The sequence below is a fragment of the Ruegeria sp. AO1 genome (assembly GCF_056535985.1).
Genome location: NZ_JBQFJC010000001.1, coordinates 738,673 through 794,327, shown reverse-complemented (window position 1 = coordinate 794,327; position 55,655 = coordinate 738,673). Strand labels below are relative to the sequence as shown.

At 58.5% G+C, this 55,655-nt stretch carries 58 protein-coding genes and 1 riboswitch (2 of these 59 only partly in view); of the genes, 26 read left to right on the top strand and 32 right to left on the bottom strand.

The genetic code is table 11. The features are described from left to right. The 3 genes from groL to ACR3FB_RS03805 form a co-directional block, all read right to left on the bottom strand. Positions 1–529, bottom strand: partial view of a chaperonin GroEL gene (groL, locus tag ACR3FB_RS03815; RefSeq protein ID WP_170374649.1) — the 5' end (the start) only. It extends 1,115 nt beyond the left edge of the window; only the first 529 of its 1,644 coding nucleotides appear in the window; it begins with the start codon at positions 527–529; its stop codon lies beyond the left edge, outside the window. A 56-nt stretch (positions 530–585) separates the two neighbouring features. Next, positions 586–873, bottom strand: coding sequence for a co-chaperone GroES (gene groES / locus ACR3FB_RS03810; RefSeq protein ID WP_170352338.1), 288 nt, complete (start codon positions 871–873; stop codon positions 586–588). A 154-nt stretch (positions 874–1,027) separates the two neighbouring features. Then, positions 1,028–1,702: a DUF2161 domain-containing phosphodiesterase gene (locus ACR3FB_RS03805; protein ID WP_170555856.1), complete on the bottom strand. Its 675-nt coding sequence runs from the start codon at positions 1,700–1,702 to the stop codon at positions 1,028–1,030. A gap of 113 nt (positions 1,703–1,815) precedes the next feature. On the opposite strand from ACR3FB_RS03805, the gene ACR3FB_RS03800 reads away from it, so the two are divergent. The 7 genes from ACR3FB_RS03800 to ACR3FB_RS03770 all read left to right on the top strand — a co-directional run bounded on the left by ACR3FB_RS03800 (position 1,816) and on the right by ACR3FB_RS03770 (position 8,090). Further along, the gene (locus ACR3FB_RS03800; protein ID WP_425085130.1) at positions 1,816–2,796 is read left to right on the top strand and encodes a TraB/GumN family protein; all 981 of its coding nucleotides are present in this window, start codon (positions 1,816–1,818) and stop codon (positions 2,794–2,796) included. A 105-nt stretch (positions 2,797–2,901) separates the two neighbouring features. After that, on the top strand, positions 2,902–3,822 hold the full coding sequence (locus ACR3FB_RS03795) for a manganese-dependent inorganic pyrophosphatase (protein WP_425085129.1): 921 nt from the start codon (positions 2,902–2,904) through the stop codon (positions 3,820–3,822). 229 nt (positions 3,823–4,051) lie between these two features. Next, the gene (locus ACR3FB_RS03790; protein WP_480564260.1) at positions 4,052–4,927 is read left to right on the top strand and encodes a TIGR01459 family HAD-type hydrolase; all 876 of its coding nucleotides are present in this window, start codon (positions 4,052–4,054) and stop codon (positions 4,925–4,927) included. A 101-nt stretch (positions 4,928–5,028) separates the two neighbouring features. Then, the gene (locus ACR3FB_RS03785; RefSeq protein ID WP_074736482.1) at positions 5,029–5,472 is read left to right on the top strand and encodes a MaoC family dehydratase; all 444 of its coding nucleotides are present in this window, start codon (positions 5,029–5,031) and stop codon (positions 5,470–5,472) included. A 181-nt stretch (positions 5,473–5,653) separates the two neighbouring features. Then, positions 5,654–6,586, top strand: a complete 933-nt coding sequence (locus ACR3FB_RS03780) for a bifunctional riboflavin kinase/FAD synthetase (protein WP_480564257.1) — start codon at positions 5,654–5,656, stop codon at positions 6,584–6,586. After that, entirely contained in the window at positions 6,583–7,056 is a 474-nt protein-coding gene (locus tag ACR3FB_RS03775; RefSeq protein WP_170468328.1) for a YcgN family cysteine cluster protein, read from the top strand. Before ACR3FB_RS03780 ends, ACR3FB_RS03775 begins: the two co-directional genes overlap by 4 nt. Beyond that, the gene (locus ACR3FB_RS03770; protein ID WP_480564254.1) at positions 7,056–8,090 is read left to right on the top strand and encodes a threonine aldolase family protein; all 1,035 of its coding nucleotides are present in this window, start codon (positions 7,056–7,058) and stop codon (positions 8,088–8,090) included. Before ACR3FB_RS03775 ends, ACR3FB_RS03770 begins: the two co-directional genes overlap by 1 nt. 99 nt (positions 8,091–8,189) lie before the next feature. On the opposite strand, the gene ACR3FB_RS03765 is transcribed toward ACR3FB_RS03770, so the two are convergent. Next, positions 8,190–8,792 carry a DsbA family protein gene (locus ACR3FB_RS03765; protein WP_480564251.1) on the bottom strand — a complete coding sequence of 201 codons (603 nt, stop codon included), beginning with the start codon at positions 8,790–8,792 and terminating at the stop codon, positions 8,190–8,192. A 107-nt stretch (positions 8,793–8,899) separates the two neighbouring features. Between ACR3FB_RS03765 and ACR3FB_RS03760 the strand changes: the two genes are divergently transcribed. Both ACR3FB_RS03760 and rpiB read left to right on the top strand, forming a co-directional pair. Beyond that, positions 8,900–9,919 carry a ribose-phosphate pyrophosphokinase gene (locus tag ACR3FB_RS03760; protein WP_170637503.1) on the top strand — a complete coding sequence of 340 codons (1,020 nt, stop codon included), beginning with the start codon at positions 8,900–8,902 and terminating at the stop codon, positions 9,917–9,919. A 103-nt stretch (positions 9,920–10,022) separates the two neighbouring features. After that, positions 10,023–10,463, top strand: coding sequence for a ribose 5-phosphate isomerase B (gene rpiB / locus ACR3FB_RS03755; protein ID WP_480564248.1), 441 nt, complete (start codon positions 10,023–10,025; stop codon positions 10,461–10,463). A gap of 43 nt (positions 10,464–10,506) precedes the next feature. On the opposite strand, the gene ACR3FB_RS03750 is transcribed toward rpiB, so the two are convergent. From ACR3FB_RS03750 to ACR3FB_RS03720, 7 genes are all read right to left on the bottom strand, one after another. Beyond that, positions 10,507–10,857 carry an H-type lectin domain-containing protein gene (locus tag ACR3FB_RS03750; RefSeq protein ID WP_170460472.1) on the bottom strand — a complete coding sequence of 117 codons (351 nt, stop codon included), beginning with the start codon at positions 10,855–10,857 and terminating at the stop codon, positions 10,507–10,509. A 116-nt stretch (positions 10,858–10,973) separates the two neighbouring features. Beyond that, positions 10,974–11,384: a F0F1 ATP synthase subunit epsilon gene (locus ACR3FB_RS03745; RefSeq protein ID WP_170374624.1), complete on the bottom strand. Its 411-nt coding sequence runs from the start codon at positions 11,382–11,384 to the stop codon at positions 10,974–10,976. A gap of 12 nt (positions 11,385–11,396) precedes the next feature. After that, positions 11,397–12,821 carry a F0F1 ATP synthase subunit beta gene (atpD, locus tag ACR3FB_RS03740; protein ID WP_170460468.1) on the bottom strand — a complete coding sequence of 475 codons (1,425 nt, stop codon included), beginning with the start codon at positions 12,819–12,821 and terminating at the stop codon, positions 11,397–11,399. An 18-nt stretch (positions 12,822–12,839) separates the two neighbouring features. After that, entirely contained in the window at positions 12,840–13,718 is an 879-nt protein-coding gene (locus ACR3FB_RS03735) for a F0F1 ATP synthase subunit gamma (protein WP_170374620.1), read from the bottom strand. Between the two features lie 12 nt (positions 13,719–13,730). Beyond that, positions 13,731–15,269, bottom strand: a complete 1,539-nt coding sequence (gene atpA / locus ACR3FB_RS03730) for a F0F1 ATP synthase subunit alpha (RefSeq protein WP_170374618.1) — start codon at positions 15,267–15,269, stop codon at positions 13,731–13,733. Beyond that, complete coding sequence (locus tag ACR3FB_RS03725; protein ID WP_170374616.1) at positions 15,270–15,830, bottom strand: F0F1 ATP synthase subunit delta; 561 nt, start codon at positions 15,828–15,830, stop codon at positions 15,270–15,272. A 300-nt stretch (positions 15,831–16,130) separates the two neighbouring features. Continuing rightward, complete coding sequence (locus ACR3FB_RS03720; protein ID WP_170722335.1) at positions 16,131–16,865, bottom strand: class I SAM-dependent methyltransferase; 735 nt, start codon at positions 16,863–16,865, stop codon at positions 16,131–16,133. A 62-nt stretch (positions 16,866–16,927) separates the two neighbouring features. Here ACR3FB_RS03720 and gloB point away from each other — a divergent pair, with 62 nt between their 5' ends. Both gloB and clpA read left to right on the top strand, forming a co-directional pair. Continuing rightward, positions 16,928–17,695 carry a hydroxyacylglutathione hydrolase gene (gene gloB, locus ACR3FB_RS03715; RefSeq protein WP_480564245.1) on the top strand — a complete coding sequence of 256 codons (768 nt, stop codon included), beginning with the start codon at positions 16,928–16,930 and terminating at the stop codon, positions 17,693–17,695. Between the two features lie 174 nt (positions 17,696–17,869). Beyond that, positions 17,870–20,194 (top strand): ATP-dependent Clp protease ATP-binding subunit ClpA, encoded by a 2,325-nt coding sequence (gene clpA / locus ACR3FB_RS03710; RefSeq protein WP_170460457.1) that lies wholly within the window; start codon positions 17,870–17,872, stop codon positions 20,192–20,194. Between the two features lie 83 nt (positions 20,195–20,277). Here clpA and ACR3FB_RS03705 read toward each other — a convergent pair whose 3' ends face one another. The 4 genes from ACR3FB_RS03705 to ACR3FB_RS03690 form a co-directional block, all read right to left on the bottom strand. Continuing rightward, positions 20,278–20,919, bottom strand: coding sequence for a phosphotransferase (locus ACR3FB_RS03705; RefSeq protein WP_480564243.1), 642 nt, complete (start codon positions 20,917–20,919; stop codon positions 20,278–20,280). 111 nt (positions 20,920–21,030) lie between these two features. Further along, positions 21,031–22,710 (bottom strand): peptidoglycan -binding protein, encoded by a 1,680-nt coding sequence (locus ACR3FB_RS03700; protein WP_480564240.1) that lies wholly within the window; start codon positions 22,708–22,710, stop codon positions 21,031–21,033. Between the two features lie 3 nt (positions 22,711–22,713). Next, positions 22,714–23,892, bottom strand: a complete 1,179-nt coding sequence (locus tag ACR3FB_RS03695; RefSeq protein WP_480564237.1) for a biopolymer transporter ExbB — start codon at positions 23,890–23,892, stop codon at positions 22,714–22,716. Positions 23,893–23,960: 68 nt separating this feature from the next. Next, positions 23,961–24,491 (bottom strand): gamma-glutamylcyclotransferase, encoded by a 531-nt coding sequence (locus tag ACR3FB_RS03690; protein WP_170767406.1) that lies wholly within the window; start codon positions 24,489–24,491, stop codon positions 23,961–23,963. Between the two features lie 61 nt (positions 24,492–24,552). Between ACR3FB_RS03690 and ACR3FB_RS03685 the strand changes: the two genes are divergently transcribed. Next, positions 24,553–25,560: a DUF2125 domain-containing protein gene (locus ACR3FB_RS03685; RefSeq protein ID WP_480564234.1), complete on the top strand. Its 1,008-nt coding sequence runs from the start codon at positions 24,553–24,555 to the stop codon at positions 25,558–25,560. On the opposite strand, the gene ACR3FB_RS03680 is transcribed toward ACR3FB_RS03685, so the two are convergent. The 4 genes from ACR3FB_RS03680 to ACR3FB_RS03665 all read right to left on the bottom strand — a co-directional run bounded on the left by ACR3FB_RS03680 (position 25,557) and on the right by ACR3FB_RS03665 (position 29,884). Then, positions 25,557–26,405, bottom strand: a complete 849-nt coding sequence (locus tag ACR3FB_RS03680) for an extensin-like domain-containing protein (protein WP_480564231.1) — start codon at positions 26,403–26,405, stop codon at positions 25,557–25,559. The two genes, ACR3FB_RS03685 and ACR3FB_RS03680, sit on opposite strands and share 4 nt — an antisense overlap. Then, positions 26,402–27,322 carry a prephenate/arogenate dehydrogenase family protein gene (locus ACR3FB_RS03675; RefSeq protein WP_480564228.1) on the bottom strand — a complete coding sequence of 307 codons (921 nt, stop codon included), beginning with the start codon at positions 27,320–27,322 and terminating at the stop codon, positions 26,402–26,404. Before ACR3FB_RS03675 ends, ACR3FB_RS03680 begins: the two co-directional genes overlap by 4 nt. Next, a complete protein-coding gene (gene hisC, locus ACR3FB_RS03670; protein WP_480564225.1) occupies positions 27,319–28,404 on the bottom strand; it encodes a histidinol-phosphate transaminase in 1,086 nt (361 codons plus the stop codon). Before hisC ends, ACR3FB_RS03675 begins: the two co-directional genes overlap by 4 nt. 64 nt (positions 28,405–28,468) lie before the next feature. After that, complete coding sequence (locus ACR3FB_RS03665) at positions 28,469–29,884, bottom strand: aminotransferase class V-fold PLP-dependent enzyme (protein ID WP_480564223.1); 1,416 nt, start codon at positions 29,882–29,884, stop codon at positions 28,469–28,471. A gap of 102 nt (positions 29,885–29,986) precedes the next feature. Between ACR3FB_RS03665 and ACR3FB_RS03660 the strand changes: the two genes are divergently transcribed. After that, a complete protein-coding gene (locus ACR3FB_RS03660; protein WP_170374590.1) occupies positions 29,987–30,448 on the top strand; it encodes an Lrp/AsnC family transcriptional regulator in 462 nt (153 codons plus the stop codon). A gap of 2 nt (positions 30,449–30,450) precedes the next feature. Here ACR3FB_RS03660 and ACR3FB_RS03655 read toward each other — a convergent pair whose 3' ends face one another. Beyond that, the gene (locus ACR3FB_RS03655; protein WP_480564220.1) at positions 30,451–31,275 is read right to left on the bottom strand and encodes an SDR family oxidoreductase; all 825 of its coding nucleotides are present in this window, start codon (positions 31,273–31,275) and stop codon (positions 30,451–30,453) included. A 161-nt stretch (positions 31,276–31,436) separates the two neighbouring features. On the opposite strand from ACR3FB_RS03655, the gene ACR3FB_RS03650 reads away from it, so the two are divergent. Further along, complete coding sequence (locus ACR3FB_RS03650; RefSeq protein ID WP_480564217.1) at positions 31,437–32,324, top strand: AraC family transcriptional regulator; 888 nt, start codon at positions 31,437–31,439, stop codon at positions 32,322–32,324. Positions 32,325–32,381: 57 nt separating this feature from the next. Here ACR3FB_RS03650 and rpsD read toward each other — a convergent pair whose 3' ends face one another. The 7 genes from rpsD to ACR3FB_RS03615 form a co-directional block, all read right to left on the bottom strand. Further along, the gene (gene rpsD / locus ACR3FB_RS03645) at positions 32,382–33,002 is read right to left on the bottom strand and encodes a 30S ribosomal protein S4 (RefSeq protein ID WP_170374584.1); all 621 of its coding nucleotides are present in this window, start codon (positions 33,000–33,002) and stop codon (positions 32,382–32,384) included. 302 nt (positions 33,003–33,304) lie between these two features. After that, the gene (locus ACR3FB_RS03640) at positions 33,305–33,772 is read right to left on the bottom strand and encodes a hypothetical protein (protein ID WP_480564214.1); all 468 of its coding nucleotides are present in this window, start codon (positions 33,770–33,772) and stop codon (positions 33,305–33,307) included. Positions 33,773–34,033: 261 nt separating this feature from the next. After that, positions 34,034–35,113 carry an FAD-binding oxidoreductase gene (locus ACR3FB_RS03635; RefSeq protein WP_480564211.1) on the bottom strand — a complete coding sequence of 360 codons (1,080 nt, stop codon included), beginning with the start codon at positions 35,111–35,113 and terminating at the stop codon, positions 34,034–34,036. A gap of 5 nt (positions 35,114–35,118) precedes the next feature. Beyond that, positions 35,119–36,390, bottom strand: a complete 1,272-nt coding sequence (locus ACR3FB_RS03630) for an aromatic ring-hydroxylating oxygenase subunit alpha (protein ID WP_480564209.1) — start codon at positions 36,388–36,390, stop codon at positions 35,119–35,121. A 64-nt stretch (positions 36,391–36,454) separates the two neighbouring features. Next, positions 36,455–36,658: riboswitch (cobalamin riboswitch) on the bottom strand. Positions 36,659–36,777: 119 nt separating this feature from the next. Then, the gene (locus tag ACR3FB_RS03625) at positions 36,778–37,299 is read right to left on the bottom strand and encodes a GNAT family N-acetyltransferase (RefSeq protein ID WP_480564206.1); all 522 of its coding nucleotides are present in this window, start codon (positions 37,297–37,299) and stop codon (positions 36,778–36,780) included. 114 nt (positions 37,300–37,413) lie between these two features. Continuing rightward, positions 37,414–38,724 carry a type I glutamate--ammonia ligase gene (locus ACR3FB_RS03620; RefSeq protein ID WP_480565850.1) on the bottom strand — a complete coding sequence of 437 codons (1,311 nt, stop codon included), beginning with the start codon at positions 38,722–38,724 and terminating at the stop codon, positions 37,414–37,416. Next, positions 38,724–39,602, bottom strand: a complete 879-nt coding sequence (locus ACR3FB_RS03615) for a MurR/RpiR family transcriptional regulator (protein WP_371811947.1) — start codon at positions 39,600–39,602, stop codon at positions 38,724–38,726. Before ACR3FB_RS03615 ends, ACR3FB_RS03620 begins: the two co-directional genes overlap by 1 nt. A gap of 68 nt (positions 39,603–39,670) precedes the next feature. On the opposite strand from ACR3FB_RS03615, the gene ACR3FB_RS03610 reads away from it, so the two are divergent. The 8 genes from ACR3FB_RS03610 to ACR3FB_RS03575 are packed head-to-tail and all read left to right on the top strand — an operon-like array spanning position 39,671 to position 46,580. Next, positions 39,671–40,444 (top strand): N-formylglutamate amidohydrolase, encoded by a 774-nt coding sequence (locus ACR3FB_RS03610; RefSeq protein ID WP_480564203.1) that lies wholly within the window; start codon positions 39,671–39,673, stop codon positions 40,442–40,444. Next, positions 40,441–41,082 (top strand): cysteine hydrolase family protein, encoded by a 642-nt coding sequence (locus ACR3FB_RS03605; RefSeq protein WP_480564200.1) that lies wholly within the window; start codon positions 40,441–40,443, stop codon positions 41,080–41,082. The genes ACR3FB_RS03610 and ACR3FB_RS03605 overlap by 4 nt, the downstream gene beginning before the upstream one ends. Then, complete coding sequence (locus tag ACR3FB_RS03600) at positions 41,075–41,785, top strand: ABC transporter ATP-binding protein (protein ID WP_480564197.1); 711 nt, start codon at positions 41,075–41,077, stop codon at positions 41,783–41,785. The genes ACR3FB_RS03605 and ACR3FB_RS03600 overlap by 8 nt, the downstream gene beginning before the upstream one ends. 29 nt (positions 41,786–41,814) lie before the next feature. Beyond that, entirely contained in the window at positions 41,815–42,969 is a 1,155-nt protein-coding gene (locus ACR3FB_RS03595) for an ABC transporter substrate-binding protein (RefSeq protein ID WP_480564194.1), read from the top strand. A 41-nt stretch (positions 42,970–43,010) separates the two neighbouring features. Continuing rightward, positions 43,011–43,715 (top strand): ABC transporter ATP-binding protein, encoded by a 705-nt coding sequence (locus ACR3FB_RS03590; RefSeq protein WP_480564191.1) that lies wholly within the window; start codon positions 43,011–43,013, stop codon positions 43,713–43,715. A 1-nt stretch (position 43,716) separates the two neighbouring features. Next, on the top strand, positions 43,717–44,613 hold the full coding sequence (locus tag ACR3FB_RS03585; protein ID WP_170492416.1) for a branched-chain amino acid ABC transporter permease: 897 nt from the start codon (positions 43,717–43,719) through the stop codon (positions 44,611–44,613). Next, entirely contained in the window at positions 44,610–45,638 is a 1,029-nt protein-coding gene (locus ACR3FB_RS03580) for a branched-chain amino acid ABC transporter permease (protein ID WP_480564187.1), read from the top strand. The genes ACR3FB_RS03585 and ACR3FB_RS03580 overlap by 4 nt, the downstream gene beginning before the upstream one ends. A gap of 3 nt (positions 45,639–45,641) precedes the next feature. Then, positions 45,642–46,580 carry an acetamidase/formamidase family protein gene (locus ACR3FB_RS03575; RefSeq protein ID WP_480564184.1) on the top strand — a complete coding sequence of 313 codons (939 nt, stop codon included), beginning with the start codon at positions 45,642–45,644 and terminating at the stop codon, positions 46,578–46,580. Between the two features lie 159 nt (positions 46,581–46,739). Here ACR3FB_RS03575 and ACR3FB_RS03570 read toward each other — a convergent pair whose 3' ends face one another. Further along, entirely contained in the window at positions 46,740–47,330 is a 591-nt protein-coding gene (locus ACR3FB_RS03570) for a TetR/AcrR family transcriptional regulator (protein WP_480564181.1), read from the bottom strand. Between the two features lie 119 nt (positions 47,331–47,449). Between ACR3FB_RS03570 and ACR3FB_RS03565 the strand changes: the two genes are divergently transcribed. Further along, a complete protein-coding gene (locus ACR3FB_RS03565; protein ID WP_480564178.1) occupies positions 47,450–48,397 on the top strand; it encodes an alpha/beta hydrolase in 948 nt (315 codons plus the stop codon). A gap of 385 nt (positions 48,398–48,782) precedes the next feature. Here ACR3FB_RS03565 and ACR3FB_RS03560 read toward each other — a convergent pair whose 3' ends face one another. Next, entirely contained in the window at positions 48,783–51,065 is a 2,283-nt protein-coding gene (locus ACR3FB_RS03560) for an adenosylcobalamin-dependent ribonucleoside-diphosphate reductase (protein WP_480564174.1), read from the bottom strand. Positions 51,066–51,199: 134 nt separating this feature from the next. On the opposite strand from ACR3FB_RS03560, the gene ACR3FB_RS03555 reads away from it, so the two are divergent. After that, the gene (locus ACR3FB_RS03555) at positions 51,200–51,631 is read left to right on the top strand and encodes a DUF1489 family protein (RefSeq protein WP_170468402.1); all 432 of its coding nucleotides are present in this window, start codon (positions 51,200–51,202) and stop codon (positions 51,629–51,631) included. Here the strand turns inward: ACR3FB_RS03555 and hisG are convergent, their stop codons facing one another. From hisG to hisS, 3 genes are read right to left on the bottom strand one after another with little or no spacing between them, the layout of a single operon-like run. Then, positions 51,632–52,321 (bottom strand): ATP phosphoribosyltransferase, encoded by a 690-nt coding sequence (gene hisG, locus ACR3FB_RS03550; RefSeq protein WP_425085098.1) that lies wholly within the window; start codon positions 52,319–52,321, stop codon positions 51,632–51,634. Beyond that, complete coding sequence (locus ACR3FB_RS03545; RefSeq protein ID WP_480564171.1) at positions 52,318–53,406, bottom strand: ATP phosphoribosyltransferase regulatory subunit; 1,089 nt, start codon at positions 53,404–53,406, stop codon at positions 52,318–52,320. Before ACR3FB_RS03545 ends, hisG begins: the two co-directional genes overlap by 4 nt. Before the next feature lie 3 nt (positions 53,407–53,409). Continuing rightward, positions 53,410–54,897, bottom strand: a complete 1,488-nt coding sequence (gene hisS / locus ACR3FB_RS03540; protein WP_480564168.1) for a histidine--tRNA ligase — start codon at positions 54,895–54,897, stop codon at positions 53,410–53,412. Between the two features lie 125 nt (positions 54,898–55,022). Here hisS and ACR3FB_RS03535 point away from each other — a divergent pair, with 125 nt between their 5' ends. Both ACR3FB_RS03535 and ACR3FB_RS03530 read left to right on the top strand, forming a co-directional pair. Then, the gene (locus tag ACR3FB_RS03535) at positions 55,023–55,217 is read left to right on the top strand and encodes a SlyX family protein (protein ID WP_170637588.1); all 195 of its coding nucleotides are present in this window, start codon (positions 55,023–55,025) and stop codon (positions 55,215–55,217) included. Positions 55,218–55,349: 132 nt separating this feature from the next. Next, positions 55,350–55,655: the beginning of an SDR family NAD(P)-dependent oxidoreductase gene (locus tag ACR3FB_RS03530; RefSeq protein ID WP_480564165.1), read on the top strand. Its footprint extends 453 nt past the window's final position; 306 of the gene's 759 nt are visible here — the first part of the coding sequence; the start codon lies at positions 55,350–55,352; its stop codon lies beyond the right edge, outside the window.

Below are 55,655 nucleotides of genomic sequence, written 5' to 3'. Positions count from 1 at the left end.
CAGTGATAACACCTTCGTTGCCAACCTTCTGCATCGCGTCTGCGATCTGCTGGCCGATTTCGGCTTCGCCGTTGGCCGAGATGGTGCCAACCTGAGCAACTTCTGCCGAGTCTTTGACTTCACGCGACGCGTCTTTGATGCCAGCAACAACCTTGGCCGTTGCCAGGTCGATGCCGCGCTTCAGGTCCATCGGGTTCAGGCCAGCAGCAACCTGCTTCAGACCTTCGCGAACGATGGCTTGGGCCAGCACGGTTGCGGTGGTGGTGCCGTCACCGGCTTCGTCATTGGTGCGGCTGGCGACTTCTTTCACCATCTGCGCGCCCATGTTTTCGAACTTGTCTTCCAGTTCGATTTCCTTGGCAACTGAAACACCGTCTTTGGTGATGCGCGGTGCGCCGAAGGATTTGTCCAGAACCACGTTGCGGCCTTTGGGGCCCAGGGTCACTTTAACAGCATCAGCTAGGATGTTCACACCTGCCAGCATGCGGTTACGGGCATCGGTGTCGAACTTGACGTCCTTTGCAGCCATGTCGTTTCTCCTTGAGAAATAAGTTGTAAATGAAGATCAGAGTGAAGCGCGGCGGCTTACTCGATGATCCCCATGATGTCGCTTTCTTTCATCATCAGCAGCTCTTCGCCGTCGACCTGAACCTCGGTGCCCGACCATTTGCCGAACAGGATCTTGTCGCCAGCTTTGACCGCCATTGCGATCAGCTCGCCGCTGTCCTTGCGTGCGCCTTCGCCGGTTGCGACGACTTCGCCTTCGCTGGGCTTTTCTTTTGCGCTGTCAGGAATGATCAGGCCGCCTGCGGTTTTCTCTTCGCTTTCTGTACGGCGAACCAGCACACGGTCATGAAGCGGTTTCAATGCCATCTTTGCAGCTCCTTGGGCTCAAAGTTTATCTATCCTCCCCTCGCCGACTGGCGAGGCGTTAGCACTCAAGGGTAGAGAGTGATAACGACGCATAGCTAGGGGGTGCAAATCCCCGAGTCAACAAGCTGTGATGGATTTTTTTCGACCCAGACCCTCAATCAGGCTGGTCCCAACTATAGGCCCAGTGCTTCAAGCCCTCCTGCCCCGCATCCGTCAGGGCATAAACACCTTTTTCAACCTTGTCGAACCAGCCATAGTGATTGGTGCGCATCAGCCGAGTGGCTTCGGCTACGCCTGTCGACTTCGCGACCTCGGCCCCTTTGCAGGCGCCATGTTCGGCAAGATGTGCCGCGCATTTCAAAGCATCCTGACGATAAGCGGTTACAATGCCGTGCCGTGTTGCGCCGCCAGAGTTCGGGTCGCCTTGCAGCCGATCAAACTCTCGCAGCATCCTGCCTGCCTTGACCTTGTTCTTGCGCGGAGCGTAGGGGCCAGGATCGCAATGCACCTCGACAGCTCCGTCCGCGCGCACGGTGATCAGGCCCAAGCCCAACCTGCGGCAGAGCGCCAGATTATCCCGCAACGCTCGACGCGCAGTGCGTCCGGTTGGCTTGCTGACCCCCAGATAGACCTGATCCGTGATCCTGAGCCGCGCGACAGCCTGGTGGAACAAAGCCAGCGAAAAGCGCAGCTTCAACTCGACGATCACCGGCTCGGACCCGTCGCGCAAGGCCATGATGTCGGCTGCGCCAACCTCACCTTTCACGGTATAGCCCTGCCTCTCGAACAATGCCTTGATAGGGGGATAAAGATCCTGCTCGCGCTCCATGGCCCAATGCTATGCGTTTCGTGTCGAAATACCAGATAGGTCGCCTTGAATATGCTGCATTTGGATGCCTAAATCTTATGTCGCCTGTTTGACCAACCGAGGAAGGACCGCCTATGCGCCTGATGGCCCTTTTTGGATTATTGCTTCTGCCCCTGACCGCACATGCCGCCTGCGAAGGTCACGACCTGCGGCCCTTGATGTCGGAGGAGGATCAGGCCACCCTGCAACAATCCCTTGCCTCGGTCCCTTACCCCGAGGGCAATCACTGGATCGCCACCAAGGGCGATACGACCCTGCACCTGATCGGAACACTTCACACCAACGATGCACGGATGGGGCCGGTCGTCGAACGGCTGACACCCATCGTAGCCCAGGCAGACGCGATCTATTTCGAAGTCACCGAGGCCAAAATGGAAGCGTTTGAGCAAGGCCTGGCCAATGACCTGAGCCCCGTGATGATCACCGAGGGCCCCACCCTGATCGACCTGATGAGTGCCGAGGACTGGTCGGCCCTTTCGACTTCTTTGGCCGAGCGCGGCATTCCCAGCTGGATGGCGGCCAAAATGCGGCCCTGGTTTCTCAGCATGATGCTGGGCATCCCGCCCTGCCTGATGCAGAACCCGGATGCGAACCATGGCATGGATGCCCGCCTGACAGACGTGGCCGAGGCGCACGGGATTCCCCAACACTCGCTGGAGCGGATCGAAGACCTGATGGCGATGTTCGACACGCTTTCACTGGAACAACAGGTCGACTCGCTGGTCCGCCTGTCCGGAGCGATGCAGGCCGATGCAAACCACCTTGCTACCATGGCCAATGCGTATCTCGAGGAAAAACATGCGCAGATCCTGCAATTGGCCCGGATTCAGGGGTTCGAGGCCTCGGGCCTGTCGCAAGAGGATTACGACGCCGAATGGGCGCAGTTCGAACAGCAATTGTTGGTGGATCGCAATAACAGTTGGATGGGCCACATCCTGCGCATTCAGGATCAGACGGCAGTCATCGCGGTAGGCGCCGGACATCTCAGCCAGACGTACGGCTTGCTCTCGCTTCTGGAAAAGGAAGGCTACACGCTGACGCGCGCGCCGTTCTGATTTCTCGGCATGTCAGACCAACAGTCGCAGTGGCCCGCAAGCGGGTGACAAGCCATGTCATGCGCCCTATAACGCGCGCAAATTTCCAATCCGCAGGACGCTGACATGACAACCCTAGTATTTGGTCACAAATCCCCCGACACCGATTCCACCGGCTCTCCGATCCTGTGGTCATGGTACCTGAACGAAGTCAAAGGCGAGCAGGCTGAACCCGTGCTGCTGGGCGAGCCCAATACCGAAGCCGCCTTCATGCTGCAGCGCTGGGACCTGCCTAAGCCGCGCATCATCGAAGACGTTGAAGCGGACGATCCGGTTGTTATCGTCGACACCAATAACCCGGCCGAGCTGCCCGCCAGCGTCAACAGCGCTGATATCCGCGCCATCATCGACCACCACAAGCTGGTCGGCGGTCTGGAAACCAAAGGCCCAATCAATATCACTGTGCGCCCTCTGGCCTGCACAGCGACCATCATGGTTGACCTGATGGGTGACGACGCCGCCAAGATGCCCGAGGCCATCAAAGGCGCGGCGTTGACCTGCATCCTGTCCGACACGCTCGAATTCCGCTCGCCCACCACCACCGCGCATGACCGCGAAGTGGCCGAGAAACTGGCCGCAGAACTGGGTCTGGATGTCTCGGCCTATGCGGCGGACATGTTCGCGGCAAAATCGGATGTGTCCTCGTTCTCGGATGCCGAACTGATCCGCATGGATAGCAAGGAATACGAAGTTGACGGCACCAAGTTCCGTGTCTCGGTTCTGGAAACCACTGCTCCGGGCGTTGTTCTGGACCGCAAGGGCAGCTTGGCCGCGTCGATGGTTAACGTAGCAAAAGAAGACGGCGTCGATCAGGTGCTGCTGTTCGTCGTCGACATCCTGAACGAAGAAGCCACCCTGCTGGTCCCAAATGAATTGGTCAAAACCGTTGCCGAGAAAAGCTTCGGTGCATCGGTCGACGGCGACGCTGTGGTCCTGCCCGGCATCATGAGCCGGAAAAAGCAGATCATTCCGAACCTCAAGGTCTGAGACCTTACTCTAAGGCGCCCCAAGCGGGCGCCTTTTTCTTTGTGCGAGGCTCTGCCTCGCGCTCCGGGATATTTTTAACCAGATGAAGTGCGGATCCCCTGCTTCTTCTGTTCCAAAACACCTCGGGGGAGTCGCGGCTTGCCGCGGCGGGGGCAGCGCCCCCTCTGGCAAAACCTGCCAAGCTCTGCCATAGGCTTGGCTGTCCGCAGACCATGCCAAAGGGAATCCCATGACACAGATCATCTCCGCCCTCCACGAGATCTCCGACCGTTACAAAGTACTTTTTGTCGATCTTTGGGGCTGTGTTCACAATGGGATCACTGCGTATCCAGAAGCGGTTGCCGCGCTGCAGACCTACCGCTCGAAAGGCGGTTTCGTTGTTCTGGTGACAAACTCTCCGAAGCCGCGCGCGGGCGTCGCCGCGCAGCTTTCGCAGTTCAACGTCCCCGCTGACGCCTATGACACCATCGCAACAAGCGGCGACTCTGCACGTTCAGCCATGTTCCGCGGAACAGTAGGCGAAAAGGTTTACTTCATGGGCGAATGGGAACGCGATGCGGGGTTTTTTGAGCCGCTGAAGCTGTTGGACCATCCTGTTCATATCGAGCGCGTCCCTCTGGATCAGGCCGAGGGGATCGTATGCTGCGGGCCTTTTGACACAATGGCGGATCCCGACGTAAATCGCCCGGACTTCCTCTATGCCAAGCAAAAAGGCATGAAGCTGTTATGTGCGAACCCCGACATCGTGGTCGATCGGGGCGAAGTAAGGGAATGGTGCGCGGGCGCTTTGGCGAAGCTCTATACCGAGATGGGTGGCGAGAGCCTTTATTTCGGCAAACCCCATCCGCCAATCTATGATCTGGCGCGTCGTCGCGTGCAGGAAATGGATGTTGACGTCTCGGACAGCGACATTCTGGCTATCGGCGACGGCCCGCATACCGACATCCTTGGCGGCATGGGGGAGGGAATCGATACGCTCTTTATCTCAGGCGGGTTGGCCGCAGCTGAGACGAAAACGTCGCACCACCCCCACGCAGAATCCCTAAGCAACTATATAGAAAGGGAAAAGATCAATCCCACCTATACAATCGGGCGTTTGCGCTAGTCATTTTTCACTTGATTTTCTGCAACTGCGAAGTAATAAAGTTGCCAACAGATGGCCGATGGTAGACTTTTATTACTCGGCAGAATTCAAGTGAGGGCACCATGTTGGACAATCTTCCACGCGGAACGATCTGTATTGAAGACATTGAGATGGGCATGTCCCGCCACCTGCGCAAAGTGGTGACGGATGAAGATATCGAGATGTTCGCGCAGGTCTCGACTGACCGGAACCCTGTGCATCTGGACGATGACTACGCGCGCGATACGATCTTTGAAGGCCGCATTGCGCATGGGATGCTGACGGCTGGGTTGATCTCGGCCGTGATTGGCGAGCAATTGCCCGGTCATGGGACGGTCTACATGGGTCAGTCACTGAAGTTTCTGGCCCCGGTGCGCCCCGGCGACATGGTCTATGCCGAGGTCAAGGTGATCGACATAGATTTCGCCAAACGCCGCGTGAAGCTGGATTGTCACTGCGCGGTCGACGGCAAGAAGGTTCTAGTCGGTGAAGCCATGGTCCTTGCCCCATCGCGTAAGTTCGACTGAGCAAGTAGACACGCATCCCTGTCGCAGAGGGGCTCAATCTTTGCGGCAATGACCCGCGCGTTGAAACGGTCATCGCTGAACCGAATGACGCACTGCCACTCACCATCCGAGCGGGTCGAATTGTCCGAAATTCTCGAAGGTCACGCTTGAACATACTGTTGATGAACAGTACCCAAAGCGCATGCAGATCATCCGGGACTTCCAGTATATCGAGCCAGAAGATCGCGGCGCCAGCGTGGCGATCGGGAACTTTGATGGCGTCCATGTCGGCCATCAGTCGGTTATCGAGCTGGCGCGCAATGCGGCTCCGAACGCGCCTCTGGGCGTGCTGACGTTTGAACCGCATCCGCGTGAGTATTTTGCACCCGATGCGCCTCCGTTTCGATTGATGCGCGGGAACGCTCGGGCACACCGGCTTGAGAAGCTGGGCGTACAAAAGCTTTACGAACTGCCCTTCAATGCCGCTTTGGCCGGGCTGACCCCCGAGGAATTCGCGAGCAACGTGATCTGCGACGGTTTGGGTTTGTCTCATATCGTTGTGGGGGCCGATTTCTGCTTTGGAAAAGGACGGGTTGGAACGGCGCAAGATATGGTCCGCTTTGGCGAGCAAATGGGGTTCGGCGTGACCATCGCCCCGTTGATGGAGCGGTCCGAGAACGTCGTCTCTTCGACCGCGATCCGAACCGCGCTCAGCGAAGGCCGACCTGGAGATGCGGCGACCATGCTGGGCCATTGGCACCGCATCGAAGGTGAGGTCATCGGCGGCGAGCAGCGCGGGCGCGAGCTGGGCTTTCCCACCGCAAACATGTCGATAGAGGGCCTGCACCCGCCAAAATTCGGCGTCTATGCAGTTCTGGTTGATGTTCTGGACGGCCCCAACAAGGGCTCCTACCAAGGCGCGGCGTCGATTGGCGTACGCCCTATGTTCAATGGTGAGGTCCCCAATATCGAGACCTTCCTGTTTGATTTCTCCGGCGATCTTTACGGCGCAACCCTCTCGGTCGGTTTGGTCGAGTTCCTGCGGCCCGAAATGAAGTTCGATGGTCTGGACGGGCTGGTCGCCCAGATGGATGCCGATTGCGCGAAGTCGCGCGACATTCTGGCGGCTCGATGAGCGTGGATCCGATCAACCGCGCGGGTCTGTCTCCGCGTTTTTGGGAACGCAAACCCCTGCGCAAGATGAACCAGCGCGAGTGGGAGGCGCTCTGCGATGGGTGCGGCAAATGTTGCCTGAACAAGCTGGAAGACGAAGACACAGGCGAGGTCGCGCTGACCTGTGTTGCCTGCCGTCTTTTGGACGATGAAAGCTGCCGTTGCACCCAGTATGACATCCGGCACCAGTTCGTGCCCGAATGCATCGTCATGACGCCAGAAAACATCGACTCGCACGCCTACTGGCTACCCCAAACCTGCGCCTATCGCCTGCTGTGGGAGGGTAAGCCTCTCTATGATTGGCACCCCTTGCTGTCTGGCACAGCCGATAGTGTGCATGCCGCCGGCGTCTCGGTTCAGGGGTGTACCGTGTCCGAGTTCGAGACCCCCATGGAAGAGTGGGAAGACTATATCATTGAGGAGCCGACCTGATGTATTTCGCTTCCGATAATTCCGGGCCTGTCCATCCGCAGGTACTGGCAAAACTGGCCGAGGCCAATCAGGGCTATCAGATGGCCTATGGGGCTGACACGCTGATGAATGAGGTCCGAGACCGCCTTCGCAGCATTTTCGAAGCCCCCGGCGCGGCGGTCTATCTGGTGGCGACAGGAACGGCGGCGAATTCACTGGCGCTGGCCACCCTCTCCAACCCTTGGGAGACGGTATTCTGCTCTCCGGTCGCGCATATCCACGAGGATGAATGCAATGCGCCCGAATTCTACAGTGGCGCCAAGCTGACCCTAGTGCCGGGCACTGACAAGATGACTCCCGAGGCGCTGCGCCGGACGATTTCCGTTGAAGAAACGCGTGGTGTTCATGGACCTCAACGCGGGCCTGTTTCCATCACACAGGTGACCGAGCGAGGGTCGGTTTATTCGCTGGAAGAATTACAGGCGCTCTGCGCCGTAGCGAAAGAGTATAACCTGCCGGTGCATCTGGATGGCGCGCGGTTTACGAATGCTTTGGTCGCGCTGGGGTGTTCACCGGCAGACATGACTTGGAAGGCCGGTGTGGATGCGGTCAGTTTTGGCGGCACCAAGAACGGGTTGATGGGGGTCGAGGCAGTAATCTTCTTCGACGAATCCAAAGCATGGGAATTCGAGCTGCGCCGCAAACGCGGGGCGCATTTGTTCTCGAAGCACCGGTATTTGTCTGCACAGATGGCAGCCTATCTGGACGATGATCTTTGGCTGACATCTGCCCGTCAGGCGAATGCAAACTGTGCTCGTCTTGCTGAGGGTCTTCGGGCGAAAGGAGCCGATTTCCTGCATGAGCCGCAGGCCAACATGATCTTCGCCTCCTTCCCGCGCGCCAAACACCGCCAGCTTCATGCGGCGGGCGCGGTCTATCACCTGTGGGGGGCGCAGTTGGAAGGCGCGGATGAGGCAGAACCTCTGCCCTGCCGTCTGGTCTGCGACTGGTCGATCTGCCGTGAACAGATCGACCAGTTTCTATCGCATCTGTAGGGCAGTTTGCGTTTGTATTGAATCGAAATTCGCTGCCTCTCCCTTCGGTCGAACGCGTATTTCGATCACCTTGCCAATGCAAAACGCAAAGCGCCGGGCTTAGCCTTTCAACTCGGCCAAATGTTGGTCGAGGTCGTCAAGGCTGTCCTGCCCCCAGAACCGCTGACCATCAGGTGTGATGTAGAAGGGCGCGCCGAAAGCCCCGCTCTCCACGGCCTCTTCCAGATTGGCGGCGTAGGTCTCGGCCCCCACCAACAGGCCGCTATTGGCCAGATCGGCATCGAACCCGGCTTGCGTCAGACAGTCACGGATCACGTCGTCCTGCGCGACGTCTTTCTCTTCGGCCCAACAGGCTCGCAGCAGGGATTGGCACAGTTTACCTACATCCCCCGATCCATCTTTGGCCGCCGCAATCACAGCGTAAGAGGACGGAGCCATATTGGTCGGCCAATGCGCCGGCTTCAGGTTGAAAGGTACGCCAAGCTTTTTCGCGACCCGCACCAGATTCTGCGCGCGGTATTCAATGCGGGAAATATGTCGGTCTTTTGGTGGCGTCCCGCCCGTGCGCCCGAATAGCGCCATGATGTCCAGCGGTTTGTAGTTGATCTTCGCGCCATGCTTGGCTGCGATCTCCTCCAGCCGTGTGCCCGCCAGATAGGTATAGGGTGAAATTGTCGCAAAATAGTAGTCAATCTGGGTCATCTGCACTTTCTCTGCTGCGTTGTCTTTGCGGAACGGTAAGGCCATGCTAAGCGGTGTCAACATCACGAATCTGTCACATTGCCAACGCTGCCCGGGGACTCCAGCCGATGCCGACACTCCACGAACCCAAGCTGATTGCTGGGAACGCTAACCTTCCGCTTGCCGAAACCATTTCACGCCGCATGAGCCTGTATCGTGGCGTTGATCAGGGTCTGGTCGATGCCCGCGTCGAGCGCTTCAATGACGGCGAGATTTTCGTCGAGGTGTTCGAGAACGTCCGTGGCGAGGATATGTTCATCATCCAGCCGACCTCGAACCCGGCGAATGACAACCTGATGGAACTGCTGATCATCGCCGATGCGCTGCGCCGCTCGTCCGCGCAACGCATCACCGCCGTGATCCCTTACTTTGGCTACGCCCGTCAGGACCGCCGCACCAAGGCGCGCACACCGATCTCGGCCAAGCTGGTCGCCAACATGCTGACCGGCGCAGGGATCGAGCGGGTTCTGACCATGGACCTGCACGCGGCCCAGATTCAGGGCTTTTTCGACATCCCGGTGGACAACCTTTATGCCTCACCGATCTTTGCCTTGGATGTGAAAAACCAGTTCAAAGACAATATGGACGAAATCATGGTGGTCTCGCCCGACGTCGGCGGCGTGGCCCGCGCGCGCGAACTGGCCAAGCGGATCGAAGCCCCCCTGTCGATCGTCGACAAACGCCGCGAAAAGGCCGGTGAAGTGGCTGAGATGACCGTCATCGGCGATGTCAAAGACAAGATCTGCCTGATCGTTGACGACATGTGCGACACCGCTGGCACCCTGTGCAAAGCGGCGCAGGTGCTGCTGGATAACGGCGCGAAAGAGGTCCACTCCTACATCACTCACGGCGTCATGAGCGGACCCGCGGTTGAACGTGTAACGAATTCGGTGATGAAATCCCTGGTTCTGACCGACACGATCCAGCCGACTGATGCGATCCTGAAAGCCAAAAACATCCGCATCGTGCCGACCGCGCCGATCTTTACCCAGGCCATCCTGAACATTTGGAACGGTACCAGCGTCTCGTCACTGTTCGAGGACAAGACCCTGACCCCGATCTACGAATCCATGTACCAGATGGACTGATTTGACAGGGCGGCTTGCGATAGCCGCCCCTTTTCTTTTCAGTGGCGGCGGATTAGGACGCCTCTGCCCTTTCTCCACCACCATACAGCGGGACAGCGTTCTCATGACTGACACTAAACGCGTCGTTCTTTCCAGCGACCACGCCGCCATCGACCTGCGCCAAGCCCTTGCCGCACATATCGCCCAAGCCGGGTGGGAGGTAGTCGATATCGGCCCCACAACGCCCGAAAGCACGCACTACCCTCTGCACGGCAAGGCTGCGGCTGAACGTGTCGCCTCGGGCGATTGTGCGCTGGGTATTCTGCTGTGTGGCACAGGCCAGGGGATCATGATGGCTGCGAACAAGGTTCCGGGTATCCGCTGTGGCGTCTGCTCGGACACGTTCTCGGCCCGTATGATCCGCCAGCACAACAACGCCAACATGCTGTCCATCGGCGCGCGCGTTATTGGCGAGGGTCAGGCCCTCGACATCGTGGATGCGTTTCTGGCGGCTGAGTTCGAAGGCGGCCGCCACGCGACACGCGTGGACATGATCGAAGACTGATCCAAGTACTGGCCCGCGTGACCTCGGGGCCATGGCACCGGCCTTATGAGATGTCCCAATCATCCTCATGGGCAACTTCACCAATAGCCGTCCATGAGGCGCGGATACGCGCGATCTTCGTGTCGGACCATGTTCGAAACACAGCCGTGAACCCTTCGGCCGTGATCTCTTCTGCCTGAACCTCTGCGCGCAGGGCCGAGGATGTATCCACATCCCACAAAGATACTCCGATCTGGATCACCGGGGCTGACCTGAACGGCTGACTGAATTTCACCGGGGAACGACGCTCACGCGGGCCATTGCCTGTCCACATGTCACCGCCGTTGGAAAAGTCCGAGAACAGAACCGTCTCGCCTTGATCAATACCTATGGGATGGGTCCGAAAAGTCTTCATACTTTTATGTCTTTAACTCGTAATTAACGGAACTTATTCCACAGATATCCTACAATCACGACAAAAAAACGGCCCCGCGAAAGCGAGGCCGTTCAATTCTTCTGCAGGTGAACCTGTTACAGGCTCATATGCGTTCCAAGGGCTTCCATATCGGCCAGCAGCTTGGCGGCTTCGTCGACGATGGACTGATCATCGCCTTCCTTGGCCGCATCATGCGAGGCACGCGCGTCGGCGATCAGGTCATCAAGATGCGACCGGGTCACTTCGGCAACCGGAATGGCCTTTTCGGCCAGAACCGACAGGCCATCACCGTTGATCTGAGCAAACCCACCGGTCACCAGATATTCGCTGGTGCCTTCGGGTGCGTCGACCTTCAGGATGCCCGGGCGCAGCGTGGTGATCGTGGGGGCATGATCGGGCATGGCCGTCATGTCCCCGTCCGCGCCGGGAAGCTGGACCGCGGTGGCCGCGAGCGAAGCGAGGCTCCGCTCGGGGCTGACGAGGTCGAATTGCATTGTATTTGCCATCAGGGATACTCCTTAGGCGGCTTCTGCGGCCATCTTCTCCGCTTTGGCGATCACTTCGTCGATCCCGCCAACCATCAGGAAGGCCGCTTCGGGCAGGTGATCGTATTCGCCAGCCACAACAGCTTTGAACGATGCGATGGTCACGTCCAGAGGAACCTGAACACCGGGCGAACCGGTGAAGACTTCGGCAACGTCGAATGGCTGCGACAGGAAGCGTTCGATCTTACGGGCGCGTGCAACGGTCAGTTTGTCTTCTTCCGACAGTTCGTCCATGCCGAGGATGGCGATGATGTCCTGCAGCGACTTGTAGCGCTGGAGGATCTGCTGAACGTCGGTCGCAACCGCGTAGTGCTCTTCACCAACGATGGCCGGGTCCAGCAGACGCGACGACGAGTCGAGCGGGTCAACAGCCGGGTAGATACCCTTTTCCGAGATCGCACGGTTAAGAACGGTGGTCGCATCCAAGTGCGCAAACGAGGTCGCCGGCGCGGGGTCGGTCAAGTCGTCCGCAGGCACGTAGATCGCCTGCACCGAGGTGATCGAGCCCGACTTGGTCGAGGTTATGCGTTCTTGCAGAGCACCCATGTCGGTCGCCAGTGTCGGCTGGTAGCCCACCGCCGAAGGAATACGACCCAGCAGAGCCGAAACCTCGGAGCCCGCTTGCGTGAAGCGGAAGATGTTGTCGACGAAGAACAGAACGTCGGTACCGGACTGGTCGCGGAACTGCTCGGCCAGGGTCAGACCGGTCAGAGCAACACGTGCACGCGCACCCGGAGGTTCGTTCATCTGACCGTAAACCAGCGCAACCTGCGATTCCGACAGGTTGTCGGGCTTGATCACGTTCGATTCGATCATCTCGTGGTACAGGTCGTTCCCTTCACGGGTCCGTTCACCAACACCCGCGAACACGGAAAAGCCCGAGTGCACTTTTGCGATGTTGTTGATCAGTTCCATGATCAGAACGGTTTTACCAACGCCGGCGCCGCCGAACAGACCAATTTTACCGCCTTTGGCGTAGGGGGCCAGCAGGTCAACAACCTTGATGCCGGTGACCAGGATTTCCGACTCGGTCGACTGTTCGTCGAACTCGGGTGCAGGCTGGTGGATCGCGCGGGCTTCGGTCGCTTCAACCGGGCCTTTTTCGTCGATCGGCTCGCCAACAACGTTCAGGATGCGGCCCAGAGTTGCGTTACCAACCGGAACCGAGATCGGTGCGCCAGTGTCGGTTACAACTTCGCCGCGGACCAGACCTTCGGTTGCGTCCATCGCGATGGTACGGACGGTGTTTTCACCCAAGTGCTGAGCAACTTCCAACACCAGGCGCTTGCCGTTGTTGGTGGTTTCCAGCGCGTTCAGAATTTCAGGCAACTGATCTTCGAACTGCACGTCGACGACGGCCCCGATGATCTGTGTGACTTTGCCTTTTGCATTCGCCATGTTTCGTCTCCGGTTTTCTTACAGCGCTTCGGCGCCGGAAATAATTTCAATCAGCTCGTTGGTGATCACGGCCTGACGCGAGCGGTTGAACTGGATCGTCAGCTTGTCGATCATCTCACCCGCGTTGCGTGTCGCGTTGTCCATCGCGGACATCCGTGCGCCCTGTTCAGACGCTCCGTTTTCGAGCAGAGCCGAGAAGATCGCGGTCGCAACCCCCTTGGGCAGCAGGTCAGCCAAAATGGCCTCTTCGCTGGGCTCGTAGTCGAAGATTGCACCGCTGTCGTCACCTGCCGCTTCGTCTTCGAACGAGGCGGGGATAACCTGCTGTGCCGTCGGGATCTGGGTCACAACGTTGACGAACTTCGAGTAGAAGATCGTGGCAACATCGAACTCACCCGCATCGAAGCGAGACAGGACGTCCTTCGCGATGTCTTGCGCATTGGTGTAGCCAATACGTTTAACTTCGCTCAGGTCGACATGACCTACGAACAAATCGCCAAGATCGCGCTTGAGCGCGTCGCGGCCTTTTTTGCCAACGGTCAGAACTTTGACCGTTTTGCCTTTGCCGCGCAGCTCTTCCGCTTTGGCGCGGGCAAGCTTGGCGATGTTCGCGTTGAAGCCGCCACACAGGCCGCGTTCAGCTGTCATCACAACCAGCAGATGGACATCATCACTGCCCGTACCACGGAGCAGTTTGGGGGCGCTGTCGCTGCCCCCGACCGAAGCCGCCAGCCCCGCCATCACGGCATTGAACCGCTCGGCATAGGGGCGCGAGGCTTCAGCAGATTCCTGGGCGCGGCGCAGTTTTGCAGCCGCGACCATCTGCATGGCCTTGGTGATCTTGCGGGTCGATTTGACCGACTCGATCCTGTTTTTAAGGTCCTTCAGACTAGGCATCGGAACCTCCTCTTATGCGAAGGTCGCGGCAAATTCGTCGATCGCTGCCTTGATCTTGTCGGACGCTTCACCTTTGATCTTCGGATCTTCGTCGGTGAGCCACGTCAACAGGTCAGCATGCTTACCGCGCAGATGCGCCAGCAGACCGGCCTCATAGCGGCCAACATCCGATACGTCGATTTTGTCGAGGTAACCGTTGGTCCCTGCGAAGATGACGCAGACGATTTCCGCGTTGGTCAGCGGCGAGTACTGCGGCTGTTTCATCAGCTCGGTCAGACGGGCACCACGGTTCAGCAGCTGCTGAGTTGCGGCGTCGAGGTCCGAACCAAACTGCGCAAACGCAGCCATTTCGCGGTACTGAGCCAGTTCCAGTTTCACCGGACCAGCAACCGATTTCATCGCGTTGGTCTGAGCCGAGGAGCCCACACGCGAAACCGACAGGCCGGTGTTCACAGCAGGACGGATACCTTGGTAGAACAGTTCGGTTTCCAGGAAGATCTGACCGTCGGTGATCGAAATCACGTTGGTCGGAATAAACGCCGAAACGTCACCACCCTGAGTTTCGATAACCGGCAGAGCGGTCAGCGAGCCTGCTCCGAAATCTTCGTTCAGCTTCGCCGAACGTTCCAGCAGACGGGAGTGGAGGTAGAAAACGTCACCCGGATACGCTTCACGGCCCGGCGGGCGGCGCAGCAGCAGGGACATCTGACGATAGGACACAGCCTGTTTCGACAGGTCATCATAGATGATCAGCGCGTGGCGGCCGTTGTCGCGGAAGTACTCGGCCATCGCGGTCGCGGCGTAGGGCGCCAGGAACTGCATCGGCGCCGGATCGGACGCGGTCGCGGCAACAACGATCGAGTATTCAATCGCGCCGGACTCTTCCAGTTTCTTCACCAGTTGGGCAACAGTCGAACGCTTCTGACCAACCGCAACGTAGACGCAGTACAGTTTCTTCGACTCGTCGTCGCCTGCTGCGTCGTTGTAAACTTTTTGGTTCAGGATGGTATCCAGAGCAACGGCGGTTTTACCGGTCTGACGGTCACCAATGATCAGCTCACGCTGGCCACGGCCGATCGGGATCATCGCGTCGACCGATTTCAGGCCGGTTGCCATCGGCTCGTGCACCGATTTACGCGGGATGATGCCCGGGGCTTTGACGTCTGCAACGCCACGCTTGGTTGCGTTGATCGGGCCTTTGCCGTCCAGCGGGTTGCCCAGACCGTCTACAACGCGGCCCAGCAGCTCGTCACCGATCGGAACGTCCACGATCGAGTTGGTGCGCTTGACGGTGTCACCTTCTTTGATGTCACGGTCAGAACCGAAGATAACGACACCGACGTTGTCGCTTTCCAGGTTCAGGGCCATGCCCATGATGCCACCGGGGAATTCGACCATCTCACCGGCTTGCACGTTGTCCAGGCCGTATACACGGGCAATCCCGTCACCGACGCTCAGCACGCGGCCGATTTCGGCCACTTCGGCTTCCTGACCAAAATTCTTGATCTGGTCCTTCAGGATTGCAGAAATCTCTGCAGCTTGGATTCCCATTTATCCGACCTCTTTCATTGCATTCTGTAGGGAGTTCAGCTTCGAACGGATCGAGCTATCGATCATTTTCGAGCCCACTTTAACGACAAGACCGCCGATGAGGCTTTCATCCACGGTCGCATTGATTGTCACGGTCTTGCCCACACGCTCGGACAGCGTTTTGGACAGTTTTTCCATTTGCGTCTTGGTCAGTGCCTTGGCCGAGGCGACATCGGCGGTTACTTCGCCGCGCTCTTCGGCAAGCATGTCGCGCAGGACCTGCACCAGCTGCGGCACCACAAACAGGCGACGCTTCTGCGCCATTAGACCCAGCGTATTGCGCAGGATGGCGTTCAGGCCCATCTTGTCAGCAACAGCGGCAATGGCGTTTTCCTGTTCGGCGCGGGAAACCAGCGGAGATGCGATCAGGTCGCGCAGATCGGCGCTTTCGCCCAGTGCAGCCGCAAGATCATTGATGCCGGATTCCAGACCTGCAAGGTCTTTGTTCTCTTTTGCGATCTCGAAAATCGCGGTGGCATAGCGCTCGGCGATGCCTGTGGAAATCGAAGCTGGTTCGGACACGTCCACCCTTCCGATACTTAGGCCCCGAAAACCGCGCGCGCAGCCAACCCGGGGGCGTGAAGATACCCCGTCCTTGAAGGGCGGGGATCAAAATCACCGGGGATGTATCAGAGGTGCTTCCACCAAGCAATACGCGATAGCGGTAACTGAATTATCCACAAATCGTTAGTTTTCATAAGCTTAACCCAAGTGCGACCGTTTGGACCCCTTGGCGCAGTTGAAAAATGTTACTGATTTGCAGGTTTTTGCGATTCCTGTGACCTTTTTCCCGCATTTTTTCCCGATGACTGTGCGGAATCGTCACGCCGGCTTCAGCAAACCGTCCAGCGCTTTGATCGGACGTTTCACCTTGTCTTTGGTGACCGTACCGCTTGGCGGGCGGATCAGCTTGCTGACCTCAACCATCAGCACGCCTCCGGCCATTACGGTGGGAATGCGCTGGCCGGTTTTTTCGATCAGGCTACCCGATTTTAGCCAAAACCGCCGGAACGAGGGCGGAAGATACAGCGCCGAACAGTGGTTTTCAGGCACGAAATGATGGCTGCGCAGGAGGTTCTCGAGTTGCGTGGCCGAATATGGGTGACCAAATCCGAACGGTGTCCGGTCGGACCGCGACCACAGCCCCGCCCGGTTCGGCACTACAAAAAGCGCTCTGCCCCCCGGCCCCAACACGCGCCAGCATTCCTCAAGCACCTTGCTGGGCTGTTCCGAGGTCTCAAGCCCGTGCATCACCACCAGCTTGTCCACGTGGCCCGTCTCAATCGGCCAAAGCGTCTCTTCGGTCAGGACCGAGACATTGGGCATCCCGGCAGGCCAGGGCATCACCCCCTGAGGACCCGGCATCAATCCGATAACCCGCCGCGCGTCGGCGAGGTAGGGCCGCAGAAGAGGGACCGCAAAGCCAAATCCGGCCACCGTCTGGCCCTTCGCCTCGGGCCAGAGGTCGATCAGCCGACCACGAATCGCAGCCTGCGCCGCACGGCCCAGCGTGCTGCGATAGTAGAAATTCCTCAGATCCTGCACATCAAGATGCATTGCGGACACCCGGTCAATCGGCTTAGCTGAGGCGCAGTCTAGCAACGAAAGGGCAAAAGGCCATGCCTCTTGAGATCGTAACCATCCCATGTCTCAGCGATAATTACGCGTTTCTTGCGCATGATGCCCAGAGCGGCGCGACCGCGCTGATCGACGCACCCGAAGCCGGGCCCATCCTGACCGAGTTGGAGGCGCGCGGCTGGGCCCTCAGCCATGTCTTGCTGACCCATCACCACTGGGATCACGTCGATGGGCTGCCCGGAATTCTTGAAAAACACCCGGCCAAGGTGATCGGAGCAGCAGCTGATGCACACCGCCTGCCCCCGCTCGACCAACAAGTCAGCGACGGTGAGAACTTTGAGATCGCAGGTGAGCCAGTTCAGGTAATGGATGTCTCGGGGCACACTTTGGGTCACGTCGCCTATTACATGCCGCAAAGTGCCGCTGTCTTCACTGCGGATAGCCTGATGGCGCTGGGATGCGGGCGCTTATTCGAAGGCACGCCAGAGCAGATGTGGCGATCACTCAGCAAGCTTGCGGCGCTGCCGGATGACACGCTGGTCTGTTCGGGCCACGAGTACACCCAGTCTAACGCCAAATTCGCCGTCACTGTCGACCCAACCAACACGGCGCTACAACAGCGCGTCGTCGAAATCGACCGCGCGCGCGCCTCGAGGCAGCCCACGGTGCCCTCGAAACTGGGTCTGGAAAAAGCAACCAACCCGTTCCTTCGAGCCGAAGATCCGGCGATTCTAGCCCATTTGGGCATGGAAGGCGCGGACCCAGTTGCTGTTTTTGCCGAGATCAGGGGTAGAAAAGACAATTTCTGATGCCTATTTGACCATCCTCACGGCCACTCTCACAACAAATGTGACTGTCAAGTGAAAGAAAACCCTTGAAGCCGGGCGTCGATCAACCAAACTCTAATAGTATGAGGACATGGTTGGGATGGGGATCCGGCCGCAAGCCTGCCCCCTTCTGACCCAAGACAGAGGAGCACCCGCGTGCCTTCATTCTCGAGCACTTTGGAACAAGCCATTCACGCAGCTCTGGCAGCGGCGAATGAACGGCGACATGAGTTTGCTACGTTAGAGCATCTACTACTGGCGCTTTTGGAAGAGCCTGACGCAATCCGGGTCATGAAAGCCTGCAGCGTCGATCTGGACGAATTGCGCAGTACATTGGTCGAATTCATTGATGAGGATCTGTCAAACCTCGTCACCGATATCGACGGGTCCGAGGCCGTACCAACGGCAGCATTCCAGCGCGTCATCCAGCGCGCGGCCATTCACGTGCAAAGCTCGGGCCGGACCGAGGTTACAGGCGCCAACGTACTGGTCGCCATCTTCGCCGAACGCGAAAGCAACGCTGCTTACTTCCTGCAAGAGCAGGACATGACCCGTTACGACGCGGTCAATTTCATCGCGCACGGCGTCGCGAAAGACCCGGCCTATGGTGAAAGCCGCTCGGTCTCGGGCGCGGATCAGGTCGAGGACGAGGTGCAGGCCACCGCCAGCGACGAAGATCAAAAAGAAAGCGCCTTGGGCAAATATTGCGTCGATCTGAACGCCAAATCGCGCGCAGGCGATGTGGACCCGCTGATCGGTCGCGCCGATGAAGTCGAGCGCTGCATTCAGGTGCTATGCCGCCGCCGCAAGAACAACCCACTGTTGGTAGGCGACCCCGGCGTGGGCAAGACGGCGATTGCCGAAGGCTTGGCGCATAAGATCGTGGCCGGCGAAGCCCCGGATGTTCTGTCGAACACCACCATTTACTCGCTCGACATGGGCGCTCTGCTGGCCGGAACCCGCTATCGCGGCGATTTCGAAGAGCGTTTGAAAGCGGTCGTGACCGAGTTGGAAGATCACCCGGATGCGGTGCTGTTCATCGACGAAATCCACACCGTGATCGGTGCTGGCGCAACCTCGGGCGGGGCCATGGACGCCTCTAACCTGCTGAAGCCTGCGCTTCAGGGGGGCAAGCTTCGCACCATGGGATCGACCACATACAAGGAATTCCGCCAGCATTTCGAAAAAGACCGCGCGCTGAGCCGCCGGTTCCAGAAAATCGACGTGAACGAGCCTTCGGTCGAAGACAGCGTGAAAATCCTGCGCGGTCTGAAGCCGTACTTCGAAGAGCACCACGCCATCAAATACACTGCGGATGCGATCAAAACCGCTGTGGAACTGTCGGCGCGCTATATCAACGACCGCAAACTGCCGGACAAGGCGATTGACGTCATTGACGAGGCCGGTGCCGCGCAGCATTTGCTGGCCGAAAGCAAGCGCCGCAAGACAATTGGTGTGAAGGAGATTGAGGCTGTCGTTGCCAAGATTGCTCGTATCCCGCCAAAGAACGTCACCAAGGACGACGCGGTGGTTCTGAAGGACCTCGAAGCCTCGCTCAAGCGGGTGGTCTTCGGGCAGGACGACGCCATTGTGGCCTTGGCCAGCGCGATTAAACTGGCGCGCGCCGGGCTGAGGGAGCCTGAAAAGCCCATCGGCAACTACCTATTTGCCGGTCCGACCGGTGTGGGTAAGACCGAGGTAGCGAAACAGCTGGCCGACAATCTGGGCGTGGAACTGCTGCGCTTTGACATGTCGGAGTATATGGAGAAACACGCGGTCAGCCGTCTGATCGGTGCGCCTCCGGGCTATGTAGGGTTTGATCAGGGCGGTCTGTTGACCGATGGCGTCGACCAGCATCCTCACTGCGTCTTGCTGTTGGATGAGATCGAAAAAGCGCACCCGGATGTGTTCAACATCCTGCTGCAGGTCATGGACCATGGCGAGCTGACCGATCACAATGGCCGCACGGTGAACTTCCGCAACGTGGTCCTGATTATGACCTCAAACGCGGGCGCGCAGGAACAGGCAAAGGCTGCCATCGGCTTTGGCCGCGACCGTCGCGAGGGCGAAGACACCGCCGCAATCGAGCGGACGTTCACGCCGGAATTCCGCAACCGTTTGGACGCGGTGATCTCCTTCGCGCCGCTGCCGAAAGAGGTTATCCTGCAGGTGGTCGAGAAGTTCGTTCTGCAGCTTGAGGCGCAACTGCTGGATCGCGGCGTGACCATCGACCTGACGCCCAAGGCCGCTGCATGGCTGGCCGACAAAGGCTATGACGACAAGATGGGCGCGCGCCCTCTGGGCCGCGTGATACAGGAACACATCAAGAAGCCTCTGGCCGAAGAGTTGCTGTTTGGCAAACTCGCCAAGGGCGGTGTTGTTCGAGTTTCGGTCAAGAAAGGCGATCTGCACTTGGATATCCTCGGCCCCGATCAGCCGCGCATTCCAGGCAACAAGCCTCCGCTTTTGACCGCGGATTGATCTCAGGTCATTGCAACAGAAAAACCCGCCAGTGTTTGGCGGGTTTTTTCATTTCGAAAACCCTAGTGGTCAAAGTCCGTTTGTCACAGCCCAGTGTGGATCTGACGCGCTGGAGCAGTATTGGCGACGACCCATTTGCTCCGAACCGCCCAATAGCCGAATAGCAGGCTGGACGCATAGCGCAGGCCTAGGTGACCTTGAGACAAGGCCGACAGCACTGCGATGCTGAGATCGCGGGCTTTGCGAAGCCTCCCCGCTTTGGTTGGCTTAAAGTATTCGAAATCAATGAACCTGATCTGCTGCCCGTCCCAGCACATATCGCGAAAGGCGGGGCGGCCATGGGCAAGATCTAACGCATGAAGCCGCGCCAAAGCCCTTCCTGCCGCGCGGCAGGCCGTTTGTTTGCTGACAAGTTCAAGGGAATGATCCCCGCAAAATCGGGTCAGGCTGAGACCCGCAACCTCCACAACTATGAAATCGGAACCCTCGGCCAAGATGCGGGGAACTGGCACGCCCTTGTTCCACAAATAGCGATGCGACGCTCGATCCCTGGCAAACGCCGCCTGAGGGCAACCTTTGACCAGCCAAAGATGGAGGGCAAAGCGCTCAACCCGTTTGAGCCAGAACCTGTCTCCGCCCGCGGTCTGGCACAACACCACCCGTCGGTATGAAGCTCGCAAAACCGTTTCAACCGTTTGGTACAGGTCTGCTACACTATGGGCCACGAGCGTCTCCTCTCAACCTATGACAGTAATCTAGGTTTGAGACGGGTGCGTTTCATCGGTTGCAGGGGGCAAAACCGGGTTGGAAAGGCGGTTTTTCGCCACGCGAGGGGCTTAGCGCTCGGTCAGTTTCAATTCAATCCGCCGGTTCTGTGCCCGCGCCTCGGGCGTGTCTTCCGGGTTGACCGGCTGGAACTCTCCAAACCCGTTGGCGGCCAGGCGATTGGGCGGAATACCCAGCGCTTCGACCATATAGCGCACGACGGAGAGCGCCCGCCCCTGGCTCAGTTCCCAATTGTCGCGATACCGACCCGAGCCAGCCAAGGGCACATTGTCGGTGTGGCCATCCACCCGGATCACCCAGTTCAGACCTTCTGGGATTTCGGCAGCAACTGTGCGGAGGATTTCAGCGACCTTGGCGACCTCCTGCCGACCTTCCAGCGACAACACGGCAGAGCCTGTGGCGAACAGAACCTCAGAAGAGAACACGAAACGGTCGCCTTCGATCCGCACGCCATCTTGATCGCCCAGAACATCGCGCAGGCGGCCAAAGAATTCCGACCGATAGCGTTGCAAATCCTCGGCCTGCGCCGCGAGTTCCTCATTCTGTCCGGCCAGTGCTTCAGCTTCAGCCTCAAGGCGTTGACGCTCGGCCTCTTCCAGCAGGCGGCGGCGGCGTTCCTCGGATGCAGCGCGGGCCAGAGCCGCGTTCAGGTCTTGCCCAAGAGATTGTATCTGAATTTCGGCGGCCGTATTGCGGTCCTCATAGTCATCCAGCAGAGCCTGCAGCGATCCCAATTGTCCGCGCAATGCTGCGATCTGCTGGTTCAATAAAGCGGCCTCGCGCTGCGCCTTTTCGGAAACCGCTTGTTCAGCCGAAAGCGTCTCGCGGGCCACGGCCAGCAATGCATCGCGCTGTTCGGCCAGGGAACGCTGGGATGCTGCATCTTCCTGCGCCTCGGCCTGCGCTGCCAGAGCGGCCTCCAACTGGGCTTCCAGCTCTTCCGCATTCAACTCGCCAAACTGTCGTTCCAGTTCTGCGCGGGCAGCATTCGCAGCAGCCAAAAGGGTCAGGGTATCCTCTGCCTCTTTGCGCTGCGCCTCTAGCGCAAGGGTCATGGCGGTCAGTTCCGCATCGGCGTTCTGAAGGCGATCCCTCAGCGCTTCGGCAGCGGCGGCCTCCGCCAGCCTGCCAGCCTCTTCCGCACTTAGCTGATCTTCGAGTTGAGCGATCTGTGCCGCGCGTTCTTCGCCGCTTTGTTCCAGATCAGCGACCAAAGCCTCCAAAGCCTCACGGCGGGCTGCAGCGAGGCGGGCGGCTTCGGCTTGCGCGTCAATTTCTTCGCGGCTTTGCGCCAAGGCCTGATTCAGACTGTCGCGTTCGCCCAAAAGATCCGCCCGTTGCGTCTCAAGCGCAGCTATCGCGTCTTGCGCCCGCGCCTGATCAGCCAACAGCGCCGCGACCTGAGCCTCGAACCCAGTGATCTGGCTTTGCGCCTCAGCCAGACTATCTTCCGTTTCGGTCAGTGTGGCATTCAAGGCCCCCAACCGCGCTTGCAGACGGCTATTCTCACGCTCTTCCAACCCTAAAGCACCAGCCAGTGCGGCAACCTCATCCGCAAGGGTCGTCAGCTCATCCTCCTGACCCGAGATCGTTTCACGTAGCACGAATTGGATGACCATGAAGATGGTCAGTACGAAGGTCAAAACCATCAACAGACCCGTCATCGCATCGACGAAACCGGGCCAGACCGAGCCCTGGAACCGTTGACCGGTGCGGCGGGAGAGGGCCATGGGTTATTCCCCCTCGTGCGTGGTTCGAACCGCGCCGCGTGGCAGGGTCAGAGCCTTCACTAGCAGTTCGATATCCTTGCGGAATTCGTTCATGCTGTCCTGACGACCGGCGGAGATCTCTTCGAGGATGCGCAGCAACTGAACATCCATCGACCGCAGGCGCATCCGACTTTCTGCATCGATGCCCTCGCCCGCCCCGTGTTCGCGCATGTGATCCAGCAAGGCGTCCTGCCCCAAAGCAACACGCTCCAACGCGGCGGCAACGCCTTCGTTGTCCGCCTGACGCTGGTTCATCTGCCCGATGACAGTGACCAATTGACCAAGCTTGTTGGACACGTCGGCCCGCTCTTCCTCCTGAGCCGAGAACAGATCCTGTAGCGCGTTCATTTGATCCGACATTGCGTCCAGAACGGGCGCCAGAACGGCGACCTCAGCCCCACCGTCCTCGCCTGTGGCGAATCCGACCCGGGTGATGCCCGACAGCCATTCCTCAAGCTCGCGGTAGAAACGGTTCTGTCCGTGGCCGGCGAAGACCTCCAACAAGCCCACAATCAATGACCCGGCAAGGCCCAGCAAGGAGGAGCCAAACGCAACGCCCATCCCCTGCAGCTGCGCCTCGAGGCCCGTCATCAAACGGTTGAAGACGGCCAGCCCCTCTTCCCCTTCTTGCGGGTTCAGGCTGCGGATGGTGTCGACAATTGCGGGCACCGTGGTAGCGAGGCCAAAGAACGTGCCCAAGAGGCCTAGATAGATCAGAACGTTGGTGATGTAGCGCGTGATCTCACGCTCTTCTTCAACCCGTTCCGCAACCGAATCCAGAATGGACCGGGTCGAGGTTGAACTGATCTGCGACCGCGCACCGCGTTCGCGCAGCAGAGAGGCCAATGGCGCAAGCAATTGAGGGGTGCGCGCATCCTCATGCACCACGCCGCCCACAAAAGCCTCGATCCAGCGGACCGAGCCGATCAGCTGCGCGACCTGATAGAAACAGGCGAAGACACCGATGATGAACACCAGCAGGATGAAGCCGTTCAGATAGGGATTGGCAAAGAAGACCGGCAGCACGTAGGGCAGCGCCAGAAACACCCCGAGGCCCGACAGGCCGATTGCGATCAGCATCAGAAGAATCTGCCTGATCGGTTGCGAGAAATGCGGTCTCGCGCCCTGTTGTGCCTGCGCCATGCGCGTTATTCCTGGTTCTGCCTGCTCTGGCCTGAATCTAGCGAAAAGACGCCGATGACGCCAAGGGTTTATGCGGTGATGCTGCGCACCCGTTGCGACAACCACTCAAGATCGGGATCGTGAAGGCCGATCTCGGCCAGATGCTCGGTGGTGTTATACAGATATTCTGTGTTTGGACCGCGCCCGCCGACGGCGTGGGCGATGATCTGAGCCTGCTCTTCCAAAGGCATGCCGCCGCAGTACTGGACGTGATCGGCATCAATTACATAGGTCACGGCGTTTACAACCTCACCGTTGTCTAGATGCACGTCCAGCATCTTTTCGACATAGGCCGATGAGATCAACTCGCGCTCTCGCAGTTCTTGCAGGGTGCGATCCTCATGCCCAGCCTCCACGGCCAGCGCCAAACCTTTGCAATGCGCCTCAGGCTGTTCGTCCAAAGCCAGCACAAGGCCGGGGTGATCCTCGGTGCCGCGATGGTGGATCGAACTCATGCAGAAAGAGCGCGCATATCCGTGCAGCATGGCAAGCTCGCTGCGCGCCACGGGAAAGCCCGGGTTCCACAGTAGCGATCCATATCCGAAAACCCACATCGTCATTGCTCTGGTCCTTGCCCGTTTGGGCCTATAAACATCAAATCCGAGGCAGGAAAAAGGGCCAATGCTCATGCGTCGTCTGATACGAGTGTTCATTTTTATCGCCATCGCATGGAGCGCCTATTGGTTCATCGCGGGCTATGGTCTGCGCAATGCGATCACCAGCTGGTTCGATGCCCAGCAGGCGCGCGGCTGGCAAGCCGAATTCTCAGGCGTTGAAACGGCGGGCTACCCGACACATCACACCACCCGCTTAAACAACCCGGCGCTGGCCGATCCAGTCAACGGCACCGCCTGGAGCGCCGATTGGATCGAGTTTCAAAGCCCCGCAATCTGGCCCGGTCGTCAAACCCTCAGCTTTGCCGATACGCCTCAGCGCCTATCCTATTTCGACCAGACCGCGACGATCGAGGCCAAGGCTTTGCAAGCCGAGTTGGAACTACAACCCGGTGTCGCATTGGTGCTTGAGAAGATGGCACTAACCGCTGGTCCATGGCTGATCAGCGAAGACAATGAGGCGCTGGCAGACGGTGGTACCCTCAGCGTCATCATGGAGCAGACCACTGCGCCCGAAGCCTATGCCATCACGGCGCAAATTGACGGATTTACCCCCGGTGAGGATTTGCGTGCGCTGATGCAATCGGCGACCTCGCTCCCCCAGCGGTTCGAGACGTTGCAGTTGGATATGCTGACCACGTTCGACAAGCCTTGGGACCGGACCGCGCTAGAGGACAGCCGCCCTCAGCCCGTCGCCATTGATCTGAATCTGGCCGAGGTCAAATGGGGCGAGTTACGCCTGTTTGCAGCCGGTGAGTTGGACGTAGACTCGCAGGGCATCCCGACCGGAGAGATTGCAATCAAAGCCGAGAATTGGCGTGACATGATCGCAATGGCGAATGCCGCCGGTGCCCTGCCCGATCAAGCCGTTGACCCGGTGACCCGCGCGCTCAACTTTCTGGCCGGACTGGGCGGCAACCCGAACGCACTGGACCTGCAACTAAATTTCCGTGACGGGTTCGTGGCTCTGGGGCCGCTCCCTCTTGGCCCGGCCCCACGTCTTATCCTGCGCTAGCGGCAGTAGGAGCCCTTGCGATACCGCGCCGTATCCAGATGAAAATGGTCTCGATGATACCTGTCTGAATTGGGTCCCAACACGGTGCCAAACGGCCCGCAGGCCCCTCGCCATATCTTCTTGAGTTGCTTTTGCGAGGGATTCTTGCGCCATCCTTTCAGGACGGTTACGACCTCTCCATCCGCCATGACAAAGCCGGAGATGTCTATGGCGCGGCCCTTGCCATGCTCAGAGACTCGCGCGCCTTTTTGGTTGTTGCGCGTCCGGCAGGCATAGTGCGCAGCAACTTGCAGCTGGACCACAGGACCACGACGCTTGAACGTCGGTTTGACGGTTTTGTCGACCCATTTGTTCAACGCGATGGCCGTGCCGCAATCCATCGTCGAGGCCCGGCTCAGCGTCACTCCCGAGACCGAGGTGATCTGAACCGCATCCTTGACCCCGCAGGCCTTGGTTTTGCTGGAGACGCGCCCGACAGGCTTGCCCTGTATCGCGATATCACCGCAGACCGACCCCTTGCGCAGCTTGCGCTTCTTGAACAGCACCTCCTGCTCAAGCGATTTGGGTCTGAGATAGGGCATTAAAGAGGTATCAGGCCCCAGCAGCGGCAAATCCGCCGGGCGCGCTGCTACAGCGATAAGCTGAGGCGACTCGGGTCGTGTTTCGGGGCGCAGGTTCGGTATGGTCAAAGGCGTTGCTGCCCGGCTGGAGATCGCGACGATGCCAGCAGTTTCGACTGCTGCGTCGGGGCGCGCAACTGGATAAAGCGATTGATCGGGCGCGGCGGCTTGGGTGGATGTGGCCCAAAGCACGGCAACAAACGCGTATCGCAAAACCTGTCTCATGACCCTGCCTTTCCCCGGCCAAAGTCCGGCGCATCGGTATCCTGACCCGCATCAATAATCCCACGCCGGATCGCGCGGGTGCGGGTGAAATAGTCGAAAAGATGCTCTCCGTCCCCGGTGCGGATCGCACGCTGCAGGGCGAAGAGCTCTTCGGTGAAACGGCCTAGAATCTCAAGCGTCGCGTCCTTGTTGGTCAGGAACACGTCGCGCCACATGGTTGGGTCCGAGGCCGCGATGCGGGTGAAATCCCGAAAGCCGGCAGCCGAGTACTTGATGACCTCGCTATCGGTCACACGGCGTAGGTCGTCGGCAACACCGACCATCGTATAGGCAATCAGGTGCGGCGCATGAGAGGTCACGGCTAGAACCAAATCATGATGGTCCGCGTCCATCTCATCGACATTGGCCCCCATGCCTTCCCACAAGGCCCGCAACTGGGCGGTGGCCTCGGGGTCCGATCCTTCGACCGGCACCAGCAGACACCAGCGATTGTCAAAAAGCTCGGCGAACCCGGCCTCAGGCCCCGAATGCTCGGTCCCGGCCAAAGGGTGCGCAGGGATGAAATGGACGCCTTCAGGGATATGAGGCGAAACGGCCTCGATCACGCTGCGTTTGACCGATCCAACATCCGTCACCGTTGCCCCCGGCTTCAGCATTGGGGCGATGTCCTGTGCGACCACGCCCATCGCGCCAACCGGAACGCAGAGGACGACCAGATCCGCGCCCTCGACCGCCTCTTGCGCGGTGTCGCAGACCCGATCACACAAGCCGATCCTGCGGGCTGTGTCGCGGGTAGCCTCAGAGCGTGCATAGCCGGTGACTTCACCAGCCAGACCTGCGCGTTTGATGGCCCAGAACATGGAGGAGGCGATCAGACCCAGCCCGATCAGCGCAACACGGTCGTAAATCTGGCTCATGCTGCGCCCTCTTTGAATGCGGTGATGGCCGCGACGACACGGCGGCAGGCTTCCTCATCGCCCACGGTGATCCGCAGCGCGTTTGGCAGGTTGTAGCCCGCAACGCGCCGCACAATCAAACCCTGCGATTTTAGGTAGTCATCGCAGGCCTCTGCCTCGGCCTGATCGGCAAAACGCGCAAGGATGAAGTTGGTGAAAGACGGATCCGACGGGACGCCAATCTTGGCCAGCTCATCCGACAACCATACCCTCAGGCGCGCGTTTTCAGCCTGACAGAAGGACAGGAATTCGACATCATTCACGGCCGCTTCGGCCGCAGCCAGCGCAGTCAAAGACAGGTTGAACGGTTGGCGCACCCGGTTCAGCACGTCGATGATCGACTGATGCGCATACCCCCAGCCCACGCGCATTCCGCCCAGCCCATAAACCTTTGAAAAGGTCCGGGTCATGATCACGTTCTCATGGGCATCGACCAGAGACGCACCGCCATCGAACCCGTCTACAAACTCGGCATAGGCCCCGTCGATAACCACCAGGCAGCTATCCGGCAGACCTTGCGCCAAACGCTCCAGTTCCTGTTGCGAGATCATGGTTGAGGTCGGATTGCCGGGGTTGGTGACAAACACGATCCGCGTCTGCGCTGTTATGGCTGCTAAAATGGCATCCACATCGACCTTGCGGTCGCGCTCGGCCACCATGACCGGCGTGGCCCCCGCCATCCGAGCAATGATCGGATACATGGAAAACCCATGTTCCGTATAAACCACCTCATCCCCCGGCCCTGCATAGGCCTGAGCGATGAATTGCAGCACTTCGTCACTGCCCACACCGCATATGATCCGCGCCGGGTCCAGACCGTGACGCGCGCCCACCGCATTGCGCAGGCTGGCGTGGTCGGTGCTGGGATAGCGATGCAAGGTGGCGGCGCTGTCGCGCACCGCCTCAATCGCTTTGGGGCTAGGGCCAAACGGGTTTTCGTTGGAGCTCAGCTTGATCACATGCTCAACACCCGCCACATGCGACTGGCCGCCTTGATACAGCGCAATGTCCATAATGCCGGGTTGAGGGGTAATCTTGGTCATGAGAGGCTCCGTTTATTGGGCCTCTCATACCTGTCTCAACGCTTTCAGAAAAGCAGCAATTCCATCATGCGGCTTTGAAGCGCGCAGTCGCCGGGTCGGCATTGTAGAACGGTGCGAATTCTTCAGTCCGACGGGACAGGTCGTTGACGCTGTCGATGATGAACTGGACCGTTTCCTCGCGCATCAGATACGAGAAGTTCAGACGCACCCATCCGGGCTTTTTCATCTCCTCACCCGCGGACAGAGCGGCGTGCAATTCCTCTGACGCGGCACGATCTATGCCCAGAAGCCGATGCGCGTATGGGCCGGCACAGGCGCACCCTCCGCGCGCCTGAATGCCGTATATGTCGCTGAGCATACGTGTGAACAGTTGCTGGTGTACCGGTTGCCCTGCATTGTCGCGCACGAGGAAGGAAAAGATCGGCAGGCGATGTGCATTCTCCACCCCAAGCAAGGTCAGGTTCGGGTTGTCTTTCCACCCCTCCAGCGCCATTTGGTTATATTGCGCCTCGCGGCGGGCGATCTCATCTGTTCCGACGACATCCTTGACGATGAAGGCAAGTGCCGCGCGGATATCTCCGATCACATTGGGCGTTCCCGCCTCCTCTCGCGTTGAAAGGTTTTCGCTGTAGTCGTGGCGCCAGGGCGAGACGAAACTCACCGTCCCCCCGCCCGGCCAGCTGGGGCAACGACGCTGTACAACACTCTGGTTCACGACCAGTACGCCCGACGCCCCCGGCCCGCCCGGAAACTTGTGCGGAGACACCACGATCGCATCTTTGCCCGCACCCGCAGGCCCCATGTCCATCGGCAAGTAAGGCCCACCCCCGGCATAGTCCCAAACGGCCAGAGCGCCATGTGACTTGAGCAAACGCGTCACCGGATCGGGATCGGTGATGATCCCCGTCACATTGGACGCGGCCGAAAATGACCCGATCAACAGATCCGCATCAGCGTGCGTGTCCAACGCCGCCTGCAGCGCGCGCAGATCAACGCCCCCTTCCGCCGCTTCCGGAATCTCAACCACCAGAGCCTTGCTCTCGCGCCATGGCAAAATGTTCGAGTGATGCTCATAAGGACCGATTAGGACAACCGGTTGATCAGCTTCCGCCACCCCGAGCAGACTGACCAACCGGTTGAGCCCCGCCGTGGCGCCGGACCCGGTAAAGATCACCGCGTCTTCTCCCCTCGCGCCAACAAGGCGGGCTATCTCATCGCGCGCTTCGCGACGCAGACGGGTCATGTAGGACCCACAGAAGGAGGCTTCGGTGTGGCTGTTGGCATAAAACGGCAACACATGATCGGCCACAAAGTCTTCGACCTGTCGCAACGCGCGACCCGAAGCAACGTAATCCGCATAGACAAGCGGCACGTCCCCCTGCAGACCCGGGATCAGAACATTCTCTCCGATCAGCCCGTCGCGCAGGTGGGAATTGTGGGTGGTCGAACAGAGATCCGCACGAAATTTGGACAGGGTCATAGCATTGGCTCCTTACTGTAAGTCCAATGTGATCCATCCGAACTGTGGAAACATTATCGTTCTTTGCGTAGAATTCATAAATTTTGTGTCATATGATCAGATATGAGCCAAAATTTAGATCAAATAGACACTCACATCCTGAGAGAGCTTCAAAAAGACGCCACCCTTTCGCAGCGCGAGCTGGCCGATCGGGTCGGGCTGTCCCAGAACGCGTGTTGGCGCAGGTTGAAAGCGCTGAACGAAAACGGGGTTCTGATCGGGTCAACCGCCCGCATCGCGCGCGAGACTTTGGGGCTGAACCTCGTGGTCTTCGTTATGCTGCGCACCCGGCATCATTCAGCCGAGTGGCTGCAGGCGTTTCGCCGCCATGTTCTGACCATTCCCGAGGTTGTGGATTTCCATCGGATCGGCGGTGACTATGACTATCAACTGAAAGTCGTGACCCAGGATATGGCGTCTTACGACAAGGTCTACCAACGCCTGATCGAGAAAGTAGAACTGGACAGCGTGACCTCATATTTTGCGATGGAAGCGATCGCCGAAGGGCGACCACTTCCGATCTGAACTCAGGCCAAACCAAGCATCGCCTTCATGCCGCCGATAAAAGTTGCGTCGTCCAGAGCCTTGCGGTTGTCTAAGTATTCAGCGGCATCTTCGCCGGCACGATAGCGCAAAGTGTCAGTGTCGTCCGTCACCGCGGTCAAAATGACATCGGCGACAACACTCGGCGGCGACGTGCGCGCTGCCATCTCTTCCGAGCCCCACGTGCTGAACAAGGCCTGCACGACAGGTTGATACTCGGCCATGCTTTCGTCATTGACAAAATCAAACGAACGGCCACCAAAATCGGTGGCAATCAGACCAGGCTCGACAATCTTGACCTTGATACCGGCCGCAGCAAGTTCGTAGTGCAGCGACTCTGACAGGCCTTCAACCGCGAATTTTGTGCCGTGATAAAGCGTTCCGAGGGGGAAGGTGATTTGCCCGCCAATGGACGAAATATTGACGATGCAGCCCGAACCATTTGCGCGCATATGCGGCAGAACGGCTTTTGTCACAGCCAACAAGCCAATCACATTGGTATCGAATTGCCGCCGGATACGCTCCATCGGGAAAGCTTCGAGCGGGCCGTACGCGCCGTATCCCGCGTTGTTCAAAAGAACGTCAATCTGACCAAAGCGTTCAATCCCCTCGGCAACGGCGGCCGCAATTGAACCCTCATCGGTGACGTCCAGACGTGTGACCAGAACATTCTCGAGTTGCGTCAGCTCAGCTTCCTTGCTGGGGTCGCGCATAGTAGCAATGACGTTCCAGCCCTGCATGAGAAACAGCTCGGCTGTAACTCTGCCAATACCAGATGAAGCGCCAGTTATGAGGATAGTCTGTGCCATGGTCATTCTCCGCAATTGTTAGCCTGATCTCTAGATAGGTTAGAAAACCGCGATGCGCCTGCCGAATTCTCCTCAATATCTGCCTAATTCTCTGGCCGTCAGGATTCTGGCTAGCACTGACCTCTTGCGCAAAATATGCTGAATTAGGCAGTGGGGACACCATGACACAACATGATTTAGTTGAGAAAATCTGCGAAGCCGTGGGCGGACAGGCAGAAGATGCTGCTTTCTACCCCACTGCACTGGACGGTTTCGGCCTTCTTCATGATGTCAAAACGAAATCAATAGAAGCGCAGGTGTATGAACCTATTGTCTGCCTAGTTCTACAGGGGAAGAAAGAAACACGTATCGGCGATCGCCTTGTTCACTTCGGTGCAGGCGACTCTCTGATCGTCAGCCATTCACTTCCGGTTTTGGCCGCTGTCACTGAAGCAAGTCGGGAAAAGCCCTATGTCGGTCTCGTATTCTCGTTGGACTTAACCATCTTACGCGGGCTCTATGACTCTATCGGTTCGGAACCTGCTGGAATCGAAACAGCCCAAAGCCTTGTCGCATCAAAAGCCTCGCCCGATCTGATTAACGCCATGACTCGCCTGTTTCACGTCAGTCTAAACCCTACGGATGCAAAAATTCTCGCACCAATGATCAGCCGTGAAATCCACTACCGACTCCTACAAGCAGATCACGGTGGCATGCTGCGGCAAATGCTATGGCGCGACAGTGCCGCCAGCCGTATCGCGCGCGCAATAGACATCATTCGCGCGGATTTTCGAACAGCCCTGCCCGTCTGCGATCTGGCACAAAGCGCTGGCATGAGCGTTTCTGCCTTTCACGCCCATTTTAAGGCGGTGACAGCCACGTCGCCGCTACAATACCAAAAAGACCTCAGGCTGCTAGAAGCACGCAGGCTTTTGTCGCACGGTTCGCTGAGTGTGTCGCAAGCAGCGTTTGAGGTTGGCTATGAAAGCCCGACCCAGTTCAGTCGGGAATACTCGCGCAAATTCGGCGTGCCACCTCGTCAGGACATCGGGTCAAAATGCATTGCTTAGAAACAAAAAAGGCCGCGCTGAAAGCGCGGCCTTTGTAATCTCGGGTGCCCGCGAAGATTAGTTCTTCGCGTAGAATTCGACAACCAGGTTCGGTTCCATCATGACCGGGTAAGGCACATCGCTCAGGCCCGGTGCGCGTACGAAGGTCGCGGTCATTTTCGAGTGGTCGGCGTCGATGTAATCAGGAACATCACGCTCCGCCAGAGCAACAGCTTCCAGAACGACTGCCAGCTGCTTGGACTTGTCACGCACTTCGATCACGTCGCCTTCTTTGACACGGTAGGACGGGATGTTGACCCGCTTGCCGTTCACTTTGACGTGGCCGTGGTTCACGAACTGACGTGCAGCAAAAACGGTCGGTACGAACTTGGCGCGGTAGACTACGGCGTCCAGACGGCGCTCCAGCAGACCGATCAGGTTTTCACCGGTGTCGCCTTTTACACGCTCAGCTTCGGCGTAGATGCGGCGGAACTGCTTCTCGGTCAAGTCGCCGTAGTAGCCTTTCAGCTTCTGCTTGGCGCGCAGCTGCAGACCGAAGTCCGACAGTTTGCCCTTGCGGCGCTGGCCGTGCTGGCCGGGGCCATATTCACGACGGTTGACCGGGGATTTCGGACGACCCCAGATGTTTTCGCCCATCCGGCGGTCGATTTTGTACTTGGCAGACGTGCGTTTGGTCACGGCTGATCTCCTTCTCTAGTGGCATTGCAGCTTGATCCGAAAACCGGTTCCCACTTTTCGGGCTGCAATAGCGTCTCCGCTCAACCCGATGCGAGATAGTTTCGGCCGCACCGCAACAATGAAGGGCGTTGTCCTCTTGAGGTTTCCCCCATGACAGGCATCCCCTTGCGGGGGCCACCAACACCAATGAAGCCGCGCTTATATCCGCAGAACTGTCAGAGTCAACACGTCCCGACGGCCCTGCTCAAATTTCTTGGAGGGTTTTTAGGCCAACGGGTTCAGCGCCAGCCAGGTAACCAAACCTATGAAAGGTAACCCGGCGCGGATTTTCCTGGAAAGGCCACCACCTTTGCGGTCGGCTGCGGTACACTCTGCAGGTCAGCACCGGCATGTGTGACTTCACTGATCCAGAAATCCTGATCCCGAGGCGGACAGCCAGCGTTAAACACCAGACTCGGCCATTGTTCGTCATCGGTGATAACCAAGTCTGCCGAAAAACGTTGCGCCCCATTGGTCAATGTGACCGTACCGCAATGCTCACCCGAAATCTCTTGCGAGGCTGAGAACGCGTCGCGGGTGCGCACAGCAGTCGCACCCATATGTCCCAATTGTTCAAGATTTTGCTCTGCCACTTCGCCCAACACCAGCGCCTGACCACGCCAGGACCATGCGGACCCGACCGCCAAAAAGGCCAAAGGCGCCGCCTCAAGCCCGTCAAGCTCGGTTTGATTCCATGAAATGGCTACACGACCGTTATATCCGGCTCTCATATACCTGCTCGCACTTATCAACACCCCACCCAGTACTCAACCCGCTTTATCAGGGGAGATTCCGGCGGAAAAGAGACAGAATTTGAGCAATCACGTGAATGTTGCCGAATAGAATCAACTATCCGTGAACAAACCTGTGCCACCCAAGCTTCCTTAAGTGCGTATAGGGAATTTAAGTATTTAATATTAATACTAATATTTAAAAATCTGAAACCGCAGGCGGCCGTAGCCGCTCTGCAGTTTCAGCCTGAGACTTCCCGTTCACACCTCAACTTCGACCTTGCCGATCGGGTTTGAACAGCACGCCAGAATGTAGCCTGCTGCTATGTCATCCTCGGAGATACCGCCATTGTGTACCATGTGAACTTCACCCGAGGTCTTTTTGACCTTACAGGTGCCGCAAACGCCAAACGTACAGCCCGAGGCAATGTTCAACCCGACCGCGCGTGCCGCAGCCAGAACCGTATCCGTCTCGGCAACCTTGGCAGTGACGCCCGAACTCGCAAAAACGATCTCGGCGGCGCTGTCATCGTCGGGGATGACGTCGTACAGATCGGGTTGATCTGCTTCGGTCTCAACCGGGGCACCAAAGCTCTCCTGATGGTAGTTGTCCATGTCAAAGCCAAGACCCGACAGAGCGTCCCTAACAGCTTGCATGAACGGCTCCGGACCGCAGCAATAGACCTCGCGATCCAGATAGTCTGGGGCCATCAGGCCCAACATCAGCTGGTTGAACTGACCCTGGTAGCCGGTCCAGGGACTGTAGCGATCCGCTTTCTCCACAACAAACTTCAGATCCAGACCCGGCGTCCGGCTTGCCATCTGCTCCAACCGTTGGCGGAAGATGATCTCGGACGGACGCTTGGCGCAGTTGATGAAGACGACATCCAGATCGCGGCCTTCATCCCACATACAGGTCGTCATGGACATCATCGGCGTGATGCCCGAGCCCGCCGAGATGAACAGATATTTGGGGGCAACGCTTTCAGCATTGGTGAACAGACCCGCCGGGCCAATCGCCCGCATCCGCATACCCGGCTGCAGATTGTCCAGCATCCAACGCGTGCCGATACTGTCCGGCTGCGCCTTAGCCGTGATCGTGATGGACCGTGGACGCGATGGGGATGACGAGATCGTATAGGTCCGATGCACAACGCCCCCCGGCTGCCCCGGTGCCGGAATTTCCAGCGTCAGGAACTGACCCGGATGGTAGGCAAACAACGCCCCCGAAGGGGCGCGAAACGTAAAGCTCGCGGTGTTTGGCGTTTCGGGCACGACCGAGACGCATTCCAGCGTCTCGTCATCCTGCCAGATCGAGGCAACAGCGTTCAGATCTTTCATCTCCGTCACTCCGCCGCCATCGTGTTAGGTGCCAGGTGGCGCGCCAGGGTGCTGCAATACCAATCGGTGAATTGCAGAACACCGGATTCCTGGATCCCCGAATACGGCCCCGGCACATAGGCCGGGCTGTTGATGCCCATCTGGTTGTCTTCTACCACGCGGCGATCTTCGTCATTGGTGGCCATCCAAACTTCGGTCAGGCGCTTGACGTCATAGTCGACCCCTTCAACCGCATCCTTGTTGACCAGCCATTTCGTGGTGACTTCGGTCTCGGTCGGGCTGACCGGAGTGACGCGGAAAACAATCGAATGATCAGCCAGGAAGTGGTTCCATGTGCTGGGATAGTGGAACTTCAACAACGTCCCCGCATCCGCAAAGGGCGAACGGCCCAGAAAGCGGCGTACAGCGGATTTGCCGTCCAGAGTATAGCTTTCCGCCCCTTCCTTCAGCGGCATCCGCGCCAGACGGTATTGCCCGTCATCATGCAGATAGAACTGAGACGGCATGCCTGCGGCCTCACACCGGTCGAAGTGAGTTTGCATGAAGGCCGGGGTTTCACCCCCTTCGATACCGGTCACCGAGGGATCATCAGGGAAGGTCCGGCACAGCGAAGGGTGGTTGCCGCCGCAGTGATAGCACTCGCGGTTGTTTTCCCAAACGAGCTTCCAGTTGCCGTTCTCGATGATCGTGCTTTCAAAAGCGACCTTGGCGTTGCTCAGATCATGCGACTCCAGATAGGGACGCGCCTTGTTGGCGAATGTGTCGAAATCAGGCGCTTCATCTGCAAGACAGATATAGACCAGCCCGGCCAATTCCCGGCAGTGAACGGTTTTCAGCCCGTGTTGTTTGGGGTCGAAATCCGGCCCCATGTCGCGGGCCCACAGCAATGAACCATCAAGCTCATAGGTCCACTGGTGATAGGGGCAAACCAGTTTGGGCGAGTTCCCCTTGGCCGCTTTGCAGATGATCGACCCGCGATGGCGGCAGGTGTTGTGGAAGGCCCGGATCTGGTTGTCCGCACCGCGCACGATGATCACGCGATATGCGCCTACATTGTAGGTCACATAGTCGCCTGTTTTCACCAGCTCACATGCCGGAATGGCGAACAGCCAGTCCCGGTAGTGGATGACTTCAAGGTCGGTCTGAAAGACCTCTGGATCTGTATAGAATGCCTGTTCAAGGGCATAGGCCGGGTTTCGACGCGCCAACAGGCTTTGAACGTTGCTCACTTCTGGCTCTCCTGCCGCGCCCCGCGGCTTCGCTTGGGCAGATGACATCAGAGGCCATTCCGGAGCCGCGCGAGGATCACGTCCGAAACCTGTGCCCCCACCGCCACCCGCGGTTTGACATATATGCAAGGCTGGTTTCCGGACTTGAAAGGGGCTTACGCCCGGTTTCGACACCTTCCCGGGATCCTCGTCCCAGTGGTCACCTGTCGAACCTGACCTTTCTTACCGTTGCGGGGGCAGCGCCGGAATTGCACCGGCTTCCCAATTCTCTGCCACCTGAGAATCAGACAGCAGCACCTCACACGCGCAACCTACTCGGAGAAGGACTCGTGGCTGAAAGCCTTGCGACATTTCCAGAAACAAAACAGACATGGTCTGCAAAAATGGAAACCTGAAACAGGGCTGCGTTTTGAGACAAGAACAAAAAAACGGAATTCACCCGTGCTGCGATGTGTCCCACAAATGCGAGTGCATAAAGGGCGCAATCGCAAGTGTCTTGCCCCCCAGCTTTTCAACATATCCTGCGGTAAGCTCTAGCGCCATCCATGCCTCGGGGATCGTCAGAAGGTCCGGATATGGCGTCTCTTTGTCGGTAGGGACAAACCCAAATCGGGGATAGAAAGTCGGAACGCCCAACACGAAGACAGCGTCTGTTCCAACGGATCTCAAGTGGTTGATGCTCGTCTCCATCATCTCTCTGCCAACACCGAGACCTTGATGCTCGGGCGAGACACCGCAGGGCGCCAGAAGACAGCATTTAACGTCCGGGTGATCCTGGAAGACAAACGGGGTGAACATGACATTGCCCGCGATCTGCCCCTCACGCCTTACGCTGATTGAAATCGTTTCCGGATACTCAAGGAGATCTTCGGCGAGTTGAGCGATTTCGTCACCTTCTGCTTCGCCAAAAGCCAGCCTATGCACATTCAAGATGGCATCGGTTTCTGAACGGTCCATGATCCATCCCTATCCTGAGCTAAACAGCCTGCGCCGCGTCATACGGCGCGAAACTACCCGACCGACGCCCCAGATGTCGCATTTGGCGAGCTTCGGCAAGACCAGCCGCTCAGGTCAATATGTTTCTTCGTACAATCGGCAGCGTGCGTCTGTGTCCAGATGTTCGGTTGTCGCGATCTCGGATTGCTTGTGCGCTTGATACACCTCAGCGAAGCCTTTGGGGAACCAACCGGTGACAACCGGGTTGGAAACGAACCGGTCTAGCGCGTCTTCCAAGGTCTGAGGCAAGCGCACCAGCCCCCTTTGGTTCAGTTCTGCGACGTCCAACAGCGAAAGATCTTCCTCGGTTGGAATGGGCGCGGGTAGCCCCTCTTCGATCCCTTGCGCCCCAGCCATGACAACCGCCGCAAGCGCCAGATGAGGCGAAGCTGCAGCATCCGCCGCGCGGTATTCGATGTTGAACTGCCCCGTGATCGAGGCCGGGTCTTTTGCAGTTACAGGACAAATCCGCAAGGAAGCCTCGCGATCGCGGAAACCCAGATTGTTGAAAGCCGCAGACCAACGATGCGGTGTCAGGCGCTCATACGAGATCACCGAAGGCGCAGTCAGGGCCAGGATTGCATCCAGATATTTCAAAACTCCAGCAGCGAAGGCACTCGTCAGGTCCGACATACCGCAGGGCCCGTCTTCGGCGTAGGTCAGCGGCGCGCCTCTATCGTCAACAAAGCTCATATGGATATGGACCCCATTCCCAACGCTCGCGACATCACGAATAGGGGTATAGGTCGCCCGCTCGCCATAGGCCTGTGCAGTCGCATAGGTCAGTTCGCGTACCATGATGGCCGCGTCCGCTGCGCGTACCCCCAGTTCAGGACCGATGACGACCTCATATTGGTTTGGCCCATATTCCTTCATGATCGAATCCGGCTTCAAACCGACCTGACAAATCGCGTTGATCAAGGTCTCGCACAGATCACGCTGCAGGCCAAAGCCCCGGTGACCATAGGCTTCGTTGGCCTGGCTTGGCGGATCTTTCAGCTGGAACTCATGCTCGAACGCAGCCAGCAAATTTGCGCCTGAGACCTTGTGCAGCCGCTCCAGCGCCGCCCTCAACAAACTGCGCGTGCAGAAGTCCCACGGGTCTCCGTCAAGCGTGACGATGTCGCCCATAAGAAAATGCAGACCAGTTTCTTCGCCGAACTCGACTTTTGTCTCGGCCGTGGCGTCCGGGATCAGAAGAAGATCGCCCAGCGCACCAAACGGGCTTTCGGCAATTCCGTCAAAGCAGTTGATCTGAACATTCGTTGGTGTCCACCCGACCCCGCGCTGCAACCGCTTGTTCAGTTGATCCGCCGGAAAGGCCTTGCCCCGTAATTTACCGGCAAGGTCAGAGGTGGCGACAAACATCAAGGGGGTTTTGGGCATCATGGGTTGGGGTCCTGATTGTGGGATCGCATGGCGTCCCAGGCTTCGATGCGGGATTTCGTCTGGTCCCAGTTGTCTTCGGCGATACGCGTCACCAGCGCCTCGGTCACGGCAAGGGCCGCTGTATACGTGTCCCAGAGCGTGCCGCTTTCGATCGGAACTGGCAAGATTTCTGCCGCATGGCGGGATATGGGAGACAGCCATTTGTCTGTCATGAGGACAACGCGAACCCCTCGGTCCTGCGCGGCAGTCGCGGCCAATCGCGCCAGCGCGGGTTGGTAGCGGCGAAAATCGACGAGAAACAGGATATCCGCAGGCTTCATCCGCAGCAGGTATTCCGGCCAGACCTCATTGTTGGCCGGAAGATGATACACGCCGCTGCGGGTTTGGCGCAGGTGAAAGGACAAATGCTGCGCGATGGTGTCACTGATCCGACCGCCCAAGATATAGACATCGCTTTTAGGCTGGCTCAGTACCGAGCATATGCGCTGAAACTGCGCCTCGGTGATGCCTTCTGCCGACAGCGCCATCTGGGACGAGGCGCGCGCGATGAAATCACGTAAGAACCCTCCATCAACACTGCGCCCTTCGCCGTGCAGATCGGTGGGCGAGCGTTGGCCTTCTTTCAATTCCGACAAGAGAGCACGTTGGAATTCCTGATAACCGCCCAGTCCGATCTTGGTGACAAACCGAGAGATCGACGGGGCCGATACCTCGGCCCGGCGCGCGAGTTCCTGAATCGTGACCAAACCCGCATAGGGGTAGTCGCTGAGCAAAGCAGCGGCCAGCTTGCGCTCGCTCGCGGTCATGTTCTCCGCCTTCGCTTCAATCCTCTGCCTAACAAGCAAGCGGCACCTCCTGATCTGAATGGATCGCATGGAATAAAAATTTCAGTCAATCTATTTTTCATTGACTCTGAAAAAACTTGTTCTCTAACGTGGGCCTTATGAACACATCAGCTGCCACCCAAGAACTGCTGGTCGCCGGGGATCCCGACCCGGTGGAATGGGTGAATCGTGACAGTGATGCAAAGATCGCGCTGCTCTGCGAACACGCCGGACGCGCGATCCCGAAAAAGCTGGGCAATCTTGGCGTCTCGGAAGAGGTGCAGGCCAGTCATCGCGGTTGGGATATCGGAGCCGAGGCTGTGGCCCGGCAATTGGCTGACCTCCTACGGGCACCTTTGATCTTGCAGCGCTATTCCCGCCTTGTGATTGATTGCAACCGCCCGATCGAGGCACCGGACTCAATTCCGCCAAACAGCTTTGGAGAGCAGATCCCAGCCAATCTGAACTTGACCGCTGCGGATCGCGCAGCACGTCAGCGCGAGATCATGGCCCCTCTGAACGGTGCCATTGAACATATGCTGGACCGGGCACCGCGTGTACTTGCGGTGTCGATCCACTCCTTCGCCGCACAGGTCGATGGTGAGACGCGACCTTGGCACGCTGGATTTCTGACCCGCGTTGACCCGAAAACGGGACAAGCCGCCATCGACCATATCTCATCCCTACGTCCCGATCTGCATATGGCGTTGAACCAGCCCTATCAGATCGAAAGTGAAAGCGACTGGTTCATACCGCGTTTCGCCGAACCGCGCGGACTGGCACATTCGCTGGTCGAGATCCGCAATGACCTGATCCGCGATACAAAAGGCGTCGAAGATTGGGCGCAGCTTCTCGCCGAAGCCTTTACCCGGATATTGGAGACCAAGACGTGACCTTGACCCGAAATGTTCCACTTATCCCATCGCAATCCGCGCTGTTGTTCATTGACGTGCAGAACTATTCGGCACACCGGGAAGGAGCCGAATTCAAAGACCTGCCTGAGGCCGAATTCAATGAGAAATACGGCTGGTTTTTCGATCAGCTAGACACCCGCGTGATCCCGAACATGCAGGCCATACAGGCCGCCTGCCGCACTGCCGGCGTCGAGGTCATGTATACCAATATCGAAAGCCTGACACTCGACGGGCGTGACCGGTCACTGGACTACAAGATTACGGGTTTTCATGTTCCCAAGGGCAGCTGGGAGGGAAAGGTCATTGACCAGATCGCACCCCAAGGGGATGAGATCGTACTGCCGAAGACGTCTTCTTCGGTGTTTGTGTCCACGCATGTTGACTACATCCTGCGTAATCTTGGCGTTCGTCAGGTCGTTTTGTCCGGTCTTTTGACGGATCAATGCGTCGAAAGCGCCATCCGGGACGCGTGTGATCTGGGCTACCTTGTCACTCAGGTCGAAGATGCCTGCCTGACCCATACGCAGGATCGGCACGATAGCTCTCTGCGCGCGATCAAGGGTTATTGCCGACAAGTCACTACAAAAGAACTGGTCGAGGAATTGGCCGGTGCTTGATCTGAACAGCATCACCAAGACCTTTGGCGGGGTCCACGCCGTTGAGGATGTGACCATGTCCGTCGCACCGGGCGAGGTGCGCGGCCTGATCGGCCCCAATGGCGCAGGCAAGACGACGCTGGTCAACCTGATCTCTGGCCTGCTGACCCACTCGGCAGGCAGCCTTTCGCTGGATGGCGAGCCACTGGACAACCTGCGCGCCCACGAACGCGCGGCGCGCGGTGTGGCGCGGACGTTCCAGAACCTGCGGGTCTTTCCAAGCCTCAGCGTCGCGCAAAACATCGACGTCGCCCGCTATTCTGGCCGCGGCGCCGAAATTGTCGAGGCCGCGATCCCCGAGTTCGGACTGTCAGACAAGCTCAACCAAAATGCCGGGTCGTTGGCATATGGGCAGCTTCGGCGGTTAGAGATCGTTCGCGCGCTGGCCCTGAACCCGCGTGTCCTGATGCTGGACGAACCCGCCGCTGGGATGAACGAACAGGAAACGGAAGCTCTGGGTAAGTCACTGACATGGGTGCGGACGCATTCGGACTGCGCGATTTTGGTGATCGATCACGATCTGAAATTCATCATGTCGCTCTGTGACAAGATCACTGTTTTGAACATGGGCGCCATCATTGCCGAAGGCGCACCCGAAGAAATAACCAAGAACCAAGAGGTTATCGACGCTTATCTTGGCGAAACCGATGAACGTGCCGCGTGACGCAGGCGGCTTTCAACAGGAGAACAAGTATGAAGAAGTTGACCCTTACGACTCTGACCGCCATGAACCTCGCCCTACCCGCGGTCGCTGAAGATACGATCAAGATCGGACTGGGCGTACCGATGACAGGTGATCTGGCCATCTACTCCGAATACCTGGGCGCGCGCTGTATGGCCGATATGATCAACGCCGACGGTGGTGCTGGCGGCAAGCAGATCGAAGTCCTGGTGCAGGATTCCGCAGGCGACACGCAGGCCGCGATCTCACTGGCTCAGAAGTTTCTCGACGAAGGCGTTGTGATGCTGGGCACCACGCCGTTCTCGGACACGATGATCCCGGTGGCTCAGATCGCCCAACCTTACGGCGTTTCCATCTTCCAGCCGCAATCCACGCAGGTCGAGATGCACGCGGGCATCGTGGACAATTTCTTTACCGGCGTCTCGCCTGATCCGTTCACGGCAACGGCAGCTGCCAACCATGCGCTCAGCGAAGGGGTCAAGAACGTGGTTCTACTGACCTCGGACGAAGGCGGGTCGTGGTCCGCGCGTACCCCGCTGTGGTTCGGTCAAGTGATCGAAGAGGGCGGCGGCAAGGTGCTGGCTAAGATGAATTTCAGCTTTGGCACATCGGACTGGTCGCCTCAGATCGCGGACATGAAAGCACTGGGTGAAGAGATCGACGCCGTTTATATTTCGTCGATCATGCCCGATATTGGTGTGCTGGTTCGACAGCTGCGCAGCGCGGGGATCGACGCTTGGGTGGTCGGCTCGGACGGGTTTGACGATCCATCGCTGGATGCTGTCGCGGCTGATGATCCTGCGATTCTCGACAAGGTGTTCTTTGCCACGCTGGCCCCAAGCCACGACGAAAGCGCCGTGGTCAAGTTCATGGCGGACTGCAAGGATTTGGGCCACGATGTGCCCGGCTTGTTCCCAGCCACCGGTGCCGACACAGTCAAGGCCGTTGCCTGGGCGGTCGAAACCTCCGGCAGCAGCGACCCGGCGGTGATTGCGGAAACGATCCGCACGGCCGAGTCGATCCCGGTTCTGACAGTCGACAGCATTTCGTTCAAGGATACGAAAACCTATGCCCAGCGCACGATCCCTGTGATTGGCTACAAAGATGGCAAGCGGGTTCTGATCTCGAACGAAATTCCCGAAAACACACCGAAAGACTGGAACTGAGCCAAAAGACGGGGGCGGTTCAAGCCCTCGTTTCCAATCCCATGCTGAATGTTGAAAAACTAATAGTTTCTCACGGTCCGATCGAGGCCGTGCACGGCATCTCTTTCGCCGTGGACAAGGGCCGCTGTGTGTCCTTGCTAGGCCCCAACGGCGCGGGCAAGACCTCGACCATCTCGGCGCTGATGGGGGTGGTCAAGTCCTCGGGCCGGATCACTTTTGACGGGGCCGATATCTCGGCCCTGCCTGTAGAAGCCCGCGTGCAGGCGGGTATGTCAGTGGCGCCAGAAGGACGGCGGATCTTCTCGAATCTGAGCGTCGAGGAAAACCTGGTTCTGGGCGGTGCCACGCGTTCTGACCGCACGGCCAAGGACGCCGATATCGCCCACTGGCTTGAGACCTTTCCAATCCTTGGCGAACGCAGAGACCAACCGGCTGGCACCTTGTCGGGCGGTGAGCAGCAGATGCTGGCAATTTCCCGCGCCTTGATGACACGCCCCAAGATCCTGCTGCTGGACGAACCCAGCCTAGGTCTTGCCCCCAAGATCGTAAGCCAGATTTTCCAGATGATCGAACAGCTGAAAGCGCAGGGAATGACGATCCTGCTGGTTGAACAGAACGCAACGCAGGCGCTGCGCCTGTCGGACTACGCTTACCTTTTGAACAACGGGCGGATCGTGGCCGAGGGGACGAAGGAAACACTGGGCCAGAGCAGCGCGCTTATGGCGGAACTGACGGGAATCGCCTGACATGGAATACGTGGCCCAGCAGATGATGAACGCGCTCGCCTTTGGTGCGGAATATGCGCTGATTGCACTCGGTCTTGCGATTGTCTTTTCGATCATGGGGCTGGTGAACTTTGCCCATGGTGAGGTGATCGCGGTTGGCGGCTACACAATGGTAGCCTTTGCCGCACTGGCACTGAACAACCCGTTCATCGTGATAGGCGGAGCGATCGCCGCTGCGATCCTGATGTCCCTTCTGCTTGAACGCGTTGCGTTTCGACCCGTGCGATACGCAGACCCAACCACCGGCCTGCTGACCGCCTTTGGTGTCTCAATCATACTGCAGAACGTGTTTTTGCTTGCGGTCTCACCACGCCCCGTGGCGGTGACGTCTCTGTATTTCCTCGACTGGCCCGTGCAGCTTTTAGGCGTTCAGGTATCTTCCCTTCAAGTGTTCGAGGCAGTGACGACGGTACTGGTGATCGTCGGGCTGATGCTGTTTCTCAAACGCACAACACTGGGTCTGGCCATGCGCGCCGCCTCGCTGGATTTTGAGATGGTCCGCATGGTTGGCGTCAAATCCAACAGGGTGTTTGCGGTGGCCTTCATGGTGTCGGGCCTACTGGCCGGGCTGGCCTGTATCTTCATCATGGCGCGCCGTGGATCGGTTGATCCGCATCTGGGGTTCAACCCGGTCCTCAAGGCCTTTGTGGCCTGCGTCGTCGGAGGGTTTGGCAGCCTGCCCGGAGCCGTGCTGGGCGGCTTTCTTCTCGGCGCGATCGAGGTCGCCATGCTAGTCCTACTGCCGCAGGAATATGGCGGCATGAAAGACGCCTTTGTCTTTGGAATCATAGCCCTCGTTCTGGTCTGGAGGCCGGATGGCATCCTGTCGCCCCCGACTGAGAAAGGGGACAAGATATGATCCTGAATCCCAGTCAGAAACGCGGGTTGGTGGGTGCTGCGATCCTGGCCGCCGTATTGATCGCGATTGGGCTGATCGTGACCTATTTCGGCTCTCGCTATCAGCTTCGGCTGGTATACAGCGCCTACGTGAACTTATTGGTCGTTCTGGCCATGCAGGTGTTCATGGGCAATGCGCGCCTGACCAACCTTAGCCACAGTGCCTTCATGGGGATCGGTGCCTATGTGGCCGCGATTTGCGTGACGCCGGTGACGGTCAAATCCATCTCTCTGCCGGATGCGCCTTGGGGGTTGAATGCCTTCTCGTTGGATCCGGTCAGTTCGGCGCTGCTTGCCATTGTGATCACCGCGGTTCTGGCCCTAATCGTCGGACTGTTTGTCGTGCGCCTGACAGGGTCTGGAGTGACCATCTTTTCCCTTGCCGTCCTGGTCATCGTGCATTCTGTATTCCTGTACCGCACCGACATTTTCAAAGGAAATCAGGCGTTTTTCGGCATTCCGCAGGTGTTCTCACTGACGTCTATAGTAATCTTGTCCGTATTCGTTGTGTTCATCGTGCGCCTGTTTCGCGAAAGCCGTTGGGGCATCCAACTACGCGCCTGCGCCGATGATGAGGTCGGAGCCGCCGCAATGGGCGTGAATATTCGCCGGTTACGCCTGATTGCCTGGGTCCTGTCAGCCATCCTGCTTGCGGTCGCCGGGATTGCTTACGCCTATTTCCTTGGCACGATCAGCGCACGGCCCTTCTATTTCAACCACGTCTTTCTGACACTCGCCATGCTGATCCTTGGGGGAATGCGGACAGTCACAGGTGCGGTTCTGGGCACGCTTCTGATCTCGTTCGGGTTGGAATGCGTGCGATGGCTGGAAACCGGCCCGGTCTTGCTGGGCATCGACCTGCCCGAAGTGCTCGGCTTGTCGGGTATTGCACTGGGAACGGTCATCGTACTGACCATGGCCCTGCGTCCCGGAGGGATCATGGGTGATCAAGAAATCGAAGACCTGGTTCTGAAAAAACAGGAGTAAGTCATGGGTTGCAACCACACCATCCACAAACACAACCACCATTTCGGATGGGACAACTCCATCGAACCCGTCCTGAGCGTCGACCCCGGCGAGACGGTCGAGGTCGAAACCATCGACAGCTCGGGCGGGCAGTTGAGCGCCTCCTCGACCGTGGCTGACCTGGGTGCACTGTCCTTTGACGCGGTCAATCCGGTCACGGGGCCGATCCACATCAAAGGGGCCGAGCCCGGCGATACAGTTGCCGTGACCTTTCTGGATTTCAAACCTTCGGGCTGGGGTTGGACCGCCAACATCCCCGGTTTTGGCCTGCTGACCGATCAGTTTCCCGACGCGGCGCTTCATATCTGGAACTATGATTCCACCGCGATGACCCCTGCTCTGTTCGGCCCGGGCGGGAAGGTACCGCTCAAGCCGTTCGTCGGCACAATCGGCCTGGCGCTGGCCGAGCCGGGCTTGCACTCCGTCGTCCCTCCGCGCCGGGTCGGCGGCAATCTGGACATCCGCGACAATTGCGTGGGGACAACGCTTTACCTTCCCGTCGAGGTGGCGGGCGGGATGCTGTCTCTGGGGGACACCCACGCGGCACAAGGCGATGGCGAGATTTGCGGCACCGCCATCGAAAGCCCTATGGACGTGGCGATCAAAATCGACCTTCTCAAAGGCGAAAACCTGCCCTACCCCCGGTTTGAAACCAACGGCCCCGTCACCCGCCATTTCGATACCTCCGGCTACAACGCGACGACAGGCATCGGTGAGGATCTCATGCAGGCCGCCCGCGATGCAGTGGCGGGTATGGTCGACTGGATCTCGGCCACGACGGGGATGTCAGCGCTTGATGCTTACATGCTCTGCTCGGTCTGCGGCGATCTGCGCATCAGTGAGATCGTGGATATCCCGAACTGGACGGTCTCATTCTACTTTCCGAAGACCGTTCTGAACTGAAGAATGCTGCAACTCCTGAGTGTCGGAGCTATGCGGTCGATGTCGGAAGCCGTCAGCCGTTCAAAATACGTCCGCAAGTAAGCGATCTTTTCAGTAGGTGTTCTTCGGCCTCGATTGTTTCGCTATCGTGACGACTGCGTCAAGCGTCTGACGAGCGGTTCACTTGCCCATTTTGTAGTGCGCCATAAACATGGCGATGCAATCGTCCATTACGCCCTTGGTGGTCGGGTTCTCGCCCAGGAAAAACTCCGGCCAGAAGAAGAAGTTTTTGACAAGCCCCAAGAGCTGGTTGGTCGCGAAGACCGGATCGGCTTTTCGGATTACGCCAGCGTCCATGGCTTCGCCGATCAACTGCGTCATCGGGTAGTCGTGCATTTCCGTCTCCGTGAAGAATTTCCGAGAGCGATCGAGGTCGCGGATCAGCTCAGAAAGGACCATGCGGTTTAGTCCGATAGCCGTCTCTTCCGTTATGACCGCAGTGTACCGCCACAGAGCATCTTTCAGCTGCTCAACGAAGTCACGACTTGGGTCATAGGCAACCGGCTGCATACTCCGGTTCTGCTCCAACATGATTTCTGAGATTGCTTCGAAGAGGGCCTCTTTGCTTTCGAAGTGGTTGTAGAGCGTGCGACTCGAAACATTTGCTTTTTGGGCGATTGAGGTCGTCCTGGCCCCCAGAAATCCTTGTTCTCGAAACTCATCGATGGCTGCATCGATGATATCTTTTCTTTTCTTTTCAGTACGTTTCACGGATTTCGCCTCAAAAAGTAAAAAAGTTTGTTTACAAATTTCACCCACTCAACATAAGTAAACAAGACGATTTACTTTAGCAAGGTGCAATCCTGCTCGACCTCGAAAGGACCCAAACCATGACCTCCGAAACTTTCATCGCTGGCAAAAACGCAGTGACCATTAAATCTTTTGGCGTGGATTTGGCCGGTGATCTCTACCTGCCCGAAGGTTTTGATGAGACCAAGACCTACAAGGCCATCGTGGGAGCCAGCCCGTTTCCGCAGGTCAAGGATCAAATACCCGCGACCTACGGCCCCGAAATGGCGGCACGTGGCTTCATCTATCTCGGCTTCGACTATCTGGGCATGGGCGATAGCCCCGCGCTGCCCGGTGAATTCAAACAATCGCGCTACAATTTCCGCCTGATCGAAAACACCTGGGACGCGGTTTCGTACCTGGGTACGCTACCCTTCGTCGAAAAAATCTTTGGCCTGGGCGTCTGTCAGGGCGGTCAAACCATTGCATCGGCAGCGGTGACAGACCACCGTATCAAGAAAATCGCTATGGTGTCGGGCATGATGGCCTCGGACGCGTTCCAGTGGACCGACCGCGAAATGGCCAATCAGATGATCGACGCAGCAAATGCCTCGATGCAGAAGCAATATGAAACCGGCGAGCCAGACTACGTTGCACCGTTCGGCTTGAACGACGAAATGTCTCGTGAAGAGTTCACTGAAGCGGCCGCCTACCCAGACATGGCTGGCGAAACCTATGACTATTACGGCCGTGATGGTGCTAAGGGGCCGGTTGCAGTTCCCAACTATACCAACATGCACATTGCTGATCAGCCCATGCAGTCTTTGTTCTCAATTTGTGAAGCCTATGCGGACAAAATCGTGCAACCCTCGCTGACCATCTACGGTACAAATGCCTCCACAGCGATCTGCTCGACCGCATTTGTCGAGAAACTGACCAATGACCACAAAGAGCTGGCGTTTGATGAATTCAGCCACGTAGACTTTTATTACAAGCCCGAGGCTGTGAATGCGTCGACCGATGCAGTGGCAGAGTTCTTCAACAATTAACGCGATGGAGTGCTTCGTTTGATTTGGTCCACCGTTCTGTTTGAGAAACGGTGGACCGCGAATGTCGAACAAGAGACACAAGCAAGAGGAAATAGTTCAGAAGCTGCCGCAAGTTGACGTGCTAGTCAGTCAGGGAATGATGCCTACAGATGCGATCCGGGCAGCTAGCCAATATTCTGTTTTTGGTACAAAACTCGCGGGATTTCGGTGTCTACTTCCCAACTCGCACATAAAGGTCTCGGCGATCAAAGACCCGGCGCCATTTCTTCGCTAGAAACCCAAGAGTTTCGGATTGTGGGCGCAAATGACCTTGCGTATGGGCGACAATACTAACGAGATGGGTTCTTATTGCCTTGTGGTTCACAACGGGTTTCGCGCCCTCACCTCAGCCACATTTCGAATGACCGCAGCTTCTGCACGTCATGCAACCTTCGATCATCACCATGTCAAACTGCCCACAGGACGGGCACGCCTTACCACGTGGTTCATCCATGTTGACCACCTGCGCCTGAGGGTCCGACTTCAGCCCCATCCCCTCTCCCTCAAGAAAGCCTATGTTGACCATGTGCTGCTCGATCACCCCGCCAATCGCTGCCAGGATCGAGGGGATATATTTGCCCTTCACCCAGGCTCCACCGCGCGGGTCGAACACGGCCTTCAGTTCCTCGACCACGAAGGACACATCCCCACCCCGCCGGAAAACGGCCGAGATCATGCGGGTCAGCGCAAGTGTCCAGGCGTAATGCTCCATGTTCTTCGAGTTGATGAACACCTCGAACGGACGGCGGCGGCCTCCTATGACAATATCGTTGATCGTCAGATAGATCGCATGCTCACTGTCGGGCCATTTCAACTTGTAGGTCGACCCCTCTAGCGACTGAGGGCGGTCCAGCGGCTCGGACATGTAAACGACGTCACCGCCATCGACCTCATGCGGTGCAGCCGCGCTTTCACCCGGCGCCGTGTCTGCACTTTCCGATACGGTCAGAACCGAGCCGGTCACATCATTGGGGCGATAGGTCGTGCAGCCTTTGCAGCCCTGATCCCACGCCTGCATATAGACATCCTTGAAAGCATCAAAACTGATGTCTTCAGGGCAGTTGATCGTTTTCGAAATCGAACTGTCGATCCATTTCTGCGCCGCGGCCTGCATCTTGACGTGATCAGACGGAGACAGCGTCTGCGCATTCACGAAAAACTCCGGCAGGTCCTTGTCTCCGAACTTGTCGCGCCACATCTGCACGGCATAGTCCACCACCTCTTCTTCGGTGCGCGAGCCATCCTTCTGCAACACCTTACGCGTGTAGGCATAAGCAAAAACCGGCTCGATCCCCGACGACACGTTCCCAGCGTAGAGAGAGATCGTGCCCGTCGGCGCGATCGAGGTCAGCAAAGCGTTACGGATCCCATGCGCGCGGATTTCATCGCGCACATCGTCATCCATCTGCTGCATCGTGCCGCTGGCGAGGAACTTCTCGGCATCGAACAAGGGGAACGCCCCCTTCTCCTTCGCCAATTGCACCGACGCCAGATACGCGGCGCGGGCGATTGCGTGCAACCAGCGCTCGGTCTGACGCGCCGCCTTGTCAGAGCCATAGCGCAGGCCCAACATCAAAAGTGCATCCGCCAGACCTGTCACACCCAGCCCGATGCGGCGCTTGGCCTGCGCCTCGGCCTCCTGTTCGGGCAGCGGGAATTTCGACGCGTCCACCACATTGTCCATCATACGCACAGCCGTGGCGACCAGCTCTTTCAGAGCGTACTCGTCCAGATGCGCGGAGTCTTCAAAAGGCTCAGCCACCAACCGGGCCAGATTGATCGAGCCCAACAGGCACGCGCCATAGGGCGGCAAAGGTTGCTCGCCACAGGGGTTGGTTGCGGCAATCGTCTCGACATAGCTCAAGTTGTTGGCCGCATTGATGCGGTCGATGAAGATCACGCCCGGCTCGGCATAGTCATAGGTGGCCTGCATGATCTTATTCCACAGGTCCCGCGCCTGAACTGTGTGATAGACCTTGCCACCGAACACCAGCTCCCACAGGCCGTCGGCCTTGACCGCCTCCATGAACGGGTCAGTCACCAGCACCGACATGTTGAACATGCGCAGACGGGCCGGGTCGGATTTGGCGGTTATGAACTGTTCGATATCCGGGTGGTCGCAGCGCATCGTCGCCATCATCGCCCCCCGGCGCGAGCCTGCGGACATGATCGTCCGACACATGGCGTCCCAAACGTCCATAAAGCTCAGCGGACCAGAGGCGTCCGCTGCAACCCCTTTCACATCCGCCCCGCGTGGGCGGATGGTTGAGAAATCATAACCGATCCCCCCACCCTGCTGCATGGTCAGCGCGGCCTCTTTCAGCATATCGAAAATGCCGCCCATGCTGTCGGGTACGGTGCCCATGACGAAGCAGTTGAACAAGGTCACCTGTCGCGCGGTCCCAGCGCCTGCGGTGATGCGACCGGCGGGCAGATATTTGAAATCCTCCAGCGCGGCGTAGAACTTTTCTTCCCAATGGGCCGGGTCAGCCTCAACCCGCGCCAGATCGCGCGCGATACGTCGCCAGCTGTCTTCGACCGTCTGGTCGATGGGCGTGCCATCCGCCTGTTTAAAGCGGTATTTCATGTCCCAGATCTGCTCGGCGATGGGGGCGGCAAAGCGGCTCATTGGCGATTCCTATTCAGCTGCGAGGCATACAAGATAGACCAAATTGGTCACCTAGCGCTACTATGACTTGATGCAAAAGGCCGTTAACCCTACCTTCTTAACCAATTCCTTTGGGGCGACTCTGTGGGTAAACTGTGGATAAATTCGTAAACCTCGTCAAACTTTCGGTCGGGTCAGAGAGCGTCGACACGCTAGTGGCGTGGCAGGACAGCCGCAAGCCGCTCTACGCGGATGGCTGCCCGCGCCACGTGACGCGCATGTGGCCCAAGCGCGAGGCCGAGATCCTGAACGGAGGTTCGATCTATTGGGTGATCAAAGGCGTGATCCAATGCCGCCAGCGCATCCTGCGCCTTGACGAGGTACGTGGTGAGGACGGTATCCGTCGCTGCGCCATTGTTCTCGACCCCGAGGTGCATCGCACCCAGAACGCGTTGAAACGCCCCTTTCAAGGCTGGCGCTATCTGAAACCCGAAGACACCCCTGCCGATCTTCCAAAATCGCGCGAGCAGGACGACGCCCTGCCCGACGATCTGAACCGCGCTCTGGCCGAAATCGGCATATTGTAGTCAGCGCAGGCGATCCAAAAGCTCGGACAAAACCGCCTTGTCGCCAGCATCGTAGCTCGCCACACGGCTGCGCCACAGGGTCGCTTGCGATTGCAGGATGAGACCGTCCGAAAGGATTTTCAGGTGATTGGCCCGCAGTGTTTCACCGGTCGAGGTGATATCGGCAACCGCCTCGGCGGTTTCGTTCATCACGGTGCCTTCGGTCGCGCCCTGGCTGTCGACTAGAGCATAGTCGGCCACCCCTGCATCGGTCAGAAACTCACGCACCAAACGGTGGTACTTGGTCGCAATCCGCAGCCGATGACTATGTGTTCTGCGGAACGCGGCGGCGGCTGCATCCAGATCGTCTAGCGTATCCACGTCGACCCAACAGGCAGGCGTGGCGATGATCAGATCCGCCTTTCCAAAACCAAGCGCGGCGATTTCCTCAACCTGCTGTTCCCAGCGCGGCAGCTTTTCCTGTACGAGGTCAACGCCCGTGACACCTAGGTGGATACGGCCTGCTGCCAGCTCACGCGGAATTTCCCCCGCAGACAGCAGGATCAGCGAGACATCCTCGATCCCCTCAACCTTGCCCGCATATTCCCGGTCCGACCCGCTGCGCGACAGAGTGATGCCGCGCTTTTCGAACCACGAGAAGGTCTTCTCCATCAACCGGCCCTTCGAGGGCACGCCCAGTTTCAGGCTCATTGAGCGTCCTCCTCGATCTCGAGCATCAGGTCAGGGCGGATGACGCCACCAACAGCCGGAATTTCTTCGCCATTGCCCAACTGCCGGGTCAGCGCATCATAGCGCCCGCCCGTCGCGATCGGAGGCAGATCGGGGCGACCTTCGGCATAAAAGCCAAAGACGAACCCGTCGTAATACTCCATCGAGGTCCGCCCGTAGGAGGCCTCGAAATCCAGCTTTTCCACATCGACACCGCGCGCTTGCATCGCTGCGGTACGCGCCTCAAGCCGGTTCAGCGCCGGGACGATCTGAGGCAGGTCCACGGCCACATCGCGCAGCTGCTCCAGCGCATAAGGCATGGTCTCGCGCACGGCCAGAAGGGCATCCAGGCCGCCCATCTCGGTCTCGGATATCGGGCCAACGCCGCGGTCCAGACGCAGCGCCTCGATCCGGTCCATGATCTCGGAGGAGGTCCGTTTGCCAATCATCGGCACACCGGTTTCCAGCGGGTTTTGGGCCTGCAGCAACGCCTCGCGACTTTCAGGGTCGGGCCTGCGGCCCGCAAAGCGGTCCAGCAGGATCCGGAACCGGCGCGGACGCCACAGGTGGCGCATCAGCGCAGCCTTGCGGCGGTCGGTTGTCTTCAGACCTGCCACCGCAGCCATCAGAATCCCGATGTCTCCGGTCGCGGCCCGTAGTGGTAGCCCGCGCAGTTGCAACGCGAACAGCGAGAAAACCTCGGCATCCGCCCCGGCAGGATCGTCGCGATCAAAGACCTCATAGCCCACCTGGATGTATTCGTTCGACCGGTCCGGGTCATGTTCCTGACGGCGAAAAACCTCTCCGGAATAAGTATAGCGCGCGGGTTCTGCGCCGTCGCTCATGTGCATCTGCACCACGGGCAGAGTGAAGTCCGGGCGCAGCATCTGCTCGCCCCGCAGGGCGTCGGACGTGACATAAGCACGCCCGCGGATGTCTTCGCCATAGAGGTCCAACAGTGTCTCGGCCGGTTGCAGCAGAGGCGTATCGACCACCTGCGCGCCTGCGGCCTCGAACCGGACGCGCATCATCGCGGCGCGGGCCTGTATCTGGGAACGGTTGGCCATGGCTCAGTCCTGACTGTCCAGAATTTCACGGACCTTGGCGACCAGATCACCGCGCGGCACTTCGAATTGGCTGGGACGTTCTTTCCATTCCTCCAGCGTGGCGCTTTCGGCGATTTTCGCGCCAAGGATCAGGTCTTTGATCTGAACGATGCCATTGGCCTTTTCGTCACCCCCTTCGATCACCGCGATAGGAGAATTCCGCTTGTCCGCATATTTCAGCTGATTGCCAAAGCTCTTCGGATTGCCCAAGTAGACCTCGGCCCGGATACCGGCATTGCGCAGCTCAGCCACCATCGCCTGATAGTCAGCCATACGGTCGCGATCCATGACAGTGACGACCACAGGCCCTGTCGCCTGCGCGCTGAGACGACCCTTTTCGCGAAGAGCGGCCAGCAGACGGTCAACGCCGATCGACACACCCGTTGCAGGCACCTCCTGCCCGGTGAAGCGCTTGACCAGATCGTCATAACGCCCGCCACCTGAGACAGAACCGAACTGCCGCTTGCGGCCTTTCTCGTCGAAAATCTCAAAGGTCAGCTCGGCCTCGTAGACCGGGCCGGTATAATAACCGAGACCGCGAACTACCGACGGGTCGATCTCGATCCGGTCCGAACCGTAGCCGCCCGCATCCAGCAGCGACCCGATCTGTTCCAGTTCAGCAATGCCATCGGCACCGATCTTGCTGTTGCCTACGGCCGCACGCAGGTTCGCCAGCGTTCCGGCGGTATCCGCAGCTTTGGAGGTCAGGAAGGCAAGCACAGGCTCGGCCTGATCATCGCTCAGCCCTACACCGTCGATAAACGCACCCGAGGCATCCAGACGGCCCTTGGTCAGCAGCTCTCGGACACCGGCCTCACCCACCTTGTCGAACTTGTCGATGGTGCGCAGAACGTTGTCGCGGGCGGCGGCGTCTTCGCCCAGACCCATCGCTTCAAGCACACCGTTCAGAACCTTGCGGTTGTTCACGCGCACCAGATAGTCACCGCGTGGTATGCCGACAGTCTCCAGCGTGTCCGACAGCATCGCGCAGATCTCGGCATCCGCCGCCATCGAAGCGGTGCCAACCGTATCCGCATCGCACTGATAGAATTGACGATACCGCCCCGGCCCCGGCTTTTCGTTCCGCCATACAGGTCCCATCGCGTAGCGACGATAGGGCGTCGGCAGGTCGTTGCGGTGCTGCGCGTAGACGCGGGCCAGAGGCGCGGTCAGGTCATAGCGCAGGGCCATCCAATCGCCGTTGCCGCCTTCGTCAAACTCCTGCCAAGCAAAGACGCCTTCGTTCGGGCGGTCCACGTCGGGCAGAAACTTGCCCAGCGCCTCGACGGTCTCGACCGCGCTGCTTTCTAAAGCGTCGAACCCATACCGATGATACACGCCCGCAATCGTCCGCAGCATATCGGTGCGCTGCGTGACTTCCTCGCCGAAATAGTCACGGAACCCTTTCGGCGTTACGGCCTTGGGGCGGGGCTGTTTCTTGGGCTTGGCCATCGGGGGCGTCCTTCACGGGTCATGTTCCGCGCGCGGTCTATCCCATGGCCCGCATCGGGGCAAGGCGCGCTTTCCCTGGTCTTGGCTTTGCAGGCCCGCTATGACCGTCCCTGAAGGAGATCCTAATGCAGCATCTGGAAGAACAGATCGCCCATCTGACCCGAACGGTCGAAGAGCTGAACACCGTCGTCACAAGCCAGCAATCCGAAATCGACCGCCTGACGCGCCGCCTCGAAATGCTGCTGCAGCGCGAGGCTGAACGGGCGCAGGAAGGCTCGGGCGGGGTCGTGTTTGGAGACGAACGCCCGCCGCATTATTGAAACAGATTTCGATGTTGATGCCTGCTTTTCTGGTTCTTGCTGGTCACGCCCTATACTAATCACAGGGTTACCTTTCGAAATCTTGTTGGTAGGCTAATACTTTAACATCAGTTCACTGGCAGGAGACGTTCAATGGCCGACAGACTTGCTCTTGTCACAGGTGCCGCGCGTGGCATCGGGCTGGCAACAACAAAACTGTTTCTACAAAACGGCTGGAACGTTGCGATGATCGATCGTGACTCTGAGGCGCTTTCTATTTCCGCAAGGGATCTAGACGGTGCGGTGGCGTTCATCGCGGACGTTTCGGATCAAAATCAGGTTGATGACGTCGTCAAGGCCGTTCTCACCGAATTCAATCGCATTGATGCCGTGGTGAACAACGCGGGTGTCGCAGATTTCGGACCAATTGAAGAACACGATTTCGCGGTGTGGCGCAAG

Bases quoted from the DNA above. Each gene is read 5' to 3' on its own strand.
- groES (WP_170352338.1), bottom strand. From the start codon at position 873: ATGGCATTGAAACCGCTTCATGACCGTGTGCTGGTTCGCCGTACAGAA.
- ACR3FB_RS03805 (WP_170555856.1), bottom strand. From the start codon at position 1,702: ATGGAGCGCGAGCAGGATCTTTATCCCCCTATCAAGGCATTGTTCGAG.
- ACR3FB_RS03800 (WP_425085130.1), top strand. From the start codon at position 1,816: ATGCGCCTGATGGCCCTTTTTGGATTATTGCTTCTGCCCCTGACCGCA.
- ACR3FB_RS03795 (WP_425085129.1), top strand. From the start codon at position 2,902: ATGACAACCCTAGTATTTGGTCACAAATCCCCCGACACCGATTCCACC.
- ACR3FB_RS03790 (WP_480564260.1), top strand. From the start codon at position 4,052: ATGACACAGATCATCTCCGCCCTCCACGAGATCTCCGACCGTTACAAA.
- ACR3FB_RS03785 (WP_074736482.1), top strand. From the start codon at position 5,029: ATGTTGGACAATCTTCCACGCGGAACGATCTGTATTGAAGACATTGAG.
- ACR3FB_RS03780 (WP_480564257.1), top strand. From the start codon at position 5,654: ATGCAGATCATCCGGGACTTCCAGTATATCGAGCCAGAAGATCGCGGC.
- ACR3FB_RS03775 (WP_170468328.1), top strand. From the start codon at position 6,583: ATGAGCGTGGATCCGATCAACCGCGCGGGTCTGTCTCCGCGTTTTTGG.
- ACR3FB_RS03770 (WP_480564254.1), top strand. From the start codon at position 7,056: ATGTATTTCGCTTCCGATAATTCCGGGCCTGTCCATCCGCAGGTACTG.
- ACR3FB_RS03765 (WP_480564251.1), bottom strand. From the start codon at position 8,792: ATGACCCAGATTGACTACTATTTTGCGACAATTTCACCCTATACCTAT.
- ACR3FB_RS03760 (WP_170637503.1), top strand. From the start codon at position 8,900: ATGCCGACACTCCACGAACCCAAGCTGATTGCTGGGAACGCTAACCTT.
- rpiB (WP_480564248.1), top strand. From the start codon at position 10,023: ATGACTGACACTAAACGCGTCGTTCTTTCCAGCGACCACGCCGCCATC.
- ACR3FB_RS03750 (WP_170460472.1), bottom strand. From the start codon at position 10,857: ATGAAGACTTTTCGGACCCATCCCATAGGTATTGATCAAGGCGAGACG.
- ACR3FB_RS03745 (WP_170374624.1), bottom strand. From the start codon at position 11,384: ATGGCAAATACAATGCAATTCGACCTCGTCAGCCCCGAGCGGAGCCTC.
- atpD (WP_170460468.1), bottom strand. From the start codon at position 12,821: ATGGCGAATGCAAAAGGCAAAGTCACACAGATCATCGGGGCCGTCGTC.
- ACR3FB_RS03735 (WP_170374620.1), bottom strand. From the start codon at position 13,718: ATGCCTAGTCTGAAGGACCTTAAAAACAGGATCGAGTCGGTCAAATCG.
- atpA (WP_170374618.1), bottom strand. From the start codon at position 15,269: ATGGGAATCCAAGCTGCAGAGATTTCTGCAATCCTGAAGGACCAGATC.
- ACR3FB_RS03720 (WP_170722335.1), bottom strand. From the start codon at position 16,865: ATGCATCTTGATGTGCAGGATCTGAGGAATTTCTACTATCGCAGCACG.
- gloB (WP_480564245.1), top strand. From the start codon at position 16,928: ATGCCTCTTGAGATCGTAACCATCCCATGTCTCAGCGATAATTACGCG.
- ACR3FB_RS03700 (WP_480564240.1), bottom strand. From the start codon at position 22,710: ATGGCCCTCTCCCGCCGCACCGGTCAACGGTTCCAGGGCTCGGTCTGG.
- ACR3FB_RS03695 (WP_480564237.1), bottom strand. From the start codon at position 23,892: ATGGCGCAGGCACAACAGGGCGCGAGACCGCATTTCTCGCAACCGATC.
- ACR3FB_RS03690 (WP_170767406.1), bottom strand. From the start codon at position 24,491: ATGACGATGTGGGTTTTCGGATATGGATCGCTACTGTGGAACCCGGGC.
- ACR3FB_RS03685 (WP_480564234.1), top strand. From the start codon at position 24,553: ATGCTCATGCGTCGTCTGATACGAGTGTTCATTTTTATCGCCATCGCA.
- ACR3FB_RS03680 (WP_480564231.1), bottom strand. From the start codon at position 26,405: ATGAGACAGGTTTTGCGATACGCGTTTGTTGCCGTGCTTTGGGCCACA.
- ACR3FB_RS03675 (WP_480564228.1), bottom strand. From the start codon at position 27,322: ATGAGCCAGATTTACGACCGTGTTGCGCTGATCGGGCTGGGTCTGATC.
- hisC (WP_480564225.1), bottom strand. From the start codon at position 28,404: ATGACCAAGATTACCCCTCAACCCGGCATTATGGACATTGCGCTGTAT.
- ACR3FB_RS03665 (WP_480564223.1), bottom strand. From the start codon at position 29,884: ATGACCCTGTCCAAATTTCGTGCGGATCTCTGTTCGACCACCCACAAT.
- ACR3FB_RS03660 (WP_170374590.1), top strand. From the start codon at position 29,987: ATGAGCCAAAATTTAGATCAAATAGACACTCACATCCTGAGAGAGCTT.
- ACR3FB_RS03655 (WP_480564220.1), bottom strand. From the start codon at position 31,275: ATGGCACAGACTATCCTCATAACTGGCGCTTCATCTGGTATTGGCAGA.
- ACR3FB_RS03650 (WP_480564217.1), top strand. From the start codon at position 31,437: ATGACACAACATGATTTAGTTGAGAAAATCTGCGAAGCCGTGGGCGGA.
- ACR3FB_RS03640 (WP_480564214.1), bottom strand. From the start codon at position 33,772: ATGAGAGCCGGATATAACGGTCGTGTAGCCATTTCATGGAATCAAACC.
- ACR3FB_RS03635 (WP_480564211.1), bottom strand. From the start codon at position 35,113: ATGAAAGATCTGAACGCTGTTGCCTCGATCTGGCAGGATGACGAGACG.
- ACR3FB_RS03630 (WP_480564209.1), bottom strand. From the start codon at position 36,390: ATGTCATCTGCCCAAGCGAAGCCGCGGGGCGCGGCAGGAGAGCCAGAA.
- ACR3FB_RS03625 (WP_480564206.1), bottom strand. From the start codon at position 37,299: ATGGACCGTTCAGAAACCGATGCCATCTTGAATGTGCATAGGCTGGCT.
- ACR3FB_RS03620 (WP_480565850.1), bottom strand. From the start codon at position 38,724: ATGCCCAAAACCCCCTTGATGTTTGTCGCCACCTCTGACCTTGCCGGT.
- ACR3FB_RS03615 (WP_371811947.1), bottom strand. From the start codon at position 39,602: ATGCGATCCATTCAGATCAGGAGGTGCCGCTTGCTTGTTAGGCAGAGG.
- ACR3FB_RS03610 (WP_480564203.1), top strand. From the start codon at position 39,671: ATGAACACATCAGCTGCCACCCAAGAACTGCTGGTCGCCGGGGATCCC.
- ACR3FB_RS03595 (WP_480564194.1), top strand. From the start codon at position 41,815: ATGAAGAAGTTGACCCTTACGACTCTGACCGCCATGAACCTCGCCCTA.
- ACR3FB_RS03590 (WP_480564191.1), top strand. From the start codon at position 43,011: ATGCTGAATGTTGAAAAACTAATAGTTTCTCACGGTCCGATCGAGGCC.
- ACR3FB_RS03585 (WP_170492416.1), top strand. From the start codon at position 43,717: ATGGAATACGTGGCCCAGCAGATGATGAACGCGCTCGCCTTTGGTGCG.
- ACR3FB_RS03580 (WP_480564187.1), top strand. From the start codon at position 44,610: ATGATCCTGAATCCCAGTCAGAAACGCGGGTTGGTGGGTGCTGCGATC.
- ACR3FB_RS03575 (WP_480564184.1), top strand. From the start codon at position 45,642: ATGGGTTGCAACCACACCATCCACAAACACAACCACCATTTCGGATGG.
- ACR3FB_RS03565 (WP_480564178.1), top strand. From the start codon at position 47,450: ATGACCTCCGAAACTTTCATCGCTGGCAAAAACGCAGTGACCATTAAA.
- ACR3FB_RS03560 (WP_480564174.1), bottom strand. From the start codon at position 51,065: ATGAGCCGCTTTGCCGCCCCCATCGCCGAGCAGATCTGGGACATGAAA.
- hisG (WP_425085098.1), bottom strand. From the start codon at position 52,321: ATGAGCCTGAAACTGGGCGTGCCCTCGAAGGGCCGGTTGATGGAGAAG.
- ACR3FB_RS03545 (WP_480564171.1), bottom strand. From the start codon at position 53,406: ATGGCCAACCGTTCCCAGATACAGGCCCGCGCCGCGATGATGCGCGTC.
- hisS (WP_480564168.1), bottom strand. From the start codon at position 54,897: ATGGCCAAGCCCAAGAAACAGCCCCGCCCCAAGGCCGTAACGCCGAAA.
- ACR3FB_RS03535 (WP_170637588.1), top strand. From the start codon at position 55,023: ATGCAGCATCTGGAAGAACAGATCGCCCATCTGACCCGAACGGTCGAA.